At 32.9% G+C, this 51,662-nt stretch carries 50 protein-coding genes (1 of these 50 only partly in view); 27 read left to right on the forward strand and 23 right to left on the reverse strand.

Translation table 11 applies throughout. The features are described 5' to 3' along the window. Together feoB and FS85_RS0108860 are read right to left on the reverse strand one after the other, a co-directional pair. Window positions 1-1,711, reverse strand: the 5' portion of a protein-coding gene (feoB, locus tag FS85_RS0108855) for a ferrous iron transport protein B (protein WP_010135856.1). It extends 254 nt beyond the left edge of the window; only the first 1,711 of its 1,965 coding nucleotides appear in the window; the start codon lies at window positions 1,709-1,711; the stop codon falls past the left edge of the window. Beyond that, window positions 1,708-1,938: a FeoA family protein gene (locus tag FS85_RS0108860; RefSeq protein ID WP_010135857.1), complete on the reverse strand. Its 231-nt coding sequence runs from the start codon at window positions 1,936-1,938 to the stop codon at window positions 1,708-1,710. Before FS85_RS0108860 ends, feoB begins: the two co-directional genes overlap by 4 nt. Window positions 1,939-2,228: 290 nt before the next feature. Here FS85_RS0108860 and FS85_RS0108865 point away from each other — a divergent pair, with 290 nt between their 5' ends. Then, complete coding sequence (locus tag FS85_RS0108865) at window positions 2,229-2,579, forward strand: hypothetical protein (protein WP_010135858.1); 351 nt, start codon at window positions 2,229-2,231, stop codon at window positions 2,577-2,579. A gap of 58 nt (window positions 2,580-2,637) precedes the next feature. Here the strand turns inward: FS85_RS0108865 and FS85_RS0108870 are convergent, their stop codons facing one another. The 6 genes from FS85_RS0108870 to FS85_RS0108895 form a co-directional block, all read right to left on the reverse strand. Continuing rightward, on the reverse strand, window positions 2,638-3,078 hold the full coding sequence (locus FS85_RS0108870) for a heme-binding domain-containing protein (RefSeq protein WP_010135860.1): 441 nt from the start codon (window positions 3,076-3,078) through the stop codon (window positions 2,638-2,640). A 6-nt stretch (window positions 3,079-3,084) separates the two neighbouring features. Next, complete coding sequence (locus FS85_RS0108875; RefSeq protein WP_010135861.1) at window positions 3,085-5,547, reverse strand: TonB-dependent receptor family protein; 2,463 nt, start codon at window positions 5,545-5,547, stop codon at window positions 3,085-3,087. After that, window positions 5,528-6,886, reverse strand: a complete 1,359-nt coding sequence (locus FS85_RS0108880) for an HTTM domain-containing protein (protein WP_010135862.1) — start codon at window positions 6,884-6,886, stop codon at window positions 5,528-5,530. The genes FS85_RS0108875 and FS85_RS0108880 overlap by 20 nt, the downstream gene beginning before the upstream one ends. Before the next feature lie 3 nt (window positions 6,887-6,889). Next, window positions 6,890-8,074, reverse strand: coding sequence for an imelysin family protein (locus FS85_RS0108885; RefSeq protein WP_010135863.1), 1,185 nt, complete (start codon window positions 8,072-8,074; stop codon window positions 6,890-6,892). A gap of 100 nt (window positions 8,075-8,174) precedes the next feature. Then, a complete protein-coding gene (locus FS85_RS0108890) occupies window positions 8,175-9,386 on the reverse strand; it encodes a DUF4856 domain-containing protein (RefSeq protein WP_010135864.1) in 1,212 nt (403 codons plus the stop codon). A gap of 109 nt (window positions 9,387-9,495) precedes the next feature. Further along, entirely contained in the window at window positions 9,496-10,359 is an 864-nt protein-coding gene (locus FS85_RS0108895) for a hydroxymethylglutaryl-CoA lyase (protein WP_033194660.1), read from the reverse strand. A 74-nt stretch (window positions 10,360-10,433) separates the two neighbouring features. Between FS85_RS0108895 and FS85_RS0108900 the strand changes: the two genes are divergently transcribed. Continuing rightward, on the forward strand, window positions 10,434-11,933 hold the full coding sequence (locus tag FS85_RS0108900) for a bifunctional ADP-dependent NAD(P)H-hydrate dehydratase/NAD(P)H-hydrate epimerase (protein ID WP_010135866.1): 1,500 nt from the start codon (window positions 10,434-10,436) through the stop codon (window positions 11,931-11,933). Between the two features lie 36 nt (window positions 11,934-11,969). Continuing rightward, on the forward strand, window positions 11,970-12,983 hold the full coding sequence (locus FS85_RS0108905) for an aldo/keto reductase (protein ID WP_010135867.1): 1,014 nt from the start codon (window positions 11,970-11,972) through the stop codon (window positions 12,981-12,983). Window positions 12,984-13,082: 99 nt separating this feature from the next. Here the strand turns inward: FS85_RS0108905 and FS85_RS16125 are convergent, their stop codons facing one another. After that, window positions 13,083-15,038: a sulfatase-like hydrolase/transferase gene (locus tag FS85_RS16125; RefSeq protein WP_010135868.1), complete on the reverse strand. Its 1,956-nt coding sequence runs from the start codon at window positions 15,036-15,038 to the stop codon at window positions 13,083-13,085. A 256-nt stretch (window positions 15,039-15,294) separates the two neighbouring features. Here FS85_RS16125 and mnmE point away from each other — a divergent pair, with 256 nt between their 5' ends. After that, the gene (mnmE, locus tag FS85_RS0108915) at window positions 15,295-16,686 is read left to right on the forward strand and encodes a tRNA uridine-5-carboxymethylaminomethyl(34) synthesis GTPase MnmE (protein WP_010135869.1); all 1,392 of its coding nucleotides are present in this window, start codon (window positions 15,295-15,297) and stop codon (window positions 16,684-16,686) included. A 307-nt stretch (window positions 16,687-16,993) separates the two neighbouring features. After that, window positions 16,994-17,350, forward strand: coding sequence for a hypothetical protein (locus FS85_RS0108920; RefSeq protein WP_010135870.1), 357 nt, complete (start codon window positions 16,994-16,996; stop codon window positions 17,348-17,350). Window positions 17,351-17,403: 53 nt separating this feature from the next. On the opposite strand, the gene FS85_RS0108925 is transcribed toward FS85_RS0108920, so the two are convergent. The 5 genes from FS85_RS0108925 to FS85_RS0108945 all read right to left on the reverse strand — a co-directional run bounded on the left by FS85_RS0108925 (window position 17,404) and on the right by FS85_RS0108945 (window position 21,676). After that, the gene (locus FS85_RS0108925) at window positions 17,404-18,024 is read right to left on the reverse strand and encodes an L-threonylcarbamoyladenylate synthase (RefSeq protein WP_010135871.1); all 621 of its coding nucleotides are present in this window, start codon (window positions 18,022-18,024) and stop codon (window positions 17,404-17,406) included. A 30-nt stretch (window positions 18,025-18,054) separates the two neighbouring features. Continuing rightward, window positions 18,055-18,285 (reverse strand): hypothetical protein, encoded by a 231-nt coding sequence (locus tag FS85_RS0108930; protein ID WP_010135872.1) that lies wholly within the window; start codon window positions 18,283-18,285, stop codon window positions 18,055-18,057. Between the two features lies 1 nt (window position 18,286). Next, window positions 18,287-19,645, reverse strand: a complete 1,359-nt coding sequence (locus FS85_RS0108935) for an MATE family efflux transporter (RefSeq protein WP_010135873.1) — start codon at window positions 19,643-19,645, stop codon at window positions 18,287-18,289. Between the two features lie 97 nt (window positions 19,646-19,742). Continuing rightward, window positions 19,743-20,078 carry a tRNA-binding protein gene (locus FS85_RS0108940; protein WP_010135875.1) on the reverse strand — a complete coding sequence of 112 codons (336 nt, stop codon included), beginning with the start codon at window positions 20,076-20,078 and terminating at the stop codon, window positions 19,743-19,745. Beyond that, window positions 20,075-21,676, reverse strand: a complete 1,602-nt coding sequence (locus FS85_RS0108945) for an ABC transporter substrate-binding protein (protein ID WP_033194661.1) — start codon at window positions 21,674-21,676, stop codon at window positions 20,075-20,077. The genes FS85_RS0108940 and FS85_RS0108945 overlap by 4 nt, the downstream gene beginning before the upstream one ends. Window positions 21,677-21,781: 105 nt before the next feature. On the opposite strand from FS85_RS0108945, the gene mtaB reads away from it, so the two are divergent. The 5 genes from mtaB to FS85_RS0108970 all read left to right on the forward strand — a co-directional run bounded on the left by mtaB (window position 21,782) and on the right by FS85_RS0108970 (window position 28,228). Beyond that, a complete protein-coding gene (gene mtaB / locus FS85_RS0108950; protein ID WP_010135877.1) occupies window positions 21,782-23,140 on the forward strand; it encodes a tRNA (N(6)-L-threonylcarbamoyladenosine(37)-C(2))-methylthiotransferase MtaB in 1,359 nt (452 codons plus the stop codon). Window positions 23,141-23,149: 9 nt separating this feature from the next. After that, on the forward strand, window positions 23,150-23,800 hold the full coding sequence (locus FS85_RS0108955; RefSeq protein WP_010135878.1) for an alpha/beta fold hydrolase: 651 nt from the start codon (window positions 23,150-23,152) through the stop codon (window positions 23,798-23,800). Window positions 23,801-23,849: 49 nt separating this feature from the next. Then, complete coding sequence (locus FS85_RS0108960) at window positions 23,850-24,758, forward strand: lytic transglycosylase domain-containing protein (protein ID WP_010135879.1); 909 nt, start codon at window positions 23,850-23,852, stop codon at window positions 24,756-24,758. 139 nt (window positions 24,759-24,897) lie between these two features. Further along, entirely contained in the window at window positions 24,898-25,587 is a 690-nt protein-coding gene (locus FS85_RS15405; RefSeq protein WP_010135880.1) for a fibronectin type III domain-containing protein, read from the forward strand. 10 nt (window positions 25,588-25,597) lie between these two features. Beyond that, a complete protein-coding gene (locus FS85_RS0108970) occupies window positions 25,598-28,228 on the forward strand; it encodes a GH39 family glycosyl hydrolase (protein ID WP_010135881.1) in 2,631 nt (876 codons plus the stop codon). Window positions 28,229-28,317: 89 nt separating this feature from the next. On the opposite strand, the gene FS85_RS0108975 is transcribed toward FS85_RS0108970, so the two are convergent. Then, complete coding sequence (locus FS85_RS0108975; protein ID WP_010135882.1) at window positions 28,318-28,569, reverse strand: type B 50S ribosomal protein L31; 252 nt, start codon at window positions 28,567-28,569, stop codon at window positions 28,318-28,320. Between the two features lie 120 nt (window positions 28,570-28,689). Here FS85_RS0108975 and FS85_RS0108980 point away from each other — a divergent pair, with 120 nt between their 5' ends. The 5 genes from FS85_RS0108980 to FS85_RS0109000 are packed head-to-tail and all read left to right on the forward strand — an operon-like array spanning window position 28,690 to window position 33,892. After that, window positions 28,690-29,718, forward strand: a complete 1,029-nt coding sequence (locus FS85_RS0108980) for a glutaminyl-peptide cyclotransferase (protein ID WP_010135884.1) — start codon at window positions 28,690-28,692, stop codon at window positions 29,716-29,718. A 4-nt stretch (window positions 29,719-29,722) separates the two neighbouring features. Then, window positions 29,723-31,165 (forward strand): hypothetical protein, encoded by a 1,443-nt coding sequence (locus FS85_RS0108985; protein WP_029489366.1) that lies wholly within the window; start codon window positions 29,723-29,725, stop codon window positions 31,163-31,165. Beyond that, a complete protein-coding gene (locus FS85_RS0108990) occupies window positions 31,158-31,841 on the forward strand; it encodes an SDR family NAD(P)-dependent oxidoreductase (RefSeq protein WP_010135886.1) in 684 nt (227 codons plus the stop codon). The genes FS85_RS0108985 and FS85_RS0108990 overlap by 8 nt, the downstream gene beginning before the upstream one ends. Window positions 31,842-31,845: 4 nt before the next feature. Next, a complete protein-coding gene (locus FS85_RS0108995) occupies window positions 31,846-32,433 on the forward strand; it encodes a SprT-like domain-containing protein (protein WP_010135887.1) in 588 nt (195 codons plus the stop codon). Between the two features lie 10 nt (window positions 32,434-32,443). After that, on the forward strand, window positions 32,444-33,892 hold the full coding sequence (locus FS85_RS0109000) for a DUF389 domain-containing protein (RefSeq protein WP_010135889.1): 1,449 nt from the start codon (window positions 32,444-32,446) through the stop codon (window positions 33,890-33,892). Here FS85_RS0109000 and FS85_RS0109005 read toward each other — a convergent pair. After that, the gene (locus FS85_RS0109005) at window positions 33,889-34,551 is read right to left on the reverse strand and encodes a class I SAM-dependent methyltransferase (protein ID WP_010135890.1); all 663 of its coding nucleotides are present in this window, start codon (window positions 34,549-34,551) and stop codon (window positions 33,889-33,891) included. The two genes, FS85_RS0109000 and FS85_RS0109005, sit on opposite strands and share 4 nt — an antisense overlap. A gap of 167 nt (window positions 34,552-34,718) precedes the next feature. Here FS85_RS0109005 and FS85_RS0109015 point away from each other — a divergent pair, with 167 nt between their 5' ends. Further along, window positions 34,719-35,432, forward strand: a complete 714-nt coding sequence (locus tag FS85_RS0109015; RefSeq protein WP_010135891.1) for a heavy-metal-associated domain-containing protein — start codon at window positions 34,719-34,721, stop codon at window positions 35,430-35,432. Between the two features lie 53 nt (window positions 35,433-35,485). Then, window positions 35,486-35,875 (forward strand): heavy-metal-associated domain-containing protein, encoded by a 390-nt coding sequence (locus tag FS85_RS0109020; RefSeq protein WP_010135892.1) that lies wholly within the window; start codon window positions 35,486-35,488, stop codon window positions 35,873-35,875. A 32-nt stretch (window positions 35,876-35,907) separates the two neighbouring features. Here FS85_RS0109020 and FS85_RS0109025 read toward each other — a convergent pair whose 3' ends face one another. The 4 genes from FS85_RS0109025 to FS85_RS0109040 all read right to left on the reverse strand — a co-directional run bounded on the left by FS85_RS0109025 (window position 35,908) and on the right by FS85_RS0109040 (window position 39,231). After that, entirely contained in the window at window positions 35,908-36,669 is a 762-nt protein-coding gene (locus FS85_RS0109025; protein WP_033194662.1) for a GDSL-type esterase/lipase family protein, read from the reverse strand. A 1-nt stretch (window position 36,670) separates the two neighbouring features. Beyond that, window positions 36,671-38,185: a carbon-nitrogen hydrolase family protein gene (locus FS85_RS0109030; RefSeq protein ID WP_010135894.1), complete on the reverse strand. Its 1,515-nt coding sequence runs from the start codon at window positions 38,183-38,185 to the stop codon at window positions 36,671-36,673. 213 nt (window positions 38,186-38,398) lie between these two features. After that, window positions 38,399-38,860 carry a DUF6428 family protein gene (locus FS85_RS0109035; RefSeq protein WP_010135895.1) on the reverse strand — a complete coding sequence of 154 codons (462 nt, stop codon included), beginning with the start codon at window positions 38,858-38,860 and terminating at the stop codon, window positions 38,399-38,401. Between the two features lie 38 nt (window positions 38,861-38,898). Next, entirely contained in the window at window positions 38,899-39,231 is a 333-nt protein-coding gene (locus FS85_RS0109040; RefSeq protein WP_010135896.1) for an ArsR/SmtB family transcription factor, read from the reverse strand. Window positions 39,232-39,351: 120 nt separating this feature from the next. Between FS85_RS0109040 and msrB the strand changes: the two genes are divergently transcribed. From msrB to FS85_RS0109065, 5 genes are all read left to right on the forward strand, one after another. Continuing rightward, on the forward strand, window positions 39,352-39,792 hold the full coding sequence (gene msrB, locus FS85_RS0109045) for a peptide-methionine (R)-S-oxide reductase MsrB (RefSeq protein ID WP_010135898.1): 441 nt from the start codon (window positions 39,352-39,354) through the stop codon (window positions 39,790-39,792). Beyond that, entirely contained in the window at window positions 39,792-40,325 is a 534-nt protein-coding gene (msrA, locus tag FS85_RS0109050; RefSeq protein ID WP_010135899.1) for a peptide-methionine (S)-S-oxide reductase MsrA, read from the forward strand. The genes msrB and msrA overlap by 1 nt, the downstream gene beginning before the upstream one ends. 11 nt (window positions 40,326-40,336) lie before the next feature. After that, window positions 40,337-41,878 (forward strand): protein adenylyltransferase SelO, encoded by a 1,542-nt coding sequence (locus FS85_RS0109055; RefSeq protein ID WP_010135900.1) that lies wholly within the window; start codon window positions 40,337-40,339, stop codon window positions 41,876-41,878. A gap of 11 nt (window positions 41,879-41,889) precedes the next feature. Continuing rightward, window positions 41,890-42,993 (forward strand): hypothetical protein, encoded by a 1,104-nt coding sequence (locus tag FS85_RS16130; protein WP_010135901.1) that lies wholly within the window; start codon window positions 41,890-41,892, stop codon window positions 42,991-42,993. A gap of 160 nt (window positions 42,994-43,153) precedes the next feature. Further along, window positions 43,154-43,876 (forward strand): hypothetical protein, encoded by a 723-nt coding sequence (locus tag FS85_RS0109065; RefSeq protein ID WP_010135902.1) that lies wholly within the window; start codon window positions 43,154-43,156, stop codon window positions 43,874-43,876. Between the two features lie 56 nt (window positions 43,877-43,932). Here FS85_RS0109065 and FS85_RS0109070 read toward each other — a convergent pair whose 3' ends face one another. The 3 genes from FS85_RS0109070 to FS85_RS0109080 are packed head-to-tail and all read right to left on the reverse strand — an operon-like array spanning window position 43,933 to window position 46,646. Beyond that, on the reverse strand, window positions 43,933-45,420 hold the full coding sequence (locus tag FS85_RS0109070; protein WP_010135904.1) for a cryptochrome/photolyase family protein: 1,488 nt from the start codon (window positions 45,418-45,420) through the stop codon (window positions 43,933-43,935). After that, window positions 45,405-45,563 carry a DUF2256 domain-containing protein gene (locus FS85_RS16390; RefSeq protein WP_010135906.1) on the reverse strand — a complete coding sequence of 53 codons (159 nt, stop codon included), beginning with the start codon at window positions 45,561-45,563 and terminating at the stop codon, window positions 45,405-45,407. The genes FS85_RS0109070 and FS85_RS16390 overlap by 16 nt, the downstream gene beginning before the upstream one ends. Beyond that, window positions 45,564-46,646 carry an FAD-binding domain-containing protein gene (locus FS85_RS0109080; protein ID WP_010135908.1) on the reverse strand — a complete coding sequence of 361 codons (1,083 nt, stop codon included), beginning with the start codon at window positions 46,644-46,646 and terminating at the stop codon, window positions 45,564-45,566. A 113-nt stretch (window positions 46,647-46,759) separates the two neighbouring features. Here FS85_RS0109080 and FS85_RS0109085 point away from each other — a divergent pair, with 113 nt between their 5' ends. From FS85_RS0109085 to FS85_RS0109105, 5 genes are all read left to right on the forward strand, one after another. After that, a complete protein-coding gene (locus FS85_RS0109085) occupies window positions 46,760-47,686 on the forward strand; it encodes an aldo/keto reductase (RefSeq protein ID WP_010135909.1) in 927 nt (308 codons plus the stop codon). Window positions 47,687-47,695: 9 nt separating this feature from the next. Beyond that, window positions 47,696-48,514 (forward strand): class I SAM-dependent methyltransferase, encoded by an 819-nt coding sequence (locus tag FS85_RS0109090; protein ID WP_010135910.1) that lies wholly within the window; start codon window positions 47,696-47,698, stop codon window positions 48,512-48,514. 42 nt (window positions 48,515-48,556) lie between these two features. Then, complete coding sequence (locus tag FS85_RS0109095) at window positions 48,557-49,930, forward strand: T9SS type A sorting domain-containing protein (RefSeq protein WP_010135911.1); 1,374 nt, start codon at window positions 48,557-48,559, stop codon at window positions 49,928-49,930. A 56-nt stretch (window positions 49,931-49,986) separates the two neighbouring features. After that, complete coding sequence (locus FS85_RS0109100; RefSeq protein WP_010135912.1) at window positions 49,987-50,229, forward strand: hypothetical protein; 243 nt, start codon at window positions 49,987-49,989, stop codon at window positions 50,227-50,229. Window positions 50,230-50,427: 198 nt separating this feature from the next. After that, window positions 50,428-51,606, forward strand: a complete 1,179-nt coding sequence (locus FS85_RS0109105) for a carboxypeptidase-like regulatory domain-containing protein (protein WP_010135914.1) — start codon at window positions 50,428-50,430, stop codon at window positions 51,604-51,606. Window positions 51,607-51,662: the final 56 nt, after the last annotated feature.

The following is a 51,662-nucleotide window of genomic DNA, read 5'->3' on the forward strand; positions in this document are numbered from 1 at the left end:
TACTGTAAATTGTAGCTAAAGTTCCAACAAATACTTCTCTAGCGGCAAAAGAAGTAATCACTGCTACTCCTATTTTCCAATCATAGCCTAAAGGTCTAATTACAGGTTCAATAAATTTACCCATCACCCCAATGTATGAGTTTTCTAATTTGTAAGAGGCAATTTTAGCTCCTAATTCTCCTTCTGATAAATTTGGGTGGCTTGCTTGTACTGCTTCTTGAGCATTGCTCAATCGATCCCCAGGTCCGTAAGAAGCCAACCCCCAAAGTATAATAGAGATTGCTAGTATAATTTTACCTGCCTCAAAAACAAAAGCTTTAGTTTTTTCTACCACATTGTACGCTACATTTTTAAACAAAGGAAGTTTGTAATTGGGCATTTCTACCACAAAGTAAGATTTGGATACTATGTGAAGGACTTTGTCTAAAATAGCTGCAGCTATAATTGCAGTTGCAAAACCTAATAAATACAAAGTCATTAAAACCAACCCTTGAACATTAAAGGATAAAAAAGTCTGTTCTTTAGGAATAATCAAACTAATAATAATAGCGTATACAGGCAAACGAGCAGAACAAGTAGTAAATGGAGTTACTAGAATAGTAATCAATCGTTCTTTCCAGTTCTCTATATTTCTGGCAGACATAATTGCTGGTATGGCACAAGCTGTTCCTGAAATTAAGGGCACAATACTTTTTCCACTCAACCCAAAACGTCTCATCAATCGATCCATTAAAAAAACAACACGGCTCATGTATCCGCTTTCTTCTAATACAGATGTAAACAGAAATAAAAATGCTATTTGAGGAATAAAAATTACAATTCCTCCAATTCCTGGTACAATTCCCTCTGAAACCAAATTGGTAAAAACACCTGGCGGTAAGTTGTTGCTTGTCCACTGAGCTAAGTTTGCAAAACTTTCATCAATCCAGTCCATAGGAACCGATGACCAAGAAAACAATGCTTGAAATACAAGGAACAACAACGTAAAAAAGATTGCATATCCGTATACTTTATGTATTAAAATTCTATCTAAAAATGTTCTTAAATCCTTAGCTGACTGTGGGTCTTGAGAAAAAGTATTTTCTAGAACTTTTTTAATAAACTGGTAACGCCTAACTGTTTCTAAATGATGTTTGTTGGTTTTTTCTTTTGGTAAAACCGACTGGCCCTTATTTACATCTACAAAACATGGGGTTGTGTCCAATTCCTTATAATTGGCCAATAAATCTTTAAGGTGAGAAATTCCTTTGTTTTTTTTAGTGCTGATTAAAGAAATTTTGGTTTTTAATTGTTTCTCTAATTTAGGAATATCAATATCTATTCCTCTTAAAGCCATTCGATCAGCCATATTTACGGCCAAAACAGTTGGAATTCCTAAGTCTTTAATTTGTGTGTAGATGTATAAATTACGTTTTAAATTTTCAATATCCACCACCACCACTACCACATCAGGATAATTTGGATTTTCTTTTTGCGTTAATACAGAAACAGCTACATCCTCGTCAATAGAACTTGGATTTAAACTATAAGTACCAGGTAAATCTATAATTTCTGCATCAATCTTTTGATCGATTTTACTAAAACCTATTTTTTTATCAACGGTAATTCCAGGATAATTTCCTACTTTTTGATTCAACCCTGTTAGTCTATTAAACAAAGAGGTTTTTCCCGTATTTGGGTTTCCTATTAAAGCTACTTTTAGTGTACTCATATTTTTTCTACCCAAATTTTTGTTGCCATTTCTAACCGAATAGCTACATACGTTCCACTAATATTTATATACAAAGGGTCTTGCATTGGGGCACGTTGTAAAACTTCTATATAGTTCCCTTCTATACATCCCATCTCAATTAGTTTTAAAGGAATTATATCTTCTTGATATGACTTGATAATAGCCCTTTCTCCTCTTTGCAAATCGGCAACTGTATGTATTTTCATTCAATAGAATTCTGTAGTTAAAACCTTTAATAAAATTTAATTCTCTAAATCAAATTAAAAAGTATAAAGGTCTGCAAAGATATAAACTATTTAGATTTATTTAAAATTAACAAAGCCAAATATATCTGAATAGAAAAAATCTTGTCTTAAAAAAAAGACAAGATTTTTAGATACAAAAACAAACTTTTATTAACAATCTATAAACTCGAAATGGTTAAAGATGAAACAAAGATATTAATTGTATTTATTCTAAATAAAAATAAAGTATTATTTTTGAAAAAAATACATTTATGAAATCATATAAAATAATTTATGCCAACCATTTTGGGAATAGTTGTCTGTTACTAGAAAGTTTAAATCAAAAAATAGTTTATTTAGAATTCAACCAACTTATACTTTCAGTAGAAACCCAAGAATTAAACTCCTTTATTAAATCAACTCAAGAAATAATTAACCTACACTCTAATTGCAAATGTCCTAGAGACTTTAAAAACAAAATGATTGTTTATAAAGGCAATCAAATGGAAATAAAAATGGTCTTAAGCTATAATCAATTACTACAGTTAATTGATTTATTAAAAGGAACAGTTTTTAAAATTTCTATGGATGATATCTTAAAATCTTATAGAATCAAAAACTAAAAAAAACAGGACTGTAAAATTAATTATAGTCCTGTTCTTTATAATTTATTAAATAATTTTAATATTTCGACATAGCTTCTTTAGCCCAAGCTACCAACAATTCTCTTTCTGATTTTGATAATTCTCCGTGCATATTTTCGTAAGAATTTAAAGGCATTTTACCTTCTTCTACTTCCTCTTCTACCTCGTGTAATTTATGTTTTTTCTTTTTTGCGTCGTAGGTATCCCAAGCAGAAAAATTTAAGTGTTCTTTTCCTTCTTCTACATGATGATTGATCCAAAAAGAAACAGGAGCAATCTTTGCATACCATGGATAGGTGGTTTTGTTAGAATGGCAATCAAAACACTGTGATGTTAAGATAGCCTGTATTTCTTGATTTGGTTTTGTTTCGTTGATAAAAGCAGATACTTCATGTGTTACTGCTTCATTTTTCCTACCTCCAAAAAACTGCATCACTACCAAAACAATTACAATTCCGAGGAATATTTTTTTTACCATATCTTGTTAAAATTTAATTTCTAAAGTCCCGTAAAAATAACGTGGTTCCGCTGGAATAATACCCGGTCCAGGATACCCCGTTGCTCTGCGTGTAAAATAACTGTTGTCTAAGATATTATTAATTCCGGTTTCTACTAAAAAATGTTTCGAAAATTTATATGACAAAGAAACATCTAAAATGTTATAAGCAGGGATAGATCCTGCAATACTGTTGTTATTGTTGGGATTGTAAGGAGCATTGGTAACGTCTGTAAATTGGTCACCTATATATGTATACTGTACATTTCCTAACAAGTTTTTCCAACCAAAACTTGCTCCTGTTTTTAAGTTGATTGCAGGAATAAACTCTACCTCATTACCGGCAACACCATTCTCTTCAGATTCAAGATACACAGACTTGGTTACAGCAAAATTGCTATAAACATCTAGCTTTAAATCATCGGCATTTTTAAAATACGTTTCTTTTATATTCCACTGCAACAACGATTCTAATCCATAAATAAAGGCCGTTCCTATGTTTTTTCGAACCCATTGTGCTCTGTAGGGAGGTTCATTACTAAACACTTGCCCTATTCTGTTTCCGTAATACAAAGTAAATGCACTTACATCGTAAGAAAAAGCTTTTTTTACCTTTCCGCGTACTCCTACATCAGCTGTAAATCCCGTTTCATCAGTAATGTTTTCATCAATTACAAAAGAAGGGTTAACTGTTCTAATATCAGAGAATGTTACAGAACGGTAGTTTTGTGAAATATTGGCATAACTTTCAAAGGTACGATTGGGTTTGTAGCTTAATCCTAGCCCTAAGAGCACAAAGTTTCTGACAAAGCTATTGTTATCATCAACAAATTCTGAGAGTTGAGGGTTGTTTCGATTGTAAACAAAATAATATCCTTCGGATTTTGTATTGATGTGTTCGAAACGAAAACCAGGGGTGATACTAAAATGTTTGTTGATGTTAAAAATATGTTCTCCAAATAAGGATGCGTTAAAGTTCGGGAACTCAAAATCATTTTGATTTGGATACTGTTCTGCATTATCATCAAAAGTAAAATCGGCATCGGTTCCTTTGCTTCCAGCACCTTGACGTTGACTGTTGTTGGCTTTGTATATTTTACCTCCAATTAAATAGTAATTGGTTTTGTTTCCTAATGTATAACTAGATAAAAAACGAGTTTCTATTCCGTAATTTTTAAAATCTCCTACAATTAAATCTCTGTTAAACACATAGGTACCATCAGTATTTTGTTCATCTCCATTAACATTAAATAAATTTGGTGCAATTAAATTAGGATTTCCTCTAAATCCAACTGCTTTTCTAGAAGCATCTAAAGCAAATAAGCTTACGGTTAATTTAGAAACATCCGTTAATTGTTGTTCTAGCTTAAAGTTGTACAATTTCCAATCCACATCAAACCAATTACGTTTTAAATAACTTTGAGTTGGATCTTCTAAAAATTGTACATCGGACAATCCCCCAGGTTGATGAGCGGTGTAATCAAAAGAGGAAATTTCGAAACTAGCTTTGGTATTTGGGTTGAATTGATATCCAATGTGTGCGAAAAAGTTTGTGGATTCGTAATCGGAATTCGGACGGAATCCATTTCCTTGTTTTCCGTTGTAATACGCATAATAACTCAGCTTATCAACCGTTCCGCTCAGTGAGGTGAAATTTGCCAAAGTACCAAAAGAAGCTACTGTGTTTCTTGTTACAAATTCAATCGTTTTTTCTGATGGTTTTTTAGTAATAAAGTTAATCAATCCACCAAACTGCGTTCCGTATTGCAAAGAAGCTGCTCCTCGGATTACTTGTATTTGCGCTAAAGATTCGCTTGGAGGAGTGTAGTAACTTTCCGGGTAACCTAGTACATCGGCACTAATATCATAGTCGTTTTGACGGGTGTTAAAATTGGCCGTACGATTAGGGTCTAGCCCTCTTCCCCCAATATTTAACTGCAAACCACCATCGTTACTATCGTAAATATTCAGACCGGATACTTTAGAAAAAATTTGTCTAGGATTGTTGTTGGCTTTGTTACCACTTACCAAATCTAGGTTTACTACTTCTGTTTTTTTACCTGCATAAATGTGAGTTCCTTCTACAGGTTTTAACGTTGTTAATCCGTAGTTAATTCTTTTTTTAGCATTCAACACCACAGCAGACAGCTGTTCTTTAATAGGCTGCAATACAACAATGTGTTGTAGTTTTTTTGTTCTTCCAATTTCCTGAGTGATGGGTTCAAATCCATAACAAAAAAAGGTATAAGATTCGTTGGTTTTTGGAGTTTCAATTTTTAAGAACCCTTCTTTATTGGTAGTTCCAACATAGAGACTAGCCCCTTTAATTATTTGTACTCCAACAATAGGTTTTTTAGTTTCAGCATGGATTACTTTGAATCTTGATTGAGCAAATCCAAGTTGAATAAACAAACAAAAAAACAATCCTAATTTAAAATCCTTTAATCTCATCATTTAAGGGTAAAATCCATGTTTTATTATAAAAACTTTCTTCTTCTTTGTACAGGTCAATTTTTGGATTGATAAATAACTGATTTAACCTTCCGTTTAAAGCCACATAACTCTCCACAAAAATTTGTATGTTTTGATGTCCTTGACTTTTAAAGTGATCGCCTAACTTATGAGCGTATTCCAATATAAAATCGGGCTGAAAACTCATTTGTTTGATTTGAAAAGACGTTAAAAAATCAGAATTTTTTACATAAAACTTCTTTCCTGTTATACTGTCTTTAACCGTAAAAGTAGTGTGTCCTGCTTTTTCCATTAACATCACTCGCCAAGAAAATCGAAACCCTTGCTCGTGCCAAAAAAGCTCGCCTGGGTAACATAAATTTCTGAACGGCAAAAGTAATTGAATTACAAAAAATAGACTAATTATAAATAGTATATTTTTCGGCTTTTTATAAAGGTATCTGTCTGACTTACAAACGGTATTCTTTAGGTTGATTTTAAACAGATTTTTAAGTACTTCTATAAATTTTATATGCCATTTACTGTCAAAAAAAATGAGTGTGGCACAAATCATAATATAGGGAAACATGCCTATGTTAAAAAGAATTCTGGTAAATACATGAAACACCACAACTGCTACAAAAGCATAGGGTCTTGTTTTTTTATACCATAATAAAAATGGAACGGACAAATCGTACACAGCACCACTCCAACTCATGGTAAAATGAAACCAAGTTTGATTCATAAACTGTCCTATAATTGGTAAATCTGTTTTAGAAGACAACCATATTTTTAAAGGTTGTGCTCTTAGTAACCAATCAGAATTTAGTTTTGCTAAGCCTGCGTAGAAATAAACAGTGGCTAGTAAGAATTTTATACTGTCTACTGTCCAACTAGGTACGTGTACATAAAATTTTTTTTTACAAAACGCATCTACGGAAAAAGTAGCATGTAAAGGCAAAAAACACAGTAAAAAACTAAGAATACTTACAAAATAATAATGATTGAGGTAAGTAGTTTTGTCTATCAGTTCGATGTAAGTAAAACTTAAAAAAAAGAGTGTCATAAACAAGCGATACTTGAATCCTGCAATAATACAAATACAAGAAATGATGGCAATCCCAAATAAAATATAGGTATATTCTCTCCATGTTTTTATCCATTCAAAGCCATAGTAGGTAAAATGCCATTTAGGCAAAATATAAAATTGCTCTACCCACCCCATGGCTATAAAACGAATCAAACTGATAAGCATCAAAAACCCAAACAGAATACGAAAAGCAGCTAAAGTAGCTGCTTTTGTTTGACTGTTTTGTATATAGTTTTTTAGAATACTCATGGTTTAATCTCCATCAGAATCTGCATAATCTATGGTTACTCCCATTGCCTCTAAAGCATTGGTTTTTATCAACACTACATAGTCTTGAATTACATTAAAAGTTGTAATCATTTTACTGGGATCTTGTTCAGTTTGTACAACAAAATCATCATTTAATGTAGCTACTGTGTTTTGTATACTCGCAAAATTTTTTACCACTTGATCCGTTAGTTTTACATCTTCATTTTTACTAGACACATATACTTCCGCATCTAAATAGTCTAAATAATCATCCAATCCTTCTTTGTTGGTTGTTCCATCATAAGAAATACCCTTGTAAAAATTTTGTACAGCCTTAAAAGCTTCATTAAAATAAATCTTAGAGTTTTCAGAACTATAATAAGCTTCTACTGCAAATTTATTTTTGATTCCATCTCTTTTTCCTGAAGCATTAGAAATTTTATTCTCTCTAAACCCTTGTTCTACATAATTGATGTAGTCATTTACCATTTTATCAAAAGAAGCCGAACTAGAAGAACCACTGTTAGCAATAATTTTATCAGCATTATTAGTCCAATAATTATAGGCTCCGTTAGACAATGTTACCATTCTATCAACAATCTTGGTCATGTAGGTTTTGTAATTTGCTGCTGTAGTGGGATCGATATATTTTTGTAATATATTCTCGCTATTAATTAAGTAATCTAAAGCAGGAAATCCTTGCTCATCAATAGTTCCAGAAGTATTTTTAAAATCTAAGTTGTTTATTGTCTCTGGTGTTCCGTTCAAATTCTCTTCTAAAGTACGATCGTCTTCATTGGAATTTGGAAATGGATTTGTGCTTGTCTCTCTATCAATAGGATATGTATTCATATAAATACGTGTTCCATTTTGATTACTACCATTTGCCTCTGCTTGCAACTCGAACATTGCTACGTGTTGCCATACTTTTTGAGCTTGGAATAACGCTTCTTGCAACTCAGTTTGTGTTGTTGTTGTTGGATTGGAAACAAAACGATTTTCCTTGATTTTTAAATCTTCTATTTTAGATTTAAAATCTGTAAAAGCAGGTAAAACCAGGTTGTTTACCCAGTTTTCTAAAATCAACGCTCTGTTAAATTCATCTGTTTTTTGTGTGGTTCCATTGTTTTCTTTTACACAAGAAACCAAACTAACAGAAAGTACTAAAAGACCAATAATTTTTTTCATTAGAATACTTAACTTAAATGAGTGGCAAAAATATAGAAAATTGAGACAGGTGTATTTGTTGTTTACACCTTGTCTCAATTTAGAATGTGTTTGCTTATTATTATTGATTTACTTGTGCTAAAGTAAAATCGTATTTGGCAACAATATCGTTAGACAATTCTTCTAACTTTTCTGCCGTTAAATCGTAAAATCCGTTTTCGCTTCCGTACAATTTGTTTAACAATGCATCTACTTCAGCTTTAGTAAAATAAGAAGCATTGGTTTCAATATTGTAGGTAAATTGTAATGAGTAAATAAACCCATATCCTTCAGATAGTGCGTGGAAAGCAGCTCTTGGGTCTTCACTATCAATAGTTTCTTTTGCTTTTTGCAAGTAGTAAATTCCTCTTGCAGCAGGTATTTTAGACAATTGGTATCTTAATACTTCTACAGCAGCATCTCTTACTTCATATTCTTTAGCTACCACAGCAGCTCTACCAATAATGAATGCTTTTTTTACATTCTCTGCAATATCAGAAAAATAAGTCTGGTTTTGAATTTCCTCTAGATATTTACCTAACAATCTATCGTTTTCTCCTGCTCCGTAAACATAACCATAAGCTTCATCAAAGTGATGTTCCATGGTGGTATAATTTTTTCCTTCTGCCAAAGTTTCACCATCATTTGCTGTTTTAAAAGCGTTGGTTCCATCAAAGTCATCATCTAATCTGTTAAAGTAGTGATTCAATGCTTGATCCATTGCCAAAGCCCCTATCAGTCCTTTATAAAATGCTTGGTTATATTCTAATCCTTTCTCGTTAAAGTAGCGTTTTCCATCATAAATACCTGCTTCTCCTTGCTTTGCCTCGTTATTTTTGGCACTTTCTAAAACAGCAATCTGGTTGGTTAAATAGCCATCAAAATCTGCTTTAATTGCATCTGCATCCGCCTGATTGTTTGCAAACAACCCGACAGAAGCTGCTACTTTACTTCGTACGTTTTTAGAACCATTCAAATCTGCGTTGTTAAATCCAGTTGCCTGGTTAAAACGGTTGGTGAAATCTTCCTGTGTAGGTATGTCCGAAACGTTGGTTAACAAATCACCTATTTCATTTACTTGTAACAAACGAGTGGTTTGCCCTGAATAACTTACGGTTGTTTCGTTATTTCTTGAAAACTCATAATTGGATGGAACACTGATCCCAGAAAAATCAATATCTTCAATGTTTTTGTTATAATTGATGATGTTTTTGATGTTATCATCATCTGAACAAGAAGTGAATGCCACTCCAGCTCCTACCAACATCCCTAAGGTAAGTTTCGAAATTCTCATTGCTTTTTTATTTAGACTTGTTTTTAATTATTTCGGATACAAATATACAGACCAAATCTAAATAAGCAAATATTATTTTAATTTATTATAAATAAAACCTAAAAAATAACTAAAAAATTTGCAAAGCTACATTATAAGCACTTTCAAAACGGAGGCTATTAACTCCTGTACTTACTTTTTGTTGTGTAAAGTAAGACAACATTTTTTCTGTAGGCATATTTCCGGTTAGAGCATCTGTAGCCATAGGGCAGCCCCCATATCCTTTAATAGCACCATCAAATCTTGTACAACCACTTTGGTATGCAGCAGCTATTTTTTCGTACCATTGATGGGGTGTAGTATGCAAATGAGCTCCCAACTCTATTTGAGGATATGCTGGTATAAGGTGTGAAAACAAATATCGTATAACTTCGGGGGTAGAAGAACCTACGGTATCTGATAAAGACAAAATCTGTACTCCAATACCTGCCAATTTTTCTACCCACTGCCCTACTATTTCTACGTTCCAAGGATCTCCATACGGATTTCCAAACCCCATACTTAAGTACGTAACCACTTGTTTGTTATGCTTGTGTGCTATTTCAATAATTTCTTTTAATAGCTCAAAACTCTGAGCAATGGTTTTGTTGGTATTCCTTACTTGAAAAATTTCAGAAATAGAAAAAGGATAACCTAAATAAGTTATTTCTTCAAAGACACAAGCATCTTTTGCCCCACGAGCATTGGCCACAATGGCTAATAATTTACTTTGCGTAATATCTAATTCCAATTTGTTCAACACTTTGGCAGTATCTGCCATTTGGGGAATAGCTTTGGGAGATACAAAACTTCCAAAATCAACCGTATCAAAACCACATTGTAAAATGGCATTGATGTATTTAGCCTTGAGATCTGTGGGAATAAAAGTTTTGATTCCTTGCATGGCATCTCTAGGACATTCTATAATTTTTACGGGTTGGGGTTGCTGTAACATAATTTCAAAGATAGCAACAATCTTAAATTGTCTGACCAAAAGAAATTCCTATTTTTAAACGAAAGCATATTACTATGAAAATTTTTACTAGCAAACAAATCAAAGAATTAGATCAACAAACAATAACAGAACAAAAAATTTCTTCCTTAGAATTAATGGAGCGTGCTGCCCAAAAGTGTACACGCTGGCTTAGCAACCACTTTTCTACTCACACCCATTTTACTTTATTCTGTGGCCTAGGAAACAATGGCGATGATGGTTTAGCAATAGCGCGAATGCTAATAAAAAAACACTATAAAATAGCTGTCTATGTAGTACAATATGACAACAAAACTAGTAAAGATTTTAAATCTAATTTGGATTTGCTAGCAAAATCAACCCAAGTACATTACTTACAATCAAAAGAAGATTTTCCTTGTATTGCTGCCCATTCTGTAATTATAGATAGTGTTTTAGGTGTAGGGTTAAACAGACCTTTAAGTGGTGTTTGTAAATATCTGATTGATTTTATCAATTCGCTAAAAAACATCAAAATAGCTATTGATATTCCTACAGGATTGCCTAGCGAAATAGCCGGATTCCATCAAGAAAACACCATTTTAAAAGCCGATTATACTTTAACTTTTGAGCAACCTAAACTATCGTTTTTACTTCCTGAAACCGGAAGCTATGTGGGTCAATGGAAATTATTATCCATTAATTTATCTAAAAAACATAAAGAAAAACTTGCTACAGATTTTTTCTATTTACAGGCCAAAGACTTGATTCCTATTGTAAAAAAGAGAGCCGCTTTTTCTCACAAAGGTACGTACGGACATACAGAACTTATAGGAGGTAGTTTAGGAAAAATGGGAGCTATTGTACTAGCAACAAAAGCTAGTTTAAAAATAGGAGCTGGACTTGCTACAGCACACACTCCGTTTTGCGGAATGCAAATTCTACAAATTTCCGTGCCTGAAGCCATGTGGACAGGTACTGCTGATTGTGAGTTTTATTTAGCTGGTGTTTACAAGAATCAAAAGAAAACGATTGGAATTGGACCTGGCATGGGAACTCATCCAGATACGGAGTCTTTTTTACTTTCCGTACTACAAACAAATCAAAAACCTATGGTACTAGATGCTGATGCCCTAAATATCCTTGCTAAAAACAAAAATTGGATTTCTCTAATTCCTAAAGGAAGTATACTAACACCGCACCCCAAAGAGTTCGAAAGGTTGGTGGGAAACTTTAATAGTGATTATGAAAAAAAACAGCTCTTAGTAGAGTTTGCGAAAAAGAACCAATGTATTGTAGTGTTAAAAGGAGCTTATACGGCTATTGGTAATACGGATGGAACCATATACTTTAACAGTACCGGAAATGCTGGAATGGCAACAGGAGGCAGTGGTGATGTTCTAACAGGAATGATTACAGGGTTGTTGGCTCAAAACTACTCGCCTTTACATGCTGCAATGATTGGAGTTTATATACATGGTCTGGCGGGAGATTTGGCAATTAAGGAACAAGGAATGTTATCCATAACAGCTACTGATTTAGTAAAGTATATTGAAAAAGCAACTTTGCATATCTAATCGTTTATTGTACTTTAGTGAGCAAATTTATAAACCATGAATATCAACGACAAATCGAATCCAACCCCTTATGTGCCCACCCCCCAAAGGTACCAAGAAATGCAATACAATCGTTGTGGAAACAGTGGCGTTTTATTGCCTAAAATTTCTTTAGGATTGTGGCATAACTTCGGTTTTTACGACTCTTTTGAAAACGCAAGAAACATCTTAAAAAAAGCGTTTGATTTAGGAATTACTCACTTAGATTTAGCCAACAATTACGGTCCTCCTTACGGAAGTGCCGAAGAAAATTTTGGTCGCATCTTAAAAAAAGATTTTGCCAATTACAGAGATGAACTATTTATAGCCTCAAAAGCAGGGTACGACATGTGGCCTGGTCCTTATGGAAATCATGGTTCTAAAAAATACTTAGTTGCTAGTCTTGATCAGAGTTTACAACGCATGGGCTTAGATTATGTAGATGTGTTTTATCACCACAGACCCGATACCGAAACTCCTTTAGAAGAAACCATGGCTGCTTTGGATTTAATGGTTAGACAAGGAAAAACTTTATACATCGGTTTGTCTAACTACAGCCACGAGGAAACCTTAAACGCTCATAAAATTTTAAAAGACTTAGGCACTCCGTGTTTAATCCATCAATCTAAATACTCTATGTTTGAGCGTAGTAGAGAAAAAACGTTGTTCCCAACCTTGTTAAATGAAAAAATAGGTTCTATTGTGTTTTCTCCTTTGGCACAGGGAATGTTAACTGATAAGTATATTGATGGAATTCCAGCCAACTCTAGAGCAGGAAAAGACAAAACGTACTTACAAACCGATACTGTAACTCAAAACTTAGAAAAAATAAAACAACTGCACGAATTGGCAGTATCCAGAGGTCAAAAATTATCACAGATGGCCATTGCGTGGATTTTAACACAACCTGCTATTACTTCTGTTTTGGTAGGAGCTAGCAGTCCTGAACAATTACAGGAAAATATAAAAGCTACAGAAAACACTCTTTTTTCTGAAGAAGAATTGGCTAAGATTGATCAAATTTTAAGCTAAAAACAAAGAGGAAGCATCACCAAAAATGCTTCCTCTTTTGCTAAAAAAAGGAAAGTAAACTTATCTACTTACTCCCCTTTTACAAAAAACTAACTTAATCTATAACTTTATCAGTTGTTCTACCGAAATTTCATTTCCTCCTGAAAACAACGCTATATAATTTCCACTAGATAAATGAGACATATTTAATACAGGATTTTCTTTAGAAACTTGCATTGTAGCTACCCATTGTCCTGTAGTAGCAAATAATCTTACCTCTAATTCTTGGTAATCTACCTGAAAATCTACCGTATATTTTCCTTCCGATGGATTGGGATACAATCTCATTTTTTTATTCTTATAATTGGTTAATACCGACAAAGACAATTCGTCAGTTCCGAAAGCTCCATCATAATTAGGAAGCTCTTCGGTACTAAACCACAAAGATCTATGTGGATGCCCCCCATTACGTTCATGATCGAACCAAAGCGGTTTTACATTTTTAAACTCCTTTACAAAATCAACTCCTTTGGCTTTTAGTTCTTTTACAACATCCGAATTGGTATTGGCTAAGTTGTTCGTTTCTCCTGGATCCGTTTCTATGTTGTACAATTCCCACTTAGAGTTCTTCGATCTTTTTACAGCTTTGTAAGGATTGGAATTAATAGCAACTGCATGAAAACTAAATAAAGGTCTAAGCACGTAAATTGGATCATTATTCGGTCTTATCTGCTTATTATCCAAAACCTTATCCATAAAAGACAGTCCATCCAATTTTTTGGTTGATGGAACTGAAGCACCAGCCAAATCGACCAGTGTTGGATACAGGTCCAAAGAACTAATTTGGTATTTGTATTTTTTAGGTGATTTGATTTTGTTAGGCCAATGAATAAAAAACGGCACTCGGTGTCCTCCTTCAAAAACACTACCTTTTAACGCATACAATGGATGATTTACAGCACCTTTACTGTATGTATATCCTCCATTATCACTTAAAAAAACAATCATTGTATTGTCAAAAACTTTTTGATCTTTTTTTAACTCTGCTACAATTCTACCAATATTCTTATCCATATTGCTTACCATTGTGGCATATACAATTCTGCTTTCGGTAAATTTATCTAACAAGTGTTCTCTATAATCAGCTACTTTTTCTTCTTTTTCAGAGGATGAAAGACTATTATAGTCGTAGTCTTTTACTTTTTTCAGCTCTCTTTCTACTTTATCCAATTCGTAAGCTCCTGACTCCTTTAAATAATCACTATTTCTAACCAAAGATTCAAAATTTGGATTTTCTTCTTTAAACTGAGCAATCTCTTCAGCAGGTGCTTGCAAAGGTGTGTGCGGTGCATTGTAAGCTACATACATAAAAAAGGGGTCTGATTTTGTTTTGTTTTCTGCAATGTAGTTAATGGCTTCATCTGTTAGAATATCTGTTAAATACTCATCTTGATTGAATTCGTCCTTTGCAACATAATCACGTTGTCTTTGCAATGGGTCTTGATATTCATTTGTAACGGGATTACTCCCTCCTAACCTTCTGTAATACAAATCTTCATATTCACGTTCAAAATATGCTTTTCCACCACCTAAGAATCCAAAAAAGTAATCAAAACCTCTGTCTAAAGGTTGGTATTTTCCTTGAGTAAATCCCAAATGCCATTTTCCAAAAGCAGCTGTATGATAGTTGTTTTGCTGTAGTATTTTTGGAAAATAAGTCTCCTCTAATGGAATTCCTAAAGAAGTATTAATATCATTGGGTAAATTGTACTGTACTCCTATTCTACTTGGTTGAACACCTGTCATTAAAGCAGCCCTACTAGGCCCACAAAAAGGATGAGCAACATGACCGTTGGTACAAATAATTCCGTTGTTTGCTAATTGATCTAGCTCAGGTGTGGGAATAACTCCCTTTTCTGCTGGAAAATTAGCATCTCTATTAAAACCAACATCTGCATAACCTAAATCATCAGCTACAATAACAATAATGTTAGGACGACTTCCTTTGGTGCTTTGGGCATTATATTGACCTACAACCGTCAATAAAAAAATAAAGAACAAATATTTTTTACACATATTTACTAAGTAATAGTTTGTATTAATTATAAAAATGACAGTATCAGTATCATTTTTTTACAAAATTAACAAGCACACCAAAACCAACACAGCACTATATTGACTACAAACAAGCAACAAGCTACATTCTTAATAGTTCCATTTAACCTTAGGTTTATCTTAGCCATGTGTTTCTTAAAAAAATAGTGTCATTGCATTTAACTAAAATTAAAACGTAAAATTTGCCATCTCCTTAACAATACGGTATTTTTGTGCTATGATAACAAAAGACACCATTGTTGCTTTAGCAACTGCATCAGGTGTAGGAGCAATAGCCGTAATACGTATTTCTGGACCCGATGCTATAACAATTGCAGACCAATGTTTTGAATCTATCAAAACTGACAAAAAATTAATAAATCAGCAAAGCCATACTTTGCATTTGGGACATTTTAAAGACGAAAAACACACTATTGACCAAGTATTGGTGTCTGTTTTTAAAAATCCACACTCGTATACGGGAGAAGACACCGTAGAAATTTCTTGTCACGGTTCTATTTATATTCAACAAGAGATTTTACAAGTTTTGCTGCAAAAAGGAGCTAGAATGGCCGATGCAGGAGAGTATACTTTAAGAGCTTTTATTAACGGTAAATTAGACTTATCTCAGGCTGAAGCTGTAGCAGACCTAATTGCTTCAGACTCTAAAGCTTCTCATCAATTAGCGATGCAGCAAATGAGAGGAGGTTTTTCTAATGAAATTCAAAAACTACGAAATGAATTGGTAAATTTTGCCTCTCTAGTTGCTTTAGAATTAGATTTTTCTGAAGAAGATGTAGAGTTTGCAGACCGTTCAGAATTCAAAAAATTGATTGCTAAAATTCAACTTACTCTTAAACGGCTGATTGATTCTTTTGCTGTAGGAAATGTAATTAAAAATGGAGTTCCAGTAGCTATTGTAGGAGAACCCAACGTAGGAAAATCTACCCTTCTAAATGCTTTATTAAACGAAGAACGTGCCATTGTATCGGACATTGCAGGTACTACTAGAGACACTATAGAGGACGAAATTATTATTGATGGAGTTACTTATCGATTTATAGATACTGCTGGAATTAGAAACACCAAAGATGTGGTAGAAAGCATTGGTATTCAGAAAACATTTGAAAAAATTCAGCAAGCTCAGGTTGTCATTTACTTGCTAGATACTCAAAAATTTGCTGCACAAAGTAGTGTATTAAAGTTAGAAATTAAGGTAATACAAAACAAGTTTCCGCAAAAACAATTGATTGTAATAGGAAATAAAGCAGACACCATTAGCCAAACACAAAAACAAGCTTTAAAAAAAGAAATCCCCGAATTGATTACCATCTCTGCTAAAGAGAAAGCCGGTATAGAAACACTAACCAATGAACTAACAAAACTAGTTAACATTGGAGCATTGAACAATAGTGATACCATTGTTACCAACTCTAGACACTACGATGCTTTGTTAAAAGCTCTGAACGAAATTAACAAAGTAGCAGAGGGATTGGAAGGTAATATTTCTGGAGATTTGCTTTCTATAGATATTAGAGAAGCTTTGTACTATTTTGGCTTAATTACTGGTGAAATCACTACAGACGACTTGTTAGGAAATATTTTCGCAAATTTTTGTATTGGAAAATAGGACTGTCCAACAAAGGAAAACAAAAAACTATGAAACGCTAACAAACAGTGTTTTATAAAAAAACAGTTTGACAATTCTTTTCTCTTAAAATACTCTTGTTGGTAGTATTGGTACAGTAAAAGTACACCTCACTACTACTTTGTTTTCAAAAGATGTACAAATAAAAAAGGCAACATTATGTAAGATTGCAAAACGTTTTTAATTCCAAATCTTACAAAAGATAAATATGTGCACATGCATCATGAAAATGTTTTGTGCATATATAGCACATGTATAATGATTAGGTTTGTGTCTAAAAAGTTGTTTTATGTCTTTTAAGATAAAAGAATTTCCAAAATTAAAAGGACGTGTAATAAGTTGTACACATCAAACCTCTAAACATATTTTAGAAGGTAAACTGGTCTCTGCTGCTCAGTTCGAAGAATTTTTAAAAACAGATTATAAAACCAAGTATGGAGAAGAACCTTTGTATGCCACCATAGAAAGTATCCATTATACCTCTGAGCGATATGGTGCCATTAACGTTTCTATTTTTTGGGAGTTTTTAATTGATGAAGTTTACGTTAGTTCTTTTACTATAGACAGTCCCAATTATACACACAAACCAATTCCTATGGCTCAAAATTTTAGATTTGAAAGATATGAGGAAGAAAATGAATACTAAAACTTAAGTAGATTGCTAACATCCATTGAGCTTTGTATAAGAACTTGTGAAAATTAAAAAATTGCCGTTTCACCTTTACCTTCTCGGATAATTTCAGGTTCAGAACCACTTACATCTATAACCGTAGAGGCTACATTGTCTCCATATCCTCCATCAACAACTACATCTACCAAATGTTCCCATTTTTCATAAATAAGTTCTGGATCGGTAGTGTATTCTATAACTTCATCGTCATCTTTTATAGAAGTCGATGCAATAGGGCTCCCCAACAATCTTACAATCTCTCTTGTTATATTGTTGTCAGGAATACGAATTCCCACGGTCTTACGCTTTTTAAAAGCTTTGGGTAAATTATTTATAGCAGGCAAAACAAAGGTATAGGGCCCAGGTAAGCTTCTTTTTAACAACTTAAAAGTACTATTGTCTATAGGTTTTACGTAATCCGACAAATGACTAAGGTCATTACATACAAAAGAAAAGGTATTTTTTTCTAGCTTAATTCCTTTAATTTTGGCCAATCGTTCCATTGCTTTGTAATTAGAAATATCACACCCCAATGTATATACCGTGTCCGAAGGGTATATAATTAGTCCCCCTTCTCGTAATACTTTTACCACTTTTTGTAGTTCCCTTTCGTTAGGATTTTCTGGATATATTTTAATCAATTCAGCCATATTACATTGGTCGTTATTTTTTAGAAAAAATTACGATTCTGAATATTTTTCCATTTCAGCATCATAAAATTCAGAAGCTTCTTCTATAAACTGAGCTACTTGTATAGACAACTCTTCCTCATCGGCACCTTCTAAATCATCCCAAAGCTCAATTTCATCATCTTTTAAATTGATGATAAACCTTGGAAAATCTGTATGTATAACAAAAATATCTTCTGGGTTGTTGGTGTTATCCCCTAATAAAAATCTTGGTAATTCCATTTTAATCTTTTGTTTGATTTGACAAAATTAATCTTTTTGTGAGTTGTTGAAACCTAAAATACAATAATATTGATGCCACTGTAAGACCAATCAATAAACCAAGCCAAATTCCGTAAGTTCCCAAATCTGTTTTAATGCTTAGATAATAACAAAAAGGAAAACCAACTACCCAATAAGCAAAAAACACCATCCACATAGGAACTACCATATCTTGCAAACCACGTAAAGCCCCAATTACCACTACTTGTATTCCATCTGAAATTTGAAACAAACCTGCTACTATTAATAATTTTGCAGCAATATTCACCACTTCTTTATCTTCTATATACACCCACGGCAAATAAGTTCTTAAGCTCATAAACCCTATGGCTGCAATAATGGCAATAATAATCATTAAAAAAAGAGTTGATAAAGCTATTCTTTTTAGATTTATATAATCTTTTAACCCCTTTTGATTCCCGACTCTAATAGTAGCTGTAACACTCATTCCTGTTGCAATCATAAAGGTCATGGTAGATAAGTTTAGTGCAATCTGATTGGCCGCTTGTGCTTGTGTTCCCAACAAACCTGCTAACAAAACACTTGAAGCAAAAATACTTACTTCAAAAAACATCTGAAACGCAGCTGGATACCCTAATTTTAAGATTTGTACAACACGTTTTTTCTCTAAATGAAACCATGAAACAGCAAGTCTGTACGGAGCAAAAGCTTTATTTTTTGCGATGTAATATAAAAGAATGAATATCATTAAAACACGTGAAATTAATGTTCCGTAAGCAGCACCATCGATTCCTAATTTTGGGGCTCCCCATTTTCCATAAATCAACAAGTAGTTTAGCAATACATTGATGGAATTGGCCACCAAAATAGCAATCATCGCATATTTGGTTTGGCTCAAACCATCTGTAAATTGTTTAATAGCTTGAAAAATTAATAGTGGAATCATAGAGTATGCAATGATTTTGTAATAAGGCAAAGCCAAAATCACTACTTCTTCAGGCTGATTCATTTGATGCATATATTCTTGAATTGCAAGTAAAATTAGAGTTAATACAATTCCCAAAAGAGTAGACAACACCACTCCATGCTGATAATTTTTCTTACCCTCTAAGTAATTTTTAGCACCGTCTGACTCTGCAATTAAGGGAGTAATTGCAAAAGAAAATCCAATTCCAAGCCCCATTAAAATAAAAAAGATAGAATTAGCTAAAGAAACTGCTGCCAAAGCAGGGGCTCCTAACTCTCCTACCATAATGTTATCTGCAAAACCTACCAATACATTTCCCAACTGCCCTAGCATTACAGGAATTGCAATAGTAATATTGGTTTTAAACTCCCTTGTATACTGCCTTAAATCCATGGTATTCTCCAAATAAAATTCGTGCAAATATACAAACTTAAAACAGCTAAAAGGGGAATATCAACTGGCTTCTACGTATTTAACATTTGCTTAAAAATCATCCTATTTTTGTTCCATTAGGTACTTTTCTTTCTGGATGAATTAAAATCACGTCTTTATCTGTTCCTAATCCTCCCATTACCAAACATTCACTCATCATATTGGCAATTTGTTTGGGCGGAAAGTTAACCACAGCAACCACTTGTTTTCCTATCAATTCTTCTGGCTGATACAATTGTGTTATTTGTGCCGATGTTTTTTTAATTCCTAACGCTCCAAAATCTACTCGTAATTTGTAGGCTGGATTTCTTACTTCTTTAAAAACTTCTGCACTAACAATCGTTCCGATTCTCATGTCTACTTTAGAAAAATCACTCCAAGTTATCTCATTCATTTTTTAGGGGTTTTATATACTTTTTTTAGATTTAACAAGTTTGTTGGATTGGTCGTTAATCCTTTAACATTTTGATGTTTAAAACGAATAATTTCATCATAAAACAAAGGAACAACAGGCACATCTTCCAAAATAATACGATCCATTTTTTTATAAATTTCCACTCTTTTTTCAGGGTTTGTGGTCGCCATTGCTTTTTCGTACAACTTATCGTAGTCTTTGTTACTGTAGTGAGCGTAATTGGGGCCTTGTGGAGCCATATTTTTACTGTAAAAAAGTGATAAAAAATTTTCTGCATCAGGATAATCAGCAATCCACCCAACTCTAAAGGAAGGTAATTTTCCGTTGGCTTTTTTTTGTCTTAGTACAGGTGATGGTAAAACTTCCAATACAACCTGCAATCCTATTCCCTGCAATTCTCTTTGTACAAACTCAAACAAATCTGTATAACTAGAATTGGTACTAATAGTTATTTTTGGATGTAAATCTCCAGTTTCTTTTTTGTAATTTTCCACATGCTGTTTTGCCTTTTCAGGCTGATAGTTATCTATAGTATCTCCGTAATAAGCAGGCAAACCTTTGGGGATAAAACCAGTAGCTGGCTGGCCTATATTGTTTCGTAAATAGCGTAACATTTTGGCTCTATCAAACCCCAATTGCACAGCTTTTCTTATGTCTGGATGATTTTCTACAGTAGCTCCTTCTAAATAAAAAGCGATGTATTCCGTAATTAAATATGGACTTTTATCTAATTGTATTTTTTGATGGTATTTAGGCAATAAGGCTCCATTGGACGATAACAATTCGTCTTTGTAAGATGTGTGTAAATCGTTTAACACGTCTGACTTACCTTGAATAAAATGCATAAATTCCGTTTGTTTGTCTGCAAAAAAAGTAATAGCTACTGCTTCTAAATAAGGCAATTGATTTCCTTTGGTATCTTTCTCAAAATACAAGGGGTTTCTTCTAAAGACTAGCTTGGTATTCTCTACCCACATCTTAAAACTAAAGGGTCCAGTTCCTATAGGATGAGACCTAAAATCAGCACCATAAAAATCTACTGCTTCTTTGGGAACAACAGAACAATATTGCATTGACAATAACCCTAAAAAAGGAGGAAAAGGTTGATGGAGTTCAATGCTAAAAACAGAATCGTTTACTGCCTTAAATTCTTTAACAGATTGCATCACCCATCTACCTGAAGAAGCTACTTTAGGATCCATTAAGCGACGAAAGCTATACTCAAAATCGTGTGCAGTTACTTGCCTAGTACTATCCTTTCCAAAAACTGCATTCTTATGAAAAAACACATCATCCCTAAGGGTAAATTGATACGTTTTATTTTGATTTTCTATTTTCCACGATTTGGCGATACAAGGAAGTACATTCAAAGAATCATCAAAAACAACCAAACCATTAAACAATTGATTGCAAGCCCATACATTGGGTTCGTTTTTTGCAAATGCAGGGTCTAAAGAAGTAATATTGTCTTTTTCATTGTATCTAAAAACTTGCGTATCGTCGTATTTTTGCACCTGTTTTTCACATGCCATTAGCAAGACACTTAATAAGCAAGAAACTATTATTCTTTTCTTCATTATATTAATTTACTAAAAATGAAATCATTATACACATCACTCTCTCAAATCAAGCTTTTATATCGCTAAAAAAACGTATATTTGTGCCCCCGTAAATTTACAAGAATGAGGACGCAAAAAAAAGTCGCTTTTTACACCTTAGGTTGCAAGCTAAATTTTTCTGAAACATCTACCATAGCACGTAATTTTCAAGACGAAGGTTTTGTACGTGTAGATTTTGAAGAATGTGCTGATATATATGTAATTAACACTTGTTCTGTAACAGACAATGCAGACAAACGTTTTAAAACTATAGTAAAAAGTGCTTTAAAACAAAACCAACAGGCTTTTTTAATTGCTGTAGGTTGCTACGCTCAGCTAAAGCCAGAAGAATTGGCTGCGGTTGATGGAGTAGATTTGGTTTTAGGAGCTACAGAAAAATTTAAGGTTACTGATTACATCAACGATTTGTCTAAAAACGACTTAGGAGAAGTACATTCTTGCGAAATTGAAGATGCAGATTTTTATGTTGGTTCCTACTCTATTGGAGACAGAACTCGTGCTTTTTTAAAAGTTCAAGACGGATGTGATTACAAATGTACTTATTGTACTATTCCTTTGGCACGTGGAATTTCTAGAAGTGATACTTTAGAAAATGTACTAAACAATGCTAAAGAAATTTCTGAAAAAGGAATTAAAGAAATTGTACTAACAGGTGTAAACATAGGAGATTATGGAAAAGGAGAATTTGGCAATAAAAAGCACGAACATACTTTTTACGAACTGGTACAAGCACTAGACCAAGTAAAAGGAATTCACAGATTGCGAATTTCATCTATAGAACCCAATTTACTAAAAGATGAAACCATTGATTTTGTAAGTACTTCTCAAAGTTTTGTACCTCACTTTCATATTCCTTTACAAAGTGGTAGCGATGAGGTTCTAAAAAAAATGAAACGTCGTTATTTAAGTAATCTGTATGTAAATAGAGTGCAAAAAATAAAAGAAGTAATGCCCAATGCTTGCATTGGTGTAGATGTAATTGTTGGGTTTCCTGGTGAAACAGATGAATTATTTCTAGAAACCTACCATTTTTTAAACGAACTAGACATCTCTTACTTACATGTATTTACATATTCTGAAAGAGACAATACTGAGGCAGCTGTAATGAAAGATGTAGTTCCTAAAAAAGTAAGAGCCAAAAGAAGTAAAATGCTAAGAGGTTTGTCTGTAAAAAAACGTAGGGCTTTTTACGAATCTCAGCTAGGAACTGATCACACTGTATTGTTTGAAAGCGAAAACAAAGAAGGATACATTCACGGATTTACAGAAAATTACGTCAAAGTAAAAACACCTTGGAATCCTCGTTTGGTTAATGAACTACATCAAGTAACTCTTACTGAAATTGATCAAGATGGTTTGGTTCGTTTTGATTGGATTGACAAACCTGTAGAAAATAACGTAAATTTGAGTGAAATTCTTTAACACTCTCCTTTGAAACAAGCGGTTTACTTTATTCCTGGAATGTCTGCCAGTTCAAAAATTTTTGAACGTATCCATTTGCCTAAACATTTATACGATGTTTATTACTTGGATTGGCTACAACCCCTTGATAGCAAAGAGCCTTTAGCAAAATACATAGATAGATTGCTGCTGCAAATACAGCATCCTAATCCGATTGTTGTGGGGGTTTCTTTTGGAGGAATTATAGCACAAGAAATTGCTTTAAAAATTTCCACCAAACAAGTCATTATCATTTCCAGCATCAAGCATCAACAAGAAAAGCGACCTTTTTTTACGTTTTTAGTCAACACTAAATTGTATAGGTTATACCCGCCTAGCTTGGTTAATTTTTTAGAAAAAACAATCTATTCTTTGAGCTCAAAAAGGATAAGAAAAACTTTAGAAACTTACAGAACATTTTTACCCATCAGAAACACAGTGTATACACGCTGGGCAATACACACCTTTCTTAACTGGAAATGCAAACAATCTGTAAAGCTTATTCACATACACGGCACCAAAGATCCTATTTTGCCACATAAATACTTAAGTGATTTTATCGAGATTAAAAACGGAAGTCACGCTATGATTTTGACAAAAAGCCACACATTACAACAGCTTTTGCTTAATAAAATGGCTTAATTTTTGTAGATTTGTTAGTCTTAAATCTCAACATAAACCACCACTTTTTATGAAAAAAATTCTTTCTGTTTTAGTGTCAAGTCTTGCCATAGTTATTTTGATATCTTGTTTTATCAAAGCAACTCCATCTACCAAAAAAACAGGGGAATCATACATTATAAAAGCAATCAAACATCCTAAAGATTTATGGTTTGCAAATGAAACAGTTCCTGTACATCAACATGATATTAAAGAACGTGTAGATAGAGAATTTTTAGTAAACACATACTGGCAATCTAACGGTTTGTTGCTGATTAAAAGATCTAAAAAGTTCTTTCCTATTATAGAACCGATTTTAAAGAAAAATAATATCCCTGATGATTTTAAATACTTAGCGGTAATAGAAAGTGGCTTGCAAAACGTAACATCACCAGCCGGTGCTAAAGGTTTCTGGCAATTAATGCCGGCCACTGCCAAAGAATATGATTTGGAAGTAAACAGCAATGTAGATGAACGTTATCATTTAGAAAAAGCGACACAAGCCGCTTGTCAATATTTATTAAAAGCCAAAGAAGAGTTTGGAACTTGGACTGCTGCAGCTGCTGCGTATAATGTAGGAATTAACGGCCTAAAAAGAAGGCTTGAAGAACAAAAAGTAAATTCTTATTACGACGTTCTTTTGCCTGATGAAACCTCTAGATATATTCCGAGAATTATTGCTATTAAAGAAATTTTATCAAAGCCTTATGATTATGGATTTATGTTTGATCAAAAAGATTTATACACTTTACCACCACACAAAACTGTTCAGGTAGATACCGTAATTCAAAACATTGCAGATTTTGCTTTGGACTTTGAAACCAATTACAAAGAGTTAAAAATTCTGAATCCTTGGTTAAGAGAAAACAGACTAAACAACGCTTCTAGAAAACTATACGAGATTAAAATACCTACTGAAAAGGCAATTGTCAACAACTAGTAGATTTTAGTATTGAAAACACAACATTTGATCTTTTTTATTATCAAATTAAAGCTATTTGTTATACAAGTCAAATCGTATGTTTTCTATTTTCTGTAGATTAGTAATTAAATTTATCTCAAGTTTTAATTACAATCTAATGAAAAAAACACTATTCTACTTATTACTTACAGCGTTTGCATTTTCATGTAGCAAAAGCAATAATCAAAACACTCCGAAAGTTCAACCAACAGCTGCTCAATTGGTATCTCCTGTAAACAATGAGCCATGCAACCAAGGAAACGTATTAGATGACATCACCAAAAGTGAAGTAACCTTAAGCTGGAACAAATCTAACTTTACAAATTCTTATACTTTGGTTATTACTAACTTGACTACCACTCAATCTAGTCAAGAAAACTACAACACCAACCAGGCTGTAGTAACACTAGACAGAGACACCAGCTATTCTTGGTATGTAATTTCTAGAACCAATGAGAGCGATTTGATTGCTGAAAGTGAACATTGGACTTTTTACAATGCTGCCGAAGGAGAAGTAAACCATGTACCTTACCCGGCCTCTTTAATTAGCCCATTACAAAAGGACACAACAACGTCTAGCAATGTAACTTTTTCTTGGAAAGGAGAAGATAATGACAACGATATTGCCTCTTATGAAATTTACTTAGGGAACGATGAAAACAATCTTGTTTTGCAAGAAACAACAAGTAACCAAACCATTACAATTTCTTTAAACGCAAACACGCACTATTTCTGGAGAGTATATACCAAAGACACTAAAGGAAATATTTCCATTTCTAATCTGTTTGAATTCACCTCAGGTGATTAGTTCTCGTTTTATGAAAGCAAGAATTACAGTTTTATTTGGCCTATATAGTCTGATTAGTTTCTCTCTTTCTGCTCAAGATATTATTGATGTCAACTTTCACATCAAGCATCAAGTAGGAGATGTATCTACTTTTGACAGAGAAAAATACATTATGCTACACGCTAGTATAGACGATAATGAATGGCCCAGTGAAACTTACAAACAAGATTTTTTAGAAAGGTACGATGTATACCTAGGTAGAAATAATGGTTCTTTGCCTTGGTTTTATAGCAATTTAAAAGAAGATCCTAACAAACCTGGATGGCCTGATATTGAACATATTCAATCCGAAGGGCTTAAGGCCATCAACAAATACAAAGCCAATACCTCAGAGCACGCTTACGAAAACAGAATTGCTCATTATATGATGGGAGGTCAAGAAAGTATGTACACCAACTACAAAAGCATTGGTCCCAAAAATGCCAAATGGTACATGGCTAAAGATGGCTACAAACCTTTGGCAGAATACTTTGCCAATTATTTTAAATACTTTTTTGGAAATGGAGGAAACACAGGGCAACCACAACCTACTTATGTAGAGGTAATGAATGAACCTTTTGTAAAAGCGAATAACTTAGGCACCACTCGAGAAAATTTATCTGAAATGTACAGAGTTGTCGCTAAAAGAATTAAAGAACTAAACCCCAATATAAAAGTAGGAGGCTATAGTGCAGCTCATCCAGCCTATGAAGCAGCTGACTTTAACCACTGGAACAAAAACTGGAAAACATTTATAGACATTGCCGGAGAAGAAATGGACTTTTTTTCCTTACACTTGTACGATAACGTTCAACAAGTTCCAGAAGAAGGCCAATACAGAGCTGGTAGCAATGTAGAAGCTATTTTAGACATGGTAGAACATTACCAGATGCTAAAACTAGGAACAATTAAACCTTTTTGCATATCGGAATATGGATGTTTAAATACCGAAGGAGAGCGTTACACCAAAGAAAGAGATTGGAATAATTTGCGTTCTTTTAATACCATGATTATGCAATTATTAGAACGTCCTAATGTAATAGATCAAGCTTTGCCTTTTATGATTCTACAAGCAAATTGGTGGAATCATCCTACTGATTCTAGTATTAAATACGCACATAGATTGTTCAGACAAAAAAAAGAATTGCAAGGTGAAACTGGTGATGAATATGTCTACACAGAGCTAGTTAAGTTTTTTGAATTTTGGCAATCAGTAAAAGGAACTAGGATAGACACCAAAGCCAGCAATTTAGACACACAAGTAGATGCTTATATAAACGGTAATAAAGCTTATTTGATCATCAACAACTTACATCACACAGCACGTACTATTGATATTAATACACAAGGTTTTAATGGTGCTCAAATCACAGAAATTAATGTAAAACATTTACATGCAGAAAACTCTGGAGTTCCTGCTTTGGACACCTACACCACAACTAATAATATCCACAGCTTACAAATTGGTAGGGAAGCAAGTATATTACTAGAATATACGTTTGATAAAAATATTGACATTTCTGAAACCTCGTACGAAAAAAAATACTACGCTACCACCTACAATCAAAAAATTAATACTCAGAAAACTGTTGATTTTTCTATTGTAAATGTAGATGTTAGTTCTGTTTTTGGAGAAGCAACACTACGTTTAGGAGTTGGAAGAGAACACGGAAAATCTTTAAAACCTACGATTACAATCAATGGAAATAATATTGTAGTTCCCCAAAACTGGAGAGGAAATGAACAAAGTGGTAGAGATCAATTTTTTGGAGTGCTAGAAATTTCTGTTCCTTATACCATGCTTCAAGAAAGCAATCAGATTGCTATTACATTTCCAGATCAAGGAGGAACTATTAGCAGTTTAGCTTTACAAGTTCAGTCTTTTGAAAGTGAAATTATCAGAAGTAAAGAAAAAGGAGTTCAAATCAGCAATGATAACTTTACAATTTTAAGTCACGCTGTAAATTGTAAAGGCAATGCTAATGGAAAAGTTGAAATTTTTGCTAAAAAAGAGCTTAACTACACTTTGGTCCTGAATAATAAAACAACATTTAACTTTACTAAATCGTATACTTTAGAAAATTTAACACCAGGAAATTACCAACTTCATATTACAAGTATTGATGCTCCCAGCTTTTCACAAAAATTTCAAATTCATATTGATGAAGCTGAAACATTAAATGTTTCTAACGTAATTCAAAATAGAGCGCTATCTTTATACTTATCGGGTGCCGATACATACAAGATTCATTTTAACGACCAAAGTATACATACAAGTTTAGAAAGCGTAAAACTAACGCTAAAAAATGGAAAAAACATTTTAAAAGTAAAGAGCAACAAAGACTGTCAAGAAACGATTGTAAAAGAATTTTATTTTTCCCCAAGCATAGAAACGATACAAAATCCTTTTGAAAAAGAACTAAAATTGCGATTAATCAACGATTTTAGTCAACATGCAACTATTATAATTCGTAACTTAGCAGGAAGTATCGTTTATCAGAAGTCAGTTTTTATAAAAAATCAGCAACTAGTTGTACCTACCCAAAGCATTGCTTCAGGAATTTATGTAGTTTCTGTAACAACAAATGAAATACAAAGCAATTTTAAGGTTTATAAAAGATAGACTTTAAAACAGGGAGGGAGAAAAAGTATATTACAGAAAAATCCGTTGAAAAATATTCAACGGATTTTTTATGTAGTATGTAAACTAAATTATTTCTTAAATTTAGCGTATTTAGTCTTAAATTTATCGATACGTCCAGCAGTATCAACCAATTTAGATTTTCCTGTATAGAAAGGATGAGAAGTTCTAGAAATTTCCATTTTCACTAATGGGTATTCAACACCATCAACCTCAATTGTTTCTTTTGTATTAGCAGTAGAACGAGTTAAAAATACATCATCGTTAGACATATCTTTAAAAGCTACCATTCTATAATTCTCCGGATGTATCCCTTTTTTCATAATTATATGTATGTTTTAACTGTGTTTTATTTTTGAGACTGCAAATTTAACCATATTTTTGAATAATAAAAATATAAAAAGAAATAATTTACATCAAACTCGCTGTTTTATAGATATATTATGAAATTACGTCCATATTTATACGTTTTACTAGCCTTTTCAGGTCTTAGTTCATGTCAAAAAGAAATTGATTTTGCGTTAGAAAGTCCTGAAAAAATACAAATTCATCAAAAATTATTGGCACAAATAAACATGCCTTTACAGGAAAATATGAAAATTATCTACTATTTAGATAATCAAAAAGTTGGTACAGATGAACAATTAGAGCTTTCTATTAATGAGTATCGACTAGGAAATCACCTATTAAAAGTTGGCTTGGTTCAAGAAAGTGATACCGTTTATAAAGAAAAAAATATTCTGTTCTTAGCAAAAAAAAGACCTGAAATCTTAAATTACAAAGTAATTGCATCTTACCCTCACGATCGAGAGGCATTTACACAAGGTTTGGAGTTTTACAATGGAAATCTATATGAAGGAACTGGACAAAATGGGAAATCGGTATTAAGAAAAGTTGATCTTGAAACGGGAAAAGTGCTACAAGAACAAAAACTGGCTGACAAGTATTTTGGTGAAGGAATTACTTTTTTTAACGATCAAGTATACCAATTAACATGGAAGTCTAACATGGGGTTTATTTACGATGCCAAAACTTTTAAGGTTGTTAACACATTCAATTATCACCAAAGCAAAGAAGGTTGGGGATTGGCACACAATAACACCCATTTGATTAAATCTGATGGAACTGAAAAAATATGGTTTTTAGATCCAAAAACTGGAAAAGAAACGCATCATATAGAAGTATATACCAATACTCGTCGTGTAGAAGAAATTAACGAATTGGAATATGTAGAAGGTAAAATTTATGCCAACGTATGGACCAAAAATGCCATTCTAATCATCAATCCTAAAAATGGAGCTGTAGAGGCTATTATCAACCTAAAAGGATTAACAAAAGAGTTAGAAAACAAAACCATTGCACAGTCTACAGATAAGGTATTAAACGGAATTGCATATCATACAACAGAAAAAAAGCTATATGTTACAGGAAAAAATTGGGACAAGTTGTTTGAAATAGAAATTGTAAAATAAATGTATGAAGTATTTATCGTACCTCTTAAAAATAAGCATTCTTGGTCTTTTTGTTTTACATATTTCGTGTAGAAAAGATTTTGACACTATACCCAGCAACGGGATGCTTCGCTTTTCTTCGGACACATTGTTTTTAGACACCGTTTTTAACAACTTAACCACCAAAACAAATGTATTGACGGTGTACAATAAAAGTCGTGAAGATGTATTGATTCCTAACATTCAATTGCAAAAAGTAGATTCTAAATACAGATTAAACGTTGATGGAATTCCGGGTACTGACTTTGAAAACGTATTGATTCTTGCAAAAGACAGTCTTTTTATATGGGTAGAAACTACTGTAGATACTGAGGACGATGATCTAATTTATACCGATAAGATTTTGTTTGATACACAAGGAAATACACAAGATGTTGATTTGCTTACATTGGTAAAAAAAGCAACGTTACTTTATGCAGACTCGGGATCTGAATTTCAGCTTTCTCAAACCACTTTTACCAACCAACAACCGTATGTTATTTTTGGGAATGCAGTAATACCTAAAAATAAATCTTTAGAAATAGCATCGGGTACTACGGTTTATTTTAGCAAAGATTCTCGTCTTACAGTTTCTGAAGGAGCTACCTTAACCGTTAACGGTACACTAAATGACTCTGTGGTTTTTAGAGGTAGTGAACTCAGTTATGTCTATGATCAAATTCCAGGACAGTGGCAGGGAATAGAGCTAAAAAAAAATGCAAAAGCAACTATTAACTATTTACAGATTTTAAACCCTACTATCGGAATTGATATTATAGAAAACCAACAAGAAATTTTAATTCAAAACACTGAAATATACAACGCTGGAAAACACAGTATACAAGCTACGAATGCAAACGTAAAAGCAGAAAATTTGGTCTTAGGCCAAGCACAAGAATCCAATCTTAAACTCCAAGGAGGATTGTATACTTTTTTGCATTGTACTTTTGCCAATTACTGGAACAAAGGAAATCGTTTTGATGAAAATATTTATTTAAGAAACTATTATTTGGATGCCAATTTTAATGAAATAGAAGCAAGTTTGCAGCGTGCTGATTTTGTAAACTGTATTATAGCAGGCTCTAAAAACACCGAGATTGAATTTGACAAACACGAGTCTTTTAGCAATTTTAACTTTTCTTTTACCAATTGCATGATAAACCTTGAAAAAGGAACCGATTTTTTTAATACCAACAACACATCTTATTACACAAACTGTTTATTTCAGCCTACTTTTGATTTTAGAAACACCTCTATTAATGATTTAAGAATTGGACTAAAAAACGAAGGAATTGACAAAGCTAATATCACTACAGCACAACAAGTACCTACAGATATACTAGGAACAAACAGAACAACAAATGCTGATATAGGTGCTTATCAACATATAGATTTTAAAACCTTAGAACCCCAAAAAGACGATGAGTAAAGCAATATTAATTACTGGAACAAGCAGAGGAATTGGATTTGAACTTGCCAAAATATTTGCAAAAAACAATTACCAAGTACTTGCAGTTTCTAGAAATTCACAACCGATAGAAGCTCTTAATCACCCCAACATCAAAGTTTTTTCGGTAGATCTTAGCAAAGAAGAAGACATTCAACAATTGGTTGTTTATTTGCAAAATAAAAAAATAAAATTAACAGGATTGATTCACAATGCAGGAAAACTAGTAAACAAAGCTTTTACTGAAATCACTCAAGAAGAATTCCATCAAGTTTACCAAGTAAATGTCTTTTCAGTAGCCTTATTAACCCAAAAAATGATTCCCTTTTTGCCACCAAAAAGCCATGTAGTTACAATCAGTAGTATGGGTGGTGTGCGTGGAAGTTTAAAATTTCCTGGTTTAGCCGCTTACAGTTCTTCTAAAGGAGCTGTTATAACTTTATCAGAATTATTAGCCGAAGAATACAAAGAACAAGAAATTGCATTTAATGTATTGGCTTTAGGAGCCGTACAAACAGAAATGCTAGAAGAAGCATTCCCTGGGTACAAAGCACCTTTAGAGCCCAAAGAAATGGCCGCTTATATTTACGATTTTACATTAAAAGGACACCAATTTTACAACGGAAAAGTACTAGAAGTCTCTAGTTCTACACCTTAAATTTATGTTACAACAACTTTTACCCTACATTCCACCTGCGGCAAAAAATGCTTTGGCTGATTTGTTAGTGCAGGTTCCTTTTAAATTAAAAATTACTCAAGAAAGAAAAACCAAAAGAGGAGATTTTAGGCCTACTTCTCCCCTTGCCTCTATCAGTATTAACAACAACCTAAGTAAAGAACAATTTTTAATTACATTGGTTCATGAAATTGCTCATTTGCATACTTATCACAACCACGGAAAAGTAAAACCTCATGGAACGGAATGGAAAACTTGTTTTCAACAATTAATGTTGCCTTTTTTACACCCTTCTGTTTTTAAACCAGAGTTACTTTCTTGCTTAGCACAACATTTAAAAAACCCAAAAGCCACCACAGATTCTGATCCAAAATTGTCGCTGCTGTTAATGAAAAAAAAGCAAAAAGAGAATCATAATTATTTTATATTTGAATTAAACCCAGAAGATTTGTTCTGCTTAAACCAACGTATTTATAAGATTTTACACAAAAGAAGAACGCGTTATTTATGCATAGAAATTAAAACTCAAAAAAAATATTTGATTCACCAAAACGCTGAGGTTCAAAAAATATAGCTATCCACCTATGGAAGAAAACAAAAACAATAATTCCAAAAAGCCAACCAACGAAGAGCATTTGGAAAGCAAAAAAAAAGAAGTTAGAGAAGAGTTTAAGGGTTTTTTTAGTTCATTTATAGAATTTATTACCAACCTATTAAACATTAGAGAAGAGACCGATAAAGAACTAACCATTACAAAAATAAAAGCAGGAATTGCTGTACGAAGCCATACTGCTTGGGTGTTAGTATTTTCTATAGTAATTGCTTCTATTGGACTAAACGTAAGCTCTCCCGCAGTTGTTATTGGTGCCATGCTTGTTTCACCGCTTATGGGGCCTATCTTGGGATTAGGATTGTCTATTGGAATTAACGATATTGATACCTTAAAAAGGTCGTTAATTAACCTTGCGGTAATGGTAGGGTTGAGTTTAACTACCTCTTTTTTGTTTTTTAGCATCCCCCTGTTTCAAGAAGCAACTCCTGAAATAATAGCCAGAACTGCCCCAGATGTAAGAGATGTATTGATTGCTTTGGCAGGAGGTTTTGCCCTAATCATAGCATTGAGTAGAAGAACAGAAATGACAAACACCATTGCAGGTATTGCCATTGCTACCGCATTAATGCCACCTTTGTGTACAGCTGGATTTGGTTTAGGAACAGGAAATTTTAATTATTTTCTTGGTGCCATGTTTCTGTTCCTTATCAACTTAATATTTATTGCTTTGGCCACGTTTGTAGTGGTAAAATTCTTACGATTTCCTGTTGTAAAATACATCAACCAGGCAAAAAGAAGACAAATTGCAAGATTGGTAGGATTTGTGGCTACCTTAATTTTAGGATTTAGTGTTTATCAATTCTATTTATTATTTTTAAAAAATAGGTTTAAACAAAATGCAGAAACTTTTATTTCTGAAATGCAAGAAAAAACAGGAGCTGGTATTATTAACACCGTAGTAGATTATGACCAAAGAATGATTAAAATTGTAGTTTTAGGAAGTAATATCAACAACTCTCAACAAACCATTTGGTCTAACAAAATGCATGAATACGGATTAGAAAACACCAAGCTTACTGTTCAGCAAGACGAAAAAGCTACGTATTTGCAAGACGAAATTGAAAAAATAAAAAATTCGTATTTAAAAAATCAACACCTTATAGCTACTAAAGACGAAATTATTCAGCAAAAAGATGCTATGTTGGTTGCCAAAGACAAAGAATTGCAACGTTTTTATCAAAAGCAAATTCCATTTGTTCAAATTAGTCAAGAAGCAAAAATTATTTATGGAAGTCTAGAAAAATTAAGTTACGCCAATAAAATAACGACCAACTTTAGTAAAATTGACACATTGATTGTGTTTGAAGCTGTATGGAAAAAAGATTCTATTATTCAACCCAACAACAATGCTCAGTTAAAAGATTGGTTAAAAAAACGCTTAAACAACACTAATATAGATGTAATTATAGCAAAGGATTAATGTATAATTTTATACAATGTGGTTACAATTCTCCCTTTATTTTTTTCAAGATCGATGGTGTGCATTATCCTTACAAAATTTGCATTGAACAAAAACGGAGGCTCTAGAACTGCTACCCCACTCTTTTTTTTAATTCGGATTCCTTGTCCTGAAATGATATCAATATTAGGTTGAAAATTGCCATTGGGAATATGTTCTGTAATGATGGCATAGCTGTAATTGCTTAGTTTTTTTAAAATATTTTGAATTTCTTTGTTAGACAAATGCTGTAGTACTTGTCTAATAATTACACAATCTCCGTTAGGCAATGTATCGTTGGCAATATCTAAACAATAAAACGTTAAATTTTCTTGCTTGTATTTTTGTTGATTGTAATGAATTAAGTCAGCAACAATATCAACTGCAATATATTTTTGGGCATAAGCAACAAAGACATTTCCTACATTAAAATCTCCACAACCTAAGTCGCAAACCACTAGTTTTTCTGAAAACGACATTAAAAAATCAATTACAACTTGTTGATAGGGTTTTACCCAATTAGGGTGATGTGACCCTTCGCCCGAATAAAAAGTTCCGGTTGCACCTCCCCAAAGATTGTTGTCATATATTTGTTCCATAACTGCTTTGGTAGGCCATGGAGTTTTATTTCTTTTAGCCATGTTGATTTTATCATTTTTTACAAATCAAAAATACATTTTGTAATGATACGTTGCTTTGTATTTAAACAATTTGTAAGGTTGTTTGTTTTTTCTACACTTAGCAAAGTTTATCATTAGATAAAAAGTAAATTTGTACTGTAACATTCCCACAATTACTATATTAAAATATGAAACAAACTTATCAAATAGCAGGAATGACATGTATGGGCTGTAAAGCTTCTGTAGAAGAAAAGTTAAACACTTTGGCACATGTAAACAATGTAAGTGTAAATCTTGAAACTGGAGAAACAGTAATAGAAACAGAAAAAGAGGTTTCGCTAAAAGATTTAAAAGAGGTATTACCAAATAAATACACCATCAACCTAAAAAAAACAATTTCAGAAACTACTGTAGCCACCAAAAAAGAACAAGGGAAGTTAACACAGTTAAAACCTTTATTTCTTATTTTATTTTACATTACGGTATCCAGTATTTTAATCAATTATAAAAAAGAATCTTTTTCTGGCTTTATGTTAGATTTTATGGGGCTATTTTACATTGTGTTTAGCTTTTTTAAAATGTTAGACCTTAAAGGATTTCCTGAATCTTTTAGAATGTACGATCCTTTGGCTAAAAAAATTCCTTTATATGCCAAAATTTACCCTTTTATAGAAACTGTTTTAGGTATTATGTTTTTAATGCGTATTAAAACAGACATTGCCCTTATTACAACACTTATAATTTTAGGAATTACAACTGTTGGAGTCACCAAAACATTGCTTGATAAGAAATCAATTCGTTGTGCTTGTTTAGGAACCGCACTAAAACTACCCATGACCGAAGCTACTTTTATAGAAAATGCAATTATGATTGTTATGTCGGTATGGATATTGTTAATTTAAACCTGATTTTTATATCCACAAAAACATATGAATCTTAGTAAATTTCACATCAAATGAATAAATATATTTTAAGTGTTGCTATTGCAGCGTTAAGTTTAGGAGCTTGTAAAAAAAATCAACCCAAAGAAAACAATACTACTGAAACAAAATCTGTTACAGCAAACACAACTACTGTATTTGGAGTAAGAGGTAACTGTGCCATGTGTAAGTATACCATAGAAAAAGCTGCCAAAGAAGTACCAGGTGTTGCTACTGCTGTTTGGGATGTAGAAGCAAAAAAGGTAACTGTTACTTTTAACAAAACAGCAACAAACCAAGCAGAAATTAACCAAGCCATAGCAGATTCTGGCTACGATACAGAACTTACAACCGGAAATATAGATGCCTATGCAAAACTACCTGAATGCTGTAAATACGATCATTCTATGAAAATGAATCAATAAAAATAAGGCTGATAAAATCCATCAGCCTTATGCTACTCTTTTTCTAAAAAAGAAGTTAGTATATGGTAATAGCGCTGTGCAACAAATTTAGCTCCTATACTATTGTAGTGCAGTACATCTGCTAAAAAAGCATCTTCAAACCCGTTGGCCATATCTACCACAACCACTTTTGATGTTTCTGTAGTTTGTTCTTGGGCAATTTTTTCTACATCCGAATGAATTACATCAAACAACGCTTTTCTATTAGGTGTATTAAAACTAGAATGACCTGGTGCCATTTTCTCTAACACTATAATAACTTTTGGATTGTGTTTTTGAATTTTATCTATAATACTATGAATGTTTTCTAATACCTGTCTATAAGGTTGGTGTGTTAAAATGTCATTTCCGCCAGGGGCACTAAACAATACAATATCAGGAACTCCTGTTTGTGATATCCAAGTATCGATATTGTTGTTTATTTGAGAAGATGTCCATCCTCCTCTGCCTTCATGATCTTTATCAAAATCTGCAATAGGATAGTTAGCAAAATCTTTTTGAGTTCCAATAAAATCAAAAGGATATTGACTTTCTTCTAATAACTTCCATAATTCGTATCGGTAGCTTTCATAATTAGGTCTTGCTCCTTGTACCCTAGAAGCTCCCAAAGGCATGATCTTAACTTTCGCTTTTTGTTGAATATTATTATCTGTGTTAATTTCTGTTTTATTGCAACAATCCGTTTCTGATTTGCTACAAGAAACATGGCTTATTACCAAAAACAACATTATTTTTATAAAAAACGAATTCATCATTTTATTTCTTTTTTAAATCAAACACATCTTTTCTTCTATCTCTTAGGTTTCTAACGCTTCCAAATTGATTCAATTCTCTTAACAAATCTAAATCGATATCTGCTATTAGTATCATTTCGGTATTGGTGGTTGCTTCTGCTTTGATTCCGTTTGCTGGGAAAGAAAAATCACAAGGAGTAAATACCATAGATTGTGCGTATTGTATATCCATATTATGTACCTTAGGTAAATTTCCTACACTTCCTGCAATGGCTACATAACATTCATTCTCTATAGCTCTAGCTTGTGCACAATGTCTTACCCTAGAATATCCGTTTTGCGTATCGGTTAAAAAAGGAACAAACAAAATATCCATTCCTTCATCAGCCAACAACCTACTTAGTTCTGGGAATTCTACATCATAACAAATTAAGATTCCTATTTTACCACAATCTGTATCAAATGTTTTAATCTGTGTTCCTCCTTGTAGTCCCCAAACTTTTGCTTCATCAGGAGTTACGTGTAATTTTTCGTATCGTTCTGTGCTTCCATCACGTTTGCATAAATAGCCAACATTATATAACAAATTGTCTTTTATTTCGGGCATGCTTCCTGTAATAATGTTGATGTTGTATGAAATGGCCAGTTCTGAAAAACGTTGCACAATTTCTGGTGTATATTTAGCCAGTTCTCTAATTGCTTCAGAAACGGGTAAATGGTTGTTATCTGCCATTAATGGAGCGTTAAAAAATTCTGGGAACAAAGCAAAATCTGATCGGTAATCCGAAACTGCATCAACAAAATATTCTGCTTGTTGCATTAGTTCTTCTAGATTTTTATACAAACGCATTTGCCATTGAATTAACCCTAGTCTTACTACTTTTTTTTGCGTTGCTGCTTTGGTGGTTTTCTTTTCGTAGTACACGTTATCCCATTTTAAAAGTACTGCAAATTCATTAGAAGCCACATCTCCTTCTAAGTAGCTTTTTAAGACTTTTGTTGGATAAAAATCATTGGAAATTTGAAAGTTTAATACAGGATCGTGTATTTCTTTTCTTTTAACTTTTTCTATGTATTCTCGGGGCGAATAATTGTTTGCGTATTTATGGTAATTAGGAATTCTTCCTCCAAAAGCAATGCACCTTAAATTTAATTTTTCGCACAATTCTTTTCGGTAATCATACAATCTTCTTCCCAATCGCAACCCTCTATATTCGGGTTTTATAAACACATCAATTCCATACAATACCTCTCCGTCAGATTTATGAGTATCGAACGTATGATTTCCTGTAATTTGTCGGTAAGTATGATTCTCTTCAATAAAATCATAATGTGTAATAATAGACAGTGCACAACCCGCCAATTGATTGTTTACTTTTATAACGACTTGTCCTTCTGGAAATTTCTGAATCAACGACTCTAAGTGAGATTCTTTCCAATAAGCATCTTCTAAATTAGAATACGCCTCAATCATTGCTTGTTTTAACTCTTGATAATCATTTAAGGTTAAAAACTGAAGTTCTATATTTTCTATCATTTTAATTGACTAACATCTAAGGCTTTTTATTTATTTTTTTGTTGATAAGCCTATTGTATTTTCTATTAAATGTAGCAATTTAAACGATTGATTGTTTCGAATTTAAAAAAATAATATCAAGATATTTTAATAAAAAAAACTGCTTACATTTTACTTTGTAAACAGTTTTTGTGTTAAACAAATGTGGTTTAACTACAATTCTATTTTTTAGAATTAGCAACAACCACCACCAGGAGTACAAGCATTTTGTTTGGCTGCTATTCTAACCTTAGGTTTTTGTTCAGGAATACCACAGTTATCTTTGGCCAAACAATCGGTAGCCTTATTCACTAATAAAAAATGGACTCCATTAAAATCTAGTCCGTATTTTTCAATAGTGCTTCCTTGGTACTCTACCTCTATTTCTGCATCTGTTATTTCTAAAATTTTTTCGGAAAGTTCAATAATATCTATCAATTTTTCTGGATGTAATCTATGATCGTAATCCTCTTCATTCCACAACTGAAAATTTACGACTTCCTCTTTTCTTACAGTCCCGCCACAATCGATAAAATTTTTAGTGACTTTACCAACTTCAGTTACATGAAAATGCGCAGGCACCATAGAACCATCTGGTAATTGAAATCCTATTGTTTTTAATTTTTGTAAGGCTAATTTAATTTCTGACAACTTCATATTTATTGCAATATTACGATTAATAGATTCAAATTTTTTTAACAGCATTTAGAGTCAGCAACAATATCCTGATCTAAAAAGGCCAGCATCACTTGTTTCATTTCTGTCCATTTTTCTTTATCAATACAATAGCATACACTGGTTCCTTCTACATTTCCTTTGATAAGTCCTAGTTGCTTTAACTCTCTTAAGTGTTGAGAAATCGTAGGTTGAGCCAAACCAATTTCATCGACTAAATCTCCACAAATACAAGCATTTTTATCAAACAAATATTCTAAAATAGCTACACGTGCAGGATGCCCAAATACTTTTGAGTAAGATGCTATTTGATTTTGTTTGTTACTAAAAATTTCTGTTTTGGCTAACCCCATATATCTTGTTTAACAACATTGCAATAATACGATTAATCATTCAATTATAAAAGGATTGATAAAATAACTGTTAGGATTTATGTACTTTTACTACCAAACCCTTAAATAAAACGAAATAGTATGCTTACATGGAAAGATGTAATGGATTTTACAGTAAATAAAAATCCATCGCCAGACAAAAGGATAGAAAAAACCGAAGAACAATGGAAAGAGCTACTGACTGCTACTCAGTTCAGTATTACTAGAAAAGCAGGTACGGAGATGCCACATTCTGGAGAGTTTTGTACAAGTTATGAACCCGGAATTTACAGTTGCATTTGTTGCGGAAACGACCTTTTTGACTCTACCATTAAATTTGATTCTGGTACAGGATGGCCAAGTTTTACTCAACCCATCAAGATAAATGCAATTAAATATTTAAAAGATAATTCCTTGGGAAGGTCTAGGGTAGAAATTCAATGCAATCAATGTGACAGTCATTTAGGTCATGTATTTCCTGATGGGCCAGAACCTAGTGGGTTGCGTTATTGTGTAAATTCCGAATCTTTAATTAAGAAATAATGGCTAAAATACAACAAGCAACTTTAGGTGGTGGATGTTTTTGGTGCATCGAAGCTTTTTTTAACGAAGTAAAAGGTGTTGTAAAAGCAATTTCGGGTTACAGCGGAGGAACAGTTCCTGGCACTCCCACTTACAAAGAAGTGTGTTCTGGTTTAACTGGACATGCAGAAGTAGTTCGTGTAGAGTTTGATGCAGAACAAATATCGTATCAAACCATTTTAGAGTTATTCTACACAGCCCACAACCCAACAACACTAAACAGACAAGGTGCTGATGTAGGTACACAATACCGATCTGTAATTTTTTATCACAACAAAGAACAAAAACAGCTAGCAGAACAAGTAACAAAAAACGTACAATCCTATTTTGAGGATCCTATTGTTACCGAAATTAGTCCACTAAGCAATTATTTTGAAGCCGAAGCTTATCATCAAGGATACTACAAACAGCATCCAGAAGAGGGTTATTGCTCTGTAGTAGTGGGTCCTAAATTGAGTAAGTTAAGAAAATTACATGCTAACAAATTAAAATAGGCAATTTTTACATGAAATTAAACATACAGAATACCTTTACCAACCAATTACCTGCCGATGAAAACCACGAGAATTTTACTCGTCAAGTAAACAATGCTTGTTTTTCTTATGTAAGCCCCTCTCCTACAAAAAGTCCAAAACTTTTACATGTAAATCCAGAGCTTGCTAAAACCATAGGTTTTACAGAAGAAAATCTAGGTTCGAAAGAATTTTTAAATCTAGTTACAGGAAACTCATTACACCCAAACACAAAACCTTATGCCATGTGTTATGGAGGTCATCAGTTTGGAAACTGGGCAGGTCAATTAGGTGATGGTAGAGCCATCAATTTATTTCAGGTAAAAACAGATCAATCATACACACTGCAATTAAAGGGTGCAGGAAAAACTCCATATTCTAGAACCGCTGATGGTTTGGCCGTTTTGCGTTCATCTATTAGAGAGTATTTATGTGCCGAAGCTATGCACCATCTGGGAATCCCTACTACCCGATCTTTATCACTGTCACTAACTGGAGATCAAGTTTTAAGAGATGTGTTTTACAATGGAAATACTGCTTACGAACCTGGTGCTGTTGTGTGTAGAGTATCCCAGTCTTTTATTCGTTTTGGAAATTTTCAGATTTTTGCTGCCAGAAACGACAAAGCCAATTTGGCTGGATTGATGAACTACACCATTCGCCATTACTTTCCTAATTTACAAGAAAATGACAAAGATAGTTATGCCAAACTTTTTCAAGAAATTGTAAATGCTACTGTAACAATGATTGTTCATTGGCAACGCGTAGGTTTTGTGCATGGTGTAATGAATACCGACAACATGTCTATTTTAGGACAAACTATTGATTATGGACCTTATGGATGGTTAGACAATTACGATCCTGATTGGACACCCAACACAACCGATAGCCAAAACAGACGTTATCGTTACGGACAGCAACCCAATATAGGTTTGTGGAATCTGTATCAACTAGCAAATACTTTTTATACGCTAACCGAAGATGCTGCTCCTTTAGAAGAAGCTTTAAACAGCTACAGAAACCAGTTTGAAACCCAACACCTAAAAATGATGTGTGCAAAAATTGGAATTCAAAAACCGAACAAACAAGATGCTATTTTAATTCAGGCATTAGAAACCAATCTAAAACGAGTAGATACCGACATGACTATTTTTTACAGACTGTTGGCCAAGGCTCGTAATATTATTGATTGTATTGATGCTTTTTACATACCCGAATCTTTAGAGGGAGAAGTTTTAACGGAATGGCAAGCTTGGTTTGAACAATACCAAGAAAGACTACTACAAGAAGGACTATCTAGTAACGAACGTATTGCTCATATGAATGCTGTAAATCCAAAGTACATATTACGAAATTACATGGCTCAACTAGCTATTGATGCAGCCGAAGAAGGAAACTATCAATTAATAGATGAACTGTATTCACTACTAAAAAAGCCTTATGACGAACAACCCGAATATCAAAAATGGTTTGCCAAAAGACCCGACTGGGCTAAGAATAAAGCTGGTTGCTCTATGTTAAGCTGTAGTTCTTAAAATTCACAGACATGAAAAAAATTTGTATATGTCTTTTAAGTCTCTTTTTTCTAAAAACTTTTGCACAAAAAACACTTACGGTTCCTGTATTGCTTCATCAAAAGCCTGCAGCAGGAAAAAGAGTAAAAGTAATTCCTCCTAAATATGCTGCTACCGATTTATTTTACTCTTTGTATTTACCCGAAGGATATCAAAAAAATAAAAAATATCCTGTAATTGTAGAATATACAGGAAACTATTATCCTCCCACCCAATCCACAGGAAATTTAAAAGATGCTTCTTTGGGCTATGCCATTGCTAAAAACATCGAAGCTATTTGGATTTGCTTACCTTTTGTTACTAAAGATTACAAACAAGCTCTAAAATGGTGGGGCGATGAGCAAAACACTATAGATTATGCTCTAGAAAACATAAAAGACGTTTGTTTACAATACAATGGAAATTCTGGACAAGTCTTTCTGATTGGGTTTTCTAGAGGAGCTATTGCTGTGAACTATATCGGGCTGCACAATGATGCCATTGCAGATGTTTGGAGAGGATTCTTTTCTCATGATCATTATGACGGAGAACAAAAATGGGGTAAATATTGGGCTAAAGACTTGCCAAGTTACAGGGCACAAGCAAAAATTAGAGCACAACGCTTAAAAGGGAGAGCAGCATTGATTTCTAATCATCAAAAAGAAGTTAAAAAGTATATTGATGGAAATGGACTGAGTGATTTTGGAACTTTTACCTACCTAAAACCTGATGTACACAAAGCTACCAAAGAACAAAATTTACACGTACACAACGACCGATGGCTATTAACGCAGCTAGACGATGCTAAATCGGTTTTTAATTGGTTTCAGAATAGCTTAAATAAATCTATTGGAGTGTATACTGTTTCTGGAAAGGTAACAAACTCTAAAGGAAAACCGATAGGTGGCCTTCTTGTAAATGCAGGAAGTTTTCATTTTGATAGTACCGATATCAACGGAAATTATTGTATTGAAGGGCTTACCAATGGTGAAAGAACCCTAAAGATAACTACTGACTTTTATGAAGAAGAACGTACTATCAATCTTTACAAAAACATTCAAGGAGTTGACTTTGTCATAAAGCCTAAAAACAATTAGAACATTTGATGAAATCAATGCCACAAATGCAACTTTTACAACTTAAAACCAGCAAGTAAATTCATTTAAAGCTCAACAAAACCTCAATTTTTACTTCTTATTTTGATAGTGTTTAATTTTAAAACTAACTTTACTTATATAACCTATAAATCAAAACAGAATGAAAAGAAATCAATCAATTTTTAAATTTATTAGCACAGCAACTTTAGCTCTGTTTTTTTCTACATTTGCTTTTGCTCAAGACAAAGTTTCTTTTGCCAACAATATAACAAGTGTGGCCAACCAAAAACCTTTGACATTTGAAATAGACTACATAGCAGAAGAAGATCGAGACATTAACTTAGACTTAAAGGATAGTAATAACAAATGGGTTGCTGGAAAAAAAGTAACGGTAAAAAAAGGAAAAGGTACTGTTAGCATTAAACTAAATAAGAAAGGGAAATTTGAGGACGGAAACAACTACGCTGTTGGAGTTGCCATAAGACCCACGGGAAGTACATGGAAAGAAAATTTAGATCGAAAAAGTATCAAACCTTTTACGATTGGCGGACAACAAGCTACCCCCACAGAAGACAGTGTTCGTTTTGTAGATACATCAAAAAGTATTGAGAATAAAAAACCACACACCATAGAAATAGCATATACTGCTCTAGAAGATAGGTTAATAGCTGTTGAGCTAAAAGAGCCTAAAAAGAACCAATGGATTGCTGGTGGAAGAAAAAAAGTTACAAAAGGTGCTGGTACAGTAAAAATTAATCTTTACAGTAAAAATGCTATTCCTAGTGGAGATAATTACCATTTAATTATAGCTATTAGACCTGTAGGTGCTTCTTGGAAAGAAAACATAGACAAAAAGGTACAAAAACCATTTTCTGTAAAATAATAGCCCAAAAGATTCAACGATTTTGTAAAGAACTGCTTACTTAAGCAGTTCTTTTTTTATTCCATACCTTCTAACTGCTCAAAAAATGCAGATGCGTTGGCTAAATGTTCTTCTTTTTTTTCAGGTGAAAAACGATCATAAGTACGCAACATCATATTAAGTCTGTGATTTTTTTGAATGTATGTTCTTTGATTGTCTATAAAACTCCAAAACAAACCATCCCATATTTTTTGCCATTCACCGTTTCCATAATCTCCCATTTTTTTTAGATAATTAGATCCGCTAATGTATGGTTTGGTAGCCAAAATACCACCATCAGAAAACTGACTCATTCCATACACATTGGGCACCATTACCCAATCATATGCATCTATAAATAGCTCCATAAACCATTGGTAAACTTCGTCTGGATTAAACTCACACAACAACATAAAATTCCCTAATACCATCAAACGCTCTATATGATGACAATAACCTGTTTTTAATGCTTTTTTAACAGCAATATCTACAGGCTCTATTCCCGTTGTTCCTTTGTAAAAACTTTGCGGTATTTTTCTTTTAAACTTCCAAAAATTATGAGTTCTAGAAAAACTTCCTTTAGCTATGTAAACACCTCTTACAAATTCTCTCCATCCTATAATTTGTCTTACAAACCCCTCGATAGAGTTTATCGGAATATTGTTTTGATCCCCATAGGCAATCGCTTTTTTTACTACTTCTAGTGGATTTAAAAGCCCCGAATTTAGTAAAGGAGACAACAAACTGTGATGCATAAAAACTTCTTGTTTTACAAGTGCATCTTGATAGGTACCAAACTCTGAAAAACGATATTCAAAAAATTGATTTAACCAAATTTTTGAAGTTTTAAAATCTACGGGATAATAAGGAGCATTTTCAAGATTACCATAATTTTTACTAAAATGTTTATTTACATAGGCTACTGCTTCTTTCCAACAATCATTTGTTTCTGGAAAATGTATATTGGGCACTGTTTTACCTTTGGGGTACTTTTTTCTATTCTCCGCATCATATGTCCACTTTCCACCTTTGGGCTGGTTGGAAGGATCCATCAGAATATCTAAATCTTTTCGCTGCTTTTTATAAAAATTAGTCTGAAAATACGACTGAGTATCTTTTTTAAAATAATCCTTAACTTCCTTTTGGGTTAGGATAAAGTTGGGGCTATCGTACATTATCAAATTGCAGTTGGCAAAGACCAATTGTATTTTTTTTAGCAACCAATTGTCTACAGGGTCTATAATATGAACCTTAGAGATAGATTCTTTAGTTATCTCACTTTCAAAATTTTCTAAATCAGCTAATTTTTGTTCAGCATCAATGTACCTTACTTCAATTTTTTGATTTGTTAAATGCTGCTTGTAAAACTGCATACTTGCCCTATGAAAAGCTATTTTTTGTTTGTGAAATTTATACTGTTTAAAAAACAAAACTTCTTCTATAAGATAAGTCGGATTGCCATTAGTTAGCAAAGGACTTTCTTGAAACAACTGATGTGGAAAAACAATATTTACTGAATGAGCCATGCTTTTACTTTATTTCTTTTACAACGTTCGCTACAATATTTTACTTCGTTCCAGTTTTTTTCCCACTTTTTTCTCCACACAAATGTTTTCTGACAAACGACACATCTTTTGGTGGGCAAATGCTGTTTTTTTGTCCCTTTCATTTACAACTCATTTTTTGCTTTTTTCCAAAATTTAAAAAAAGAAGGAAAATATCCTGTACTTGTTGTCATCCAATCTCTAGATTCTTCGGTTCCTTTGTAATGCTTATTGGTAGGGTGCTGCTTAAACACTATGTTCTTGCTATCAACCCACTGTAATAACGCATCAAACTCGCCAACAAAAATTTGAATTCCATGAATATTTTCTGTCAACTGCAAAGCAAAATCTAAACTTTTTTGTGACACAGGAAATTTTTTAAAAAATGAAGGTTCTAACAAAAAAACACGCTGTACTTCTTGTCCAAAATACCAATCAGGATCAATGTTGTAATAATTGTAAAGTAATGTTTTTCTGTTTTGTAAAGAATATTTTTTTTGTTTGGGTAATTCAACATTAACGGTAAAAGGAACTGTTTTCTGTAATTTATTAGGAACTTCCATAGTCAATAAGTCTTCGTAGGGAACGTCTAAGAATGTTCGCTGCTGATTAGTTTTAAAGTACTTGTTTATGTTTTCTTGATTGGCAACGTACTTTTTATTTGCAAACGCACCCGCCACCCATTGCCAACTTAAATGATTGCTGGCCAAATCTCCATCTAACAAATGACTATACAACCATTTTGCAGGAACCAACCAATGACATTTTGCAATATTGCAACAGATAGCTGCTACGTACATTCGCATGTGATTGTGCATATACCCCGTAGAAAAAAGTTGCTCTAACGCATCATCAACAGCAATAATTCCTGTGTTAGCTTCTAAAATTGCTTTAGGAATTTGGTAATTTAAAACGGGTTCTTGTTTGTTTTTTAAATCTAAAAAAATTGCATCTCCCTTTTCATTCCACACTTGTTGCCAATAATCTCTCCACACCAACTCTTGAATCAACTTTTCCGTTCTTCCCCATGGCAAGCCCATTTTTTTAATCTCTTGATATACTTGTTGGGTAGAAATAACACCTCTAGAAATATAAGGACTTAAATACGTTACAGCTCCGTCTACATAATTTCTAGAGTTAGCGTATTTAACCGGATCTATATTTTGCATCCTTTCTAATATCGCATCTATCTGGGTTGGAAAGTACATTTTCTTCTTTTTTAATGTTGTTCAAAGTAAAAGGAAACTTTTAACTGGGCTAAAATCTACAACGTTTTGTATTTATTTATAATCAAACTAAAACTATTTCTATACTTTTGAGTATGACAAAAATTGGCTTAGGTTTGGCTGCTTTAGGCAGGCCCGAATACATAAATATAAGAGACGAAAATTCTGTAGACAAAAGCATACAGGCTTTTAAAGAAAATGCCATGTGTATGCTAAATACGGCTTACGATTTAGGAATTCGCTACTTTGATACCGCTCCATCTTACGGAAAAGGAGAAGCTTTTTTGCAAGAATGGCAAAACCAACACCAATATACAGACACTTTACTAGCTACTAAATGGGGTTATACTTATGTTGCTAACTGGAAAATTGGCTACAAGGGTCCTCATGAAATAAAAGAACATAGTATAGATAAACTGTTAGAACAATGGCAAGTTTCTAAAAACTTATTGCCAGCACTAAAGGTATATCAAATACATTCTGCTACTTTGGAAAGCGGTGTTTTAGAAAATCAAAAAGTATTAAAAAAACTAGCCCTACTAAAAAAAGAAACAGGACTATTAATTGGAATAACAAGTAGTGGACCTCATCAAGATTTGATTCTTAAAGAAGCTGCTGAAATAAAAATTGGAGGAGTTTATTTGTTTGATGTGTTTCAAGTAACCTACAATGTATTGTCACAAAATACTTTTGATGTTTTAAAACAATTGATACAAGAAAATAAAAAAGTGGTAATTAAAGAATGTTTGGCCAACGGAAGAGTTTTTCAGAACCCTTCTGAATTGATTTGTAAACTAGCTCGTAAATACAACGTAGGTATAGATGCTATAGCATTTCGCTTTGTAATCGATTCCTTAAATCCGGCTATAGTGCTTAGCGGTGCTTTTTCGGAAAAACAATTAAAAGAAAATTTAAAAGCCTTAGATTTTAGCTTAACAGAAGAGGAAATAAACGCTCTAAAATCTCTAACACTAACTCCCAAAGAGTATTGGTCTAAAAGAAAAACATTGGCTTGGAATTAAACTAAAAACATGAAAAAATCTTTGATTAGCAGAGATATTGATGCATTTTACACTAAAGCATCAGAAGAAAATCGTCTAGAAAAAGGAATGGGAATATTTGAGTTTGAACGCATCAAACAATTAATTTCTAGATATCTTAAAAAAGACACTATAACAGTAATAGATGTGGGTGGTGGAACAGGAAAATACTCCGAATGGCTAGCAAAAAAAGGTCATCATGTTGTATTGGTAGAACCTATTAACAAACACTTGGCCTTAGCTCAAAAAAGATCCGACAAATTAAAGAACAAATTTACAGTAGTAAAAGGAGCTGCCCAGCAATTGGAAATAAAAAGTAACACTGCCGATTTGGTTTTACTACATGGGCCTTTGTATCATTTGCAAAAAGAACAAGATCGTTTAGAAGCCATTGCAGAAGCAAAAAGAGTTTTAAAAAAGGGAGGAATTGTTTTGGCATTTGCAATTAATCATGCAGCATCTACAGTAGCAGGCCTTATGCAAGGGTTGCTGCATAAAAAACCTTTTTTTGATATGTGTAAACAAGAACTTACCACAGGAATACATACTCCTCCTTCCGAATATCCTTGGCTGCTAGCAGAGGCTTACTACCACAAACCTAGCCAATTAAAAAAAGAATTTCTAAGTCAAAATTTTCAGATAGAAAGTCTGGTTGCTGTTGAAGGAATTATTTGGTTAGACAAAGATTATTTTACCAATATGTTAGATTCTAAAAAAAACAAAACACTTACCGAACTTTTACAAATTACCGAAGCTAATGAAGAATTATTAGCCTACAGCCCGCATATGCTATTGGTTGCAAAAAAATAGATTTATACGCTGATATTTTCCTACTTTTAGAAACAAAAAGTTATGAAAAGTATTACCATTATTATTTTGTTTGTCTCTCTTGGGATTTGTGCACAAAATTCTACATCTAAAAAACTTTACTTTAAAGATGGTTTGCTAGCAAAACAAACTTGGTTCAACAATCAAAATAAAATAGACAGTGTTAAAACGTATTACTCAACAGGAGAATTAAACGAAGCTTTTTACTACGATACACAAGAAAGATTTCATGGAACCTGTTACTTGTTCAATAAAAAACGTGAAGTTGCTACCCAATGGCAATTTAAAAATGGAAAACTTCTGAAAAGGGTAGATATACTTAAAAAATACACACCTAAAAACAAAGAAACTGTTTTAAAACGTTATAAAAATATTGAGGAACTAAACAAAATTCTTAAAGATATTAATATTTTTGATGTGTTTGTATATAGAGCATATAACAGATGCTACCTAGGCAATAAAATATTAGCCCTTGATGATTTTTTTAAAATTGAACAGGTATTTAAAAAAAGATTAGCTGCTACCCAAAATAAAAAAACAGAACAAATATACACAAAGAAACTAGCCAACTTATACGATCAAATAGCTGGTATTTATAGCGCATATGAGCAAGAAGAGCAAGCAATTCACTACAAATACTTAGCTATTAAACACAATCCTAATGATAAAAGATTGGTGTACAATTTAGGAGGCTACCTTGTATCTTTAAGAGATTATGAATTGGGTATTTTTTATTTGAATGATGTGATAAAAAAACATCCCATGCATCCATTTGCCAATTGGGCATTGAGCATAGCCTACACAGATTTAGAAAAATACCAAAAGGCTCAAATACATCTTGATAAAGCGAGAGTAAACGAAAAAGGATTGTACACCCACGGAAGAGGCAATTCTGAAAGGGGTCTAGATACTGTAGAAGGTTATATTCAACATAAATTAGGAAATACAGACAAAGGAATTGCCTTGTTAAATGATGCATTAAACACTAACAAAAACAACTCTTTTGCCAAAAGATATTTGGGAGAAATTTACATGGATTTAGAAAACTATGAAGTAGCTTGTGACTTTTTTAATGAGTCCGAAAAACTAGGTTACACCAAAAAACATGACCGAGAAGATTTACATCTTTTACTAGAAAAAGTATGCAATCATGCTAAGACATCAGTTAACAATAAATTAAAAATATATGCTACCCCTAACCCTGTAAAACATATCACAAGTATAAAAAATGTTTCTGATAATTTTGCATATACATTATACAACTACCAACAACAAATAATTAAAAAAGGACATGCAACAGGAAAGAGTTTAGATTTTTCTCTTGTTCCTGCTGGATTGTATTTGCTAAAATTACATCTTCAAGAAAAAACAATTATCCTCCGAATTATAAAACAATAAGTTTGTTTATGTATAGTTTTTTGATTAATTTAAATACCAATTAAAAAAATAAAAAGATGGATACCATAAAAAACATAGTGGTTTTTGATGGTTGTCTTGATTTACCCAACCCTAATTTAGATCAATACGACAGATCCAAAGCCATTGCCTACAAAGTTATGCGTTTTTTACGCAACAGAGATACTGATATTATCAAGCAAATTAACAAAGAAAAAGCGGTATTGTACATAAACCGAATTACAGGAGAATGGAAAATAAAAAATGCCAGTAAAAAACTAATCAACCGAATTTTTGGTTAATAAAAATTACAACTAGCTAAATCCTTAAAACTTTTAATTGTTTTAAGGATTTTTTTAATTCTATAAGCTATTACATTCAGTTTATTAGACATATGCTCCCTTATTTATACATCTGTACTACTAACTTCAACAAAGCTGACTACTTTTATTCTAAATCTAACATACTTTTAACACCACATTAAACCAAAACTATTAAGCATGCTGACTCAGACAAAAAACAGAAGTTTATGGCTTCTTTTTTGGGGAATTTTTATCACTAGTACAATCATTGCCCAAGACAAAAAAATCATTTTAAAAGGTACTATTTATGATGAGGTGAATGAAACAGTTCCTTTTGTTACTGTAGGGATTGTAAATAAAACCATTGGAACAGCCAGTACAGAAGATGGTGAATTTGCGTTGATGATTACACCAACCGAACTTACTGACACTCTTTATGTTTCTTCTTTAGGATTTGATACTTTTAGAATGAAAGTACAAGATTATTTAGATAGTAAAGAACGAAAAATTGTATTGAAAGAAAGTGTAGTTAGCTTAGATGCAGTAGTACTGCTAAAGCCAAAAGACTACATGGAAAACGCTTTAAAAAGTCTAAAAAACAACACACTAAGTAAAAAGCCACACGTAAAAGAAATTTTATATAGAAGGTTTGCTAGTGAAGATGGAAAAGCGAAATTTTTTGTAGAAAATTATATTAAATATAAAGACAGGGGACCAGCTTACTGGATGGGAAGGTTTCAAGTAAAAGAAGCTAGAAAATCTGTAGATTATAGATTTTGGAAACACACACAATGGAAACATTCTATAGAATACATGTCCGAAGTTAATCCTATTAGGCCTGGAGATTCTTTTCATAAACGAAATTTAAAAAAGTTTGAGTGGAAAAAGACTGGTAGCTCTTCATACGAAGGTGAAGATGTTGTGATATTAGAAGGAACCAATCCTGAAAAATCATGGGAAAAAATGACTTTCTATGTAGGTATCGATAATTATAAAATTTACAGAATTGAAAGAGGTGATGCTTTGTATATTTATAAAAAACACAAAGATGGTAAAATGTATTTAAGTTATTATTGTAACCAATGGGGATTCCCTAAAGATAAAATGCCATCAAACATTATTGGTACGGTGGGTGAAACTCTACATTATAAGGCCGAAGCATTTGTGCTAAATGTTATAACTGACAAGAAAAAAACTAAAATTAAAGATTACGGTTTAGGACTAGATATGGGCTCACTTGATTTGCCTTATCATCCTGAATTTTGGCAAAAACTAAACATGCCTCCAGATACAAAGTTCTATAAAAAGCATAAAGAAGAGTTGGAAGGCTTGTTTGGAGTACCGTTAGAAAAACAATACCAACTAATGAACAAATAAAACCTATTTAAAAAAGGCTGCCATATTACTGAGCAGCCTTTAACTTTATTATATTT

It is taken from the genome of Ochrovirga pacifica (assembly GCF_000220525.1).
Taxonomy (GTDB): domain Bacteria; phylum Bacteroidota; class Bacteroidia; order Flavobacteriales; family Flavobacteriaceae; genus Ochrovirga; species Ochrovirga pacifica.

Coding starts and splice junctions, on each gene's coding strand:
- FS85_RS0108865 (WP_010135858.1), top strand. CDS start 2,229: ATGAAATCATATAAAATAATTTATGCCAACCATTTTGGGAATAGTTGT.
- FS85_RS0108890 (WP_010135864.1), bottom strand. CDS start 9,386: ATGAGAATTTCGAAACTTACCTTAGGGATGTTGGTAGGAGCTGGAGTG.
- FS85_RS0109055 (WP_010135900.1), top strand. CDS start 40,337: ATGAAATTAAACATACAGAATACCTTTACCAACCAATTACCTGCCGAT.
- FS85_RS0109000 (WP_010135889.1), top strand. CDS start 32,444: ATGGAAGAAAACAAAAACAATAATTCCAAAAAGCCAACCAACGAAGAG.
- FS85_RS0108980 (WP_010135884.1), top strand. CDS start 28,690: ATGAAATTACGTCCATATTTATACGTTTTACTAGCCTTTTCAGGTCTT.
- FS85_RS0109005 (WP_010135890.1), bottom strand. CDS start 34,551: ATGGCTAAAAGAAATAAAACTCCATGGCCTACCAAAGCAGTTATGGAA.
- FS85_RS0109065 (WP_010135902.1), top strand. CDS start 43,154: ATGAAAAGAAATCAATCAATTTTTAAATTTATTAGCACAGCAACTTTA.
- FS85_RS0109080 (WP_010135908.1), bottom strand. CDS start 46,646: ATGTACTTTCCAACCCAGATAGATGCGATATTAGAAAGGATGCAAAAT.
- mtaB (WP_010135877.1), top strand. CDS start 21,782: ATGAGGACGCAAAAAAAAGTCGCTTTTTACACCTTAGGTTGCAAGCTA.
- FS85_RS0109015 (WP_010135891.1), top strand. CDS start 34,719: ATGAAACAAACTTATCAAATAGCAGGAATGACATGTATGGGCTGTAAA.
- FS85_RS0108935 (WP_010135873.1), bottom strand. CDS start 19,645: ATGGATTTAAGGCAGTATACAAGGGAGTTTAAAACCAATATTACTATT.
- FS85_RS0108860 (WP_010135857.1), bottom strand. CDS start 1,938: ATGAAAATACATACAGTTGCCGATTTGCAAAGAGGAGAAAGGGCTATT.
- FS85_RS0108875 (WP_010135861.1), bottom strand. CDS start 5,547: ATGAGATTAAAGGATTTTAAATTAGGATTGTTTTTTTGTTTGTTTATT.
- FS85_RS0108920 (WP_010135870.1), top strand. CDS start 16,994: ATGTCTTTTAAGATAAAAGAATTTCCAAAATTAAAAGGACGTGTAATA.
- FS85_RS0108905 (WP_010135867.1), top strand. CDS start 11,970: ATGAATATCAACGACAAATCGAATCCAACCCCTTATGTGCCCACCCCC.
- FS85_RS0108895 (WP_033194660.1), bottom strand. CDS start 10,359: ATGTTACAGCAACCCCAACCCGTAAAAATTATAGAATGTCCTAGAGAT.
- FS85_RS0108985 (WP_029489366.1), top strand. CDS start 29,723: ATGAAGTATTTATCGTACCTCTTAAAAATAAGCATTCTTGGTCTTTTT.
- FS85_RS0109035 (WP_010135895.1), bottom strand. CDS start 38,860: ATGAAGTTGTCAGAAATTAAATTAGCCTTACAAAAATTAAAAACAATA.
- FS85_RS0108960 (WP_010135879.1), top strand. CDS start 23,850: ATGAAAAAAATTCTTTCTGTTTTAGTGTCAAGTCTTGCCATAGTTATT.
- FS85_RS0109095 (WP_010135911.1), top strand. CDS start 48,557: ATGAAAAGTATTACCATTATTATTTTGTTTGTCTCTCTTGGGATTTGT.
- msrB (WP_010135898.1), top strand. CDS start 39,352: ATGCTTACATGGAAAGATGTAATGGATTTTACAGTAAATAAAAATCCA.
- mnmE (WP_010135869.1), top strand. CDS start 15,295: ATGATAACAAAAGACACCATTGTTGCTTTAGCAACTGCATCAGGTGTA.
- FS85_RS16125 (WP_010135868.1), bottom strand. CDS start 15,038: ATGTGTAAAAAATATTTGTTCTTTATTTTTTTATTGACGGTTGTAGGT.
- FS85_RS0108995 (WP_010135887.1), top strand. CDS start 31,846: ATGTTACAACAACTTTTACCCTACATTCCACCTGCGGCAAAAAATGCT.
- FS85_RS0109020 (WP_010135892.1), top strand. CDS start 35,486: ATGAATAAATATATTTTAAGTGTTGCTATTGCAGCGTTAAGTTTAGGA.
- FS85_RS0108990 (WP_010135886.1), top strand. CDS start 31,158: ATGAGTAAAGCAATATTAATTACTGGAACAAGCAGAGGAATTGGATTT.
- FS85_RS0108885 (WP_010135863.1), bottom strand. CDS start 8,074: ATGAAAAAAATTATTGGTCTTTTAGTACTTTCTGTTAGTTTGGTTTCT.
- FS85_RS0108975 (WP_010135882.1), bottom strand. CDS start 28,569: ATGAAAAAAGGGATACATCCGGAGAATTATAGAATGGTAGCTTTTAAA.
- FS85_RS15405 (WP_010135880.1), top strand. CDS start 24,898: ATGAAAAAAACACTATTCTACTTATTACTTACAGCGTTTGCATTTTCA.
- FS85_RS0108945 (WP_033194661.1), bottom strand. CDS start 21,676: ATGAAGAAAAGAATAATAGTTTCTTGCTTATTAAGTGTCTTGCTAATG.
- FS85_RS0109030 (WP_010135894.1), bottom strand. CDS start 38,185: ATGATAGAAAATATAGAACTTCAGTTTTTAACCTTAAATGATTATCAA.
- FS85_RS0108880 (WP_010135862.1), bottom strand. CDS start 6,886: ATGAGTATTCTAAAAAACTATATACAAAACAGTCAAACAAAAGCAGCT.
- msrA (WP_010135899.1), top strand. CDS start 39,792: ATGGCTAAAATACAACAAGCAACTTTAGGTGGTGGATGTTTTTGGTGC.
- FS85_RS0108925 (WP_010135871.1), bottom strand. CDS start 18,024: ATGGCTGAATTGATTAAAATATATCCAGAAAATCCTAACGAAAGGGAA.
- FS85_RS0109105 (WP_010135914.1), top strand. CDS start 50,428: ATGCTGACTCAGACAAAAAACAGAAGTTTATGGCTTCTTTTTTGGGGA.
- FS85_RS0108940 (WP_010135875.1), bottom strand. CDS start 20,078: ATGAATGAGATAACTTGGAGTGATTTTTCTAAAGTAGACATGAGAATC.
- FS85_RS0109025 (WP_033194662.1), bottom strand. CDS start 36,669: ATGATGAATTCGTTTTTTATAAAAATAATGTTGTTTTTGGTAATAAGC.
- FS85_RS16130 (WP_010135901.1), top strand. CDS start 41,890: ATGAAAAAAATTTGTATATGTCTTTTAAGTCTCTTTTTTCTAAAAACT.
- FS85_RS0108930 (WP_010135872.1), bottom strand. CDS start 18,285: ATGGAATTACCAAGATTTTTATTAGGGGATAACACCAACAACCCAGAA.
- FS85_RS0109100 (WP_010135912.1), top strand. CDS start 49,987: ATGGATACCATAAAAAACATAGTGGTTTTTGATGGTTGTCTTGATTTA.
- FS85_RS16390 (WP_010135906.1), bottom strand. CDS start 45,563: ATGAAAGGGACAAAAAAACAGCATTTGCCCACCAAAAGATGTGTCGTT.
- FS85_RS0109040 (WP_010135896.1), bottom strand. CDS start 39,231: ATGGGGTTAGCCAAAACAGAAATTTTTAGTAACAAACAAAATCAAATA.
- FS85_RS0109090 (WP_010135910.1), top strand. CDS start 47,696: ATGAAAAAATCTTTGATTAGCAGAGATATTGATGCATTTTACACTAAA.
- FS85_RS0108900 (WP_010135866.1), top strand. CDS start 10,434: ATGAAAATTTTTACTAGCAAACAAATCAAAGAATTAGATCAACAAACA.
- FS85_RS0108970 (WP_010135881.1), top strand. CDS start 25,598: ATGAAAGCAAGAATTACAGTTTTATTTGGCCTATATAGTCTGATTAGT.
- FS85_RS0109070 (WP_010135904.1), bottom strand. CDS start 45,420: ATGGCTCATTCAGTAAATATTGTTTTTCCACATCAGTTGTTTCAAGAA.
- FS85_RS0109085 (WP_010135909.1), top strand. CDS start 46,760: ATGACAAAAATTGGCTTAGGTTTGGCTGCTTTAGGCAGGCCCGAATAC.
- FS85_RS0108870 (WP_010135860.1), bottom strand. CDS start 3,078: ATGGTAAAAAAAATATTCCTCGGAATTGTAATTGTTTTGGTAGTGATG.